Source organism: Leptolyngbya sp. ST-U4, from assembly GCF_039962215.1.
GTDB lineage: Bacteria > Cyanobacteriota > Cyanobacteriia > Elainellales > Elainellaceae > Leptolyngbya_A.
Window position 1 is genome coordinate 1 of sequence record NZ_JAMPKZ010000027.1, and the last position, 43,763, is coordinate 43,763.

The 43,763-nt window shown below is 51.3% G+C and carries 37 protein-coding genes, 1 tRNA gene and 1 riboswitch; of the genes, 18 read left to right on the forward strand and 20 right to left on the reverse strand.

What is annotated here, in order from left to right; translation table 11 throughout:
• The 3 genes from accC to NDA02_RS23000 all read left to right on the forward strand — a co-directional run.
• Positions 1-1,204: acetyl-CoA carboxylase biotin carboxylase subunit (gene accC, locus NDA02_RS22990; RefSeq protein ID WP_348256011.1), on the forward strand; the 1,204-nt coding region annotated here is incomplete at its 5' end.
• A gap of 65 nt (positions 1,205-1,269) precedes the next feature.
• Positions 1,270-2,739 carry a 9,9'-di-cis-zeta-carotene desaturase gene (gene zds / locus NDA02_RS22995; RefSeq protein ID WP_348256012.1) on the forward strand — a complete coding sequence of 490 codons (1,470 nt, stop codon included), beginning with the start codon at positions 1,270-1,272 and terminating at the stop codon, positions 2,737-2,739.
• 590 nt (positions 2,740-3,329) lie between these two features.
• A complete protein-coding gene (locus NDA02_RS23000; RefSeq protein ID WP_190791353.1) occupies positions 3,330-4,118 on the forward strand; it encodes a sulfite exporter TauE/SafE family protein in 789 nt (262 codons plus the stop codon).
• Between the two features lie 125 nt (positions 4,119-4,243).
• Here the strand turns inward: NDA02_RS23000 and NDA02_RS23005 are convergent, their stop codons facing one another.
• Entirely contained in the window at positions 4,244-4,621 is a 378-nt protein-coding gene (locus NDA02_RS23005) for a helix-turn-helix domain-containing protein (RefSeq protein ID WP_190791355.1), read from the reverse strand.
• An 84-nt stretch (positions 4,622-4,705) separates the two neighbouring features.
• On the opposite strand from NDA02_RS23005, the gene NDA02_RS23010 reads away from it, so the two are divergent.
• Positions 4,706-5,131 (forward strand): thioesterase family protein, encoded by a 426-nt coding sequence (locus tag NDA02_RS23010; RefSeq protein WP_190791352.1) that lies wholly within the window; start codon positions 4,706-4,708, stop codon positions 5,129-5,131.
• 208 nt (positions 5,132-5,339) lie between these two features.
• On the opposite strand, the gene NDA02_RS23015 is transcribed toward NDA02_RS23010, so the two are convergent.
• The 3 genes from NDA02_RS23015 to NDA02_RS23025 all read right to left on the reverse strand — a co-directional run bounded on the left by NDA02_RS23015 (position 5,340) and on the right by NDA02_RS23025 (position 9,015).
• Positions 5,340-6,224 carry a LysR family transcriptional regulator gene (locus tag NDA02_RS23015; protein ID WP_348256020.1) on the reverse strand — a complete coding sequence of 295 codons (885 nt, stop codon included), beginning with the start codon at positions 6,222-6,224 and terminating at the stop codon, positions 5,340-5,342.
• An 11-nt stretch (positions 6,225-6,235) separates the two neighbouring features.
• Complete coding sequence (locus NDA02_RS23020) at positions 6,236-8,290, reverse strand: thioredoxin domain-containing protein (protein WP_190794671.1); 2,055 nt, start codon at positions 8,288-8,290, stop codon at positions 6,236-6,238.
• 92 nt (positions 8,291-8,382) lie between these two features.
• Positions 8,383-9,015: an HD domain-containing protein gene (locus NDA02_RS23025; protein WP_190794670.1), complete on the reverse strand. Its 633-nt coding sequence runs from the start codon at positions 9,013-9,015 to the stop codon at positions 8,383-8,385.
• Between the two features lie 161 nt (positions 9,016-9,176).
• On the opposite strand from NDA02_RS23025, the gene NDA02_RS23030 reads away from it, so the two are divergent.
• Both NDA02_RS23030 and NDA02_RS23035 read left to right on the forward strand, forming a co-directional pair.
• A complete protein-coding gene (locus NDA02_RS23030; protein ID WP_190794669.1) occupies positions 9,177-10,049 on the forward strand; it encodes a M48 family metallopeptidase in 873 nt (290 codons plus the stop codon).
• Positions 10,028-10,112, forward strand: a tRNA-Leu gene (locus tag NDA02_RS23035). Before NDA02_RS23030 ends, NDA02_RS23035 begins: the two co-directional genes overlap by 22 nt.
• Positions 10,113-10,434: 322 nt before the next feature.
• On the opposite strand, the gene argF is transcribed toward NDA02_RS23035, so the two are convergent.
• The gene (gene argF, locus NDA02_RS23040; protein WP_190794668.1) at positions 10,435-11,361 is read right to left on the reverse strand and encodes an ornithine carbamoyltransferase; all 927 of its coding nucleotides are present in this window, start codon (positions 11,359-11,361) and stop codon (positions 10,435-10,437) included.
• 542 nt (positions 11,362-11,903) lie between these two features.
• On the opposite strand from argF, the gene NDA02_RS23045 reads away from it, so the two are divergent.
• From NDA02_RS23045 to NDA02_RS23065, 5 genes are all read left to right on the forward strand, one after another.
• Complete coding sequence (locus NDA02_RS23045) at positions 11,904-12,422, forward strand: Hsp20/alpha crystallin family protein (protein WP_190794667.1); 519 nt, start codon at positions 11,904-11,906, stop codon at positions 12,420-12,422.
• A 521-nt stretch (positions 12,423-12,943) separates the two neighbouring features.
• A riboswitch (cyclic di-AMP (ydaO/yuaA leader) is annotated at positions 12,944-13,082 on the forward strand.
• 123 nt (positions 13,083-13,205) lie between these two features.
• The gene (gene ntrB / locus NDA02_RS23050; RefSeq protein ID WP_190794666.1) at positions 13,206-14,060 is read left to right on the forward strand and encodes a nitrate ABC transporter permease; all 855 of its coding nucleotides are present in this window, start codon (positions 13,206-13,208) and stop codon (positions 14,058-14,060) included.
• A 260-nt stretch (positions 14,061-14,320) separates the two neighbouring features.
• Complete coding sequence (locus NDA02_RS23055; protein ID WP_190794665.1) at positions 14,321-15,790, forward strand: ABC transporter substrate-binding protein; 1,470 nt, start codon at positions 14,321-14,323, stop codon at positions 15,788-15,790.
• Between the two features lie 45 nt (positions 15,791-15,835).
• Positions 15,836-16,675, forward strand: coding sequence for a nitrate ABC transporter ATP-binding protein (locus NDA02_RS23060; protein WP_190794664.1), 840 nt, complete (start codon positions 15,836-15,838; stop codon positions 16,673-16,675).
• Positions 16,676-16,903: 228 nt separating this feature from the next.
• A complete protein-coding gene (locus tag NDA02_RS23065) occupies positions 16,904-17,674 on the forward strand; it encodes a universal stress protein (RefSeq protein ID WP_199296864.1) in 771 nt (256 codons plus the stop codon).
• 143 nt (positions 17,675-17,817) lie between these two features.
• Here the strand turns inward: NDA02_RS23065 and NDA02_RS23070 are convergent, their stop codons facing one another.
• Together NDA02_RS23070 and NDA02_RS23075 are read right to left on the reverse strand one after the other, a co-directional pair.
• A complete protein-coding gene (locus tag NDA02_RS23070; RefSeq protein WP_190794663.1) occupies positions 17,818-18,777 on the reverse strand; it encodes an aldo/keto reductase in 960 nt (319 codons plus the stop codon).
• A gap of 123 nt (positions 18,778-18,900) precedes the next feature.
• On the reverse strand, positions 18,901-19,347 hold the full coding sequence (locus NDA02_RS23075) for an NUDIX domain-containing protein (RefSeq protein WP_190794662.1): 447 nt from the start codon (positions 19,345-19,347) through the stop codon (positions 18,901-18,903).
• Between the two features lie 568 nt (positions 19,348-19,915).
• Between NDA02_RS23075 and NDA02_RS23080 the strand changes: the two genes are divergently transcribed.
• A complete protein-coding gene (locus tag NDA02_RS23080) occupies positions 19,916-20,491 on the forward strand; it encodes a DedA family protein (RefSeq protein WP_190794661.1) in 576 nt (191 codons plus the stop codon).
• A gap of 70 nt (positions 20,492-20,561) precedes the next feature.
• On the opposite strand, the gene NDA02_RS23085 is transcribed toward NDA02_RS23080, so the two are convergent.
• Entirely contained in the window at positions 20,562-20,816 is a 255-nt protein-coding gene (locus tag NDA02_RS23085; RefSeq protein ID WP_190794660.1) for a hypothetical protein, read from the reverse strand.
• 396 nt (positions 20,817-21,212) lie between these two features.
• On the opposite strand from NDA02_RS23085, the gene mug reads away from it, so the two are divergent.
• Positions 21,213-21,821, forward strand: coding sequence for a G/U mismatch-specific DNA glycosylase (gene mug / locus NDA02_RS23090; protein WP_242067596.1), 609 nt, complete (start codon positions 21,213-21,215; stop codon positions 21,819-21,821).
• On the opposite strand, the gene NDA02_RS23095 is transcribed toward mug, so the two are convergent.
• Positions 21,755-23,836 carry an amylo-alpha-1,6-glucosidase gene (locus tag NDA02_RS23095; protein WP_348256014.1) on the reverse strand — a complete coding sequence of 694 codons (2,082 nt, stop codon included), beginning with the start codon at positions 23,834-23,836 and terminating at the stop codon, positions 21,755-21,757. The genes mug and NDA02_RS23095 overlap by 67 nt on opposite strands.
• Positions 23,837-24,260: 424 nt before the next feature.
• Here NDA02_RS23095 and NDA02_RS23100 point away from each other — a divergent pair, with 424 nt between their 5' ends.
• A complete protein-coding gene (locus NDA02_RS23100; RefSeq protein WP_190791445.1) occupies positions 24,261-24,872 on the forward strand; it encodes a peroxiredoxin in 612 nt (203 codons plus the stop codon).
• Positions 24,873-25,018: 146 nt separating this feature from the next.
• On the opposite strand, the gene NDA02_RS23105 is transcribed toward NDA02_RS23100, so the two are convergent.
• The 11 genes from NDA02_RS23105 to NDA02_RS23155 form a co-directional block, all read right to left on the reverse strand.
• Positions 25,019-25,930, reverse strand: a complete 912-nt coding sequence (locus NDA02_RS23105) for an aldo/keto reductase (RefSeq protein WP_190791446.1) — start codon at positions 25,928-25,930, stop codon at positions 25,019-25,021.
• A gap of 139 nt (positions 25,931-26,069) precedes the next feature.
• Positions 26,070-26,549: a GNAT family N-acetyltransferase gene (locus NDA02_RS23110; protein WP_347277859.1), complete on the reverse strand. Its 480-nt coding sequence runs from the start codon at positions 26,547-26,549 to the stop codon at positions 26,070-26,072.
• Between the two features lie 57 nt (positions 26,550-26,606).
• On the reverse strand, positions 26,607-26,885 hold the full coding sequence (locus NDA02_RS23115) for a hypothetical protein (RefSeq protein WP_190791447.1): 279 nt from the start codon (positions 26,883-26,885) through the stop codon (positions 26,607-26,609).
• Between the two features lie 54 nt (positions 26,886-26,939).
• Positions 26,940-28,256: an MFS transporter gene (locus tag NDA02_RS23120; RefSeq protein ID WP_190791448.1), complete on the reverse strand. Its 1,317-nt coding sequence runs from the start codon at positions 28,254-28,256 to the stop codon at positions 26,940-26,942.
• Positions 28,257-28,605: 349 nt separating this feature from the next.
• Positions 28,606-29,124 (reverse strand): GspH/FimT family pseudopilin, encoded by a 519-nt coding sequence (locus NDA02_RS23125; protein ID WP_348256015.1) that lies wholly within the window; start codon positions 29,122-29,124, stop codon positions 28,606-28,608.
• A gap of 131 nt (positions 29,125-29,255) precedes the next feature.
• On the reverse strand, positions 29,256-30,359 hold the full coding sequence (locus NDA02_RS23130; protein ID WP_348256016.1) for a prepilin-type N-terminal cleavage/methylation domain-containing protein: 1,104 nt from the start codon (positions 30,357-30,359) through the stop codon (positions 29,256-29,258).
• A 49-nt stretch (positions 30,360-30,408) separates the two neighbouring features.
• Positions 30,409-31,248 (reverse strand): type II secretion system protein, encoded by an 840-nt coding sequence (locus NDA02_RS23135; RefSeq protein ID WP_190791451.1) that lies wholly within the window; start codon positions 31,246-31,248, stop codon positions 30,409-30,411.
• A gap of 155 nt (positions 31,249-31,403) precedes the next feature.
• Positions 31,404-36,563 carry a hormogonium polysaccharide biosynthesis protein HpsA gene (gene hpsA / locus NDA02_RS23140; protein WP_348256017.1) on the reverse strand — a complete coding sequence of 1,720 codons (5,160 nt, stop codon included), beginning with the start codon at positions 36,561-36,563 and terminating at the stop codon, positions 31,404-31,406.
• Positions 36,564-37,236: 673 nt separating this feature from the next.
• Positions 37,237-37,473 carry a 50S ribosomal protein L28 gene (gene rpmB / locus NDA02_RS23145; RefSeq protein ID WP_190790950.1) on the reverse strand — a complete coding sequence of 79 codons (237 nt, stop codon included), beginning with the start codon at positions 37,471-37,473 and terminating at the stop codon, positions 37,237-37,239.
• 128 nt (positions 37,474-37,601) lie between these two features.
• Complete coding sequence (gene htpG / locus NDA02_RS23150) at positions 37,602-39,581, reverse strand: molecular chaperone HtpG (RefSeq protein ID WP_190790951.1); 1,980 nt, start codon at positions 39,579-39,581, stop codon at positions 37,602-37,604.
• A gap of 170 nt (positions 39,582-39,751) precedes the next feature.
• Complete coding sequence (locus NDA02_RS23155; protein WP_190790952.1) at positions 39,752-39,946, reverse strand: hypothetical protein; 195 nt, start codon at positions 39,944-39,946, stop codon at positions 39,752-39,754.
• Positions 39,947-40,453: 507 nt separating this feature from the next.
• Here NDA02_RS23155 and NDA02_RS23160 point away from each other — a divergent pair.
• The 4 genes from NDA02_RS23160 (at position 40,454) to NDA02_RS23175 (ending at position 43,683) form a co-directional block, all read left to right on the forward strand.
• On the forward strand, positions 40,454-41,242 hold the full coding sequence (locus NDA02_RS23160) for an HMG-box domain-containing protein (RefSeq protein WP_190790953.1): 789 nt from the start codon (positions 40,454-40,456) through the stop codon (positions 41,240-41,242).
• 366 nt (positions 41,243-41,608) lie between these two features.
• On the forward strand, positions 41,609-42,196 hold the full coding sequence (locus NDA02_RS23165) for a hypothetical protein (RefSeq protein ID WP_190790954.1): 588 nt from the start codon (positions 41,609-41,611) through the stop codon (positions 42,194-42,196).
• Positions 42,197-42,293: 97 nt separating this feature from the next.
• The gene (locus NDA02_RS23170) at positions 42,294-42,854 is read left to right on the forward strand and encodes a GNAT family N-acetyltransferase (RefSeq protein WP_348256018.1); all 561 of its coding nucleotides are present in this window, start codon (positions 42,294-42,296) and stop codon (positions 42,852-42,854) included.
• Positions 42,855-43,125: 271 nt separating this feature from the next.
• The gene (locus tag NDA02_RS23175) at positions 43,126-43,683 is read left to right on the forward strand and encodes an adenylate kinase (RefSeq protein WP_348256019.1); all 558 of its coding nucleotides are present in this window, start codon (positions 43,126-43,128) and stop codon (positions 43,681-43,683) included.
• The last annotated feature ends 80 nt before the right edge of the window (positions 43,684-43,763 follow it).

Sequence of the window (43,763 nt, forward strand, 5' to 3'; positions counted from 1 at the left end):
CGAAGCGGTCTGTATTGGCGAGGCTCCCAGCAGCAAAAGCTATCTGAACATTCCCAATATTATTGCTGCTGCCCTGACCCGCAATGCGACTGCGATTCATCCGGGCTATGGTTTCTTGGCAGAAAACGCCCGCTTTGCCGAAATTTGCGCCGACCACCAGATAGCCTTTATCGGTCCCACCCCGGAAGCGATGCGATCGATGGGCGATAAGTCCACTGCAAAAGAAACTATGCAGCGCATCGGCGTTCCCATCGTTCCCGGCAGCGATGGATTGCTCACGGACGAGAGAGAGGCTCTGGCGATCGCCCAGGAAATCGGCTATCCAGTCATTATCAAAGCCACAGCGGGCGGCGGCGGACGGGGAATGCGCCTGGTACGGACGGAGGATGAGCTGATCAAATCTTTCCTGGCAGCCCAGGGCGAGGCAGAAGCCGCCTTTGGGAACGCAGGCGTGTATCTGGAAAAGTTTGTTGAACGTCCGCGCCACATTGAGTTTCAAATTCTGGCAGATAGCTACGGCAACGTGATTCACCTGGGCGAACGCGATTGCTCGATTCAGCGTCGCCACCAAAAGCTGCTCGAAGAAGCCCCCAGCCCAGCCCTCACCCCCGAACTGCGCGAAAAAATGGGCAGTGCTGCCGTTCGAGCGGCTCAAGCAATTAGTTATATCGGCGCGGGCACAGTCGAATTTCTGCTCGATCAATCGGGCAATTTCTACTTCATGGAAATGAACACCCGCATCCAGGTCGAACACCCCGTCACTGAAATGATCGTCGGGCTGGATCTGGTGGCAGAGCAGATTCGGATTGCCCAGGGCGAAAAGCTCAACCTGACCCAGGATCAGGTGCAGCTTCGGGGGCACGCGATCGAATGCCGCATTAATGCCGAAGACCCCGACCACAACTTTCGTCCTAACCCCGGACGCATCAGCGGCTATTTGCCCCCCGGCGGCTTTGGCGTGCGGATGGATTCCCACGTTTACACCGACTACGAAATTCCGCCCTACTACGATTCGCTGATCGGCAAACTGATCGTGTGGGGACACAATCGAGAAGCGGCGATCGAGCGAATGCGACGGGCACTCCGCGAATGTGCGATCACCGGGCTTTCAACGACGATCGGCTTTCATCAGCGGATTCTGGACAACCCGCAGTTTTTGAAAGGGGAAGTTTACACCAATTTTGTCGAGCAGATGATGCAATAAACGGCGGCTACAAGGATTCCCCATTCCTTTAATATATGTAAAGAGAACCTTAGGGGACGGGCGGAATGCGAGTTGCGATCGTTGGTGCAGGATTGGCAGGTCTGGCGGCAGCAGTAGAGCTGGTCGATGCAGGGCACGAAGTTGAGATTTTTGAGGCGCGATCGTTTGTCGGCGGCAAAGCCGGAAGCTGGATCGACGCAGACGGCAACCATGTAGAAATGGGACTGCACGTCTTTTTCAACAACTATTACAACCTGTTTGCCTTGATGAAGCATGTGGGCGCGTTTGAGAATTTGCTGCCCAAGGAACACGTTCACAATTTCATTAATCGCGGCGGGCAGGTCGGCAAACTCGATTTCCGGTTTTTGCTCGGTGCGCCGTTCCACGGGCTAAAGGCATTTTTTACCACCGAACAGCTCTCGCTGATCGACAAGCTGCAAAATGCGATCGCCCTTGGCACAAGTCCTGTCGTTCCCGGTCTGGTGAGCTATGACCTGGCGATGCAGTGGATTCGATCGCTCGACAACATCAGCTTTGCCGACTGGTTTCGCCGTCATGGTGGCTCTGAGAATAGCCTCAAGCGGATGTGGAACCCGATCGCCCTCGCCCTGGGCTTTATCGACACTGAGGAAATTTCGGCACGCTGCATGCTGACAATCTTCCTGATGTTTGCGACCAAAACCGAAGCCTCACGGCTGAATCTGCTGGCAGGCTCCCCCGACGAATATCTGCACAAGCCGATCGTCAAATACCTGGAAGACCGGGGCACAAAAATCCACACCCGTCGCCAGACGCGCCGCATTTTGTTTGAGGAACGCGACGGACAAACGATCGTCACAGGTTTATCTATTGCTCAGGGCAACACCGAAGAAACCATTACCGCCGATGCCTACCTTGCCGCCTGTGATGTGCCCGGAATTCAGCGATTGCTGCCGCAGGAATGGCGCCAGTGGAAGGAGTTTAACAACATCTACAAGCTGGAAGCGGTTCCGGTCGTCACGGTGCAAATGCGCTTCGATGGCTGGGTCACAGAAATGAATGATCCGGCTTTGCGAAAGCAGGTCGATCGCGCCGCAGGCATGGACAATTTGCTCTACAGCGCAGATGCCGATTTCTCTTGCTTTGCAGACCTGGCACTCACCAGTCCCAAGGACTATTACCGGGAAGGGCAGGGTTCGCTGATGCAGGTAGTTCTCACTCCCGGCGATCCGTTTATCAAAATGAGCAACGAGGAAATTGCTCAACACGCGCTGAAGCAAATTCACGATCTGTTTCCCTCATCCCGCGAACTCAATATGACCTGGTTTGGCGTGGTGAAGCTGGCGCAGTCCCTCTACCGCGAACAGCCCGGCATGGACCCCTACCGCCCATCCCAAAAAACGCCAATCGCCAACTTCTTCCTAGCAGGTAGCTACACCGCTCAGGACTATATCGACAGCATGGAAGGCGCAACCATCTCCGGCAAGCAAGCTGCTGCCCGCATCCTCGAACCCACCGGATACAAAGTTCAGGGAGCCGGACTGTTTAAGTATTAGGCGATTTAAGGATTAGGCGATTGGCAAAGCCCAACCTCCCTCCTCCAAACCCCTCCCCCGTTAGATTTAATCAAGGGACGAGGGGTTGAGCATTTTTTGGGCGGATCGCTCCAGAAGGCTCATCAATTTGCCTTGCACAAACGCATCTCGGACGATCGAGTCACCTGCGCTCTGTTACTGGCGATTCGCTTCACGTAAAACTTGTCGATCGTTTTGCTCACTTGCTTTCTTGTTCCCATACTTCAGATCTGCTCTTTTTCATCAGGCGGAATGGGCAGAGTTCGTTAAACCTGCTCACGAGAACTGGTTTGAGGCGATCGAGCTTTGAGGCAATGAAGGGGAGTTATCCTGAATTTTTCTACCTAACTAGCTGAATCGGGATCTTAGACGAAACTATTTCTGCCTATATCGCTACTCCAGGGTCTTAGACGGAAATATCCAGCCCAATCAGTAGTTATCCGGCTTCGTTTTCGGGTGAGGGTGCAGCTAGAAACCATTTGTGGGGGAGTCAGAGTTAAATGCTGCTATTGATTACCTCAACCTCAAAGCACATCGCTCATAATACTTCTGTTACGAAGTGGAGGAGTTGAATGCGAAATTTTTGGGCATTTGGTTGGGGTGCTTTGGTTGGGGTGCTTGGCGGACTGATAGGTCTGGGTGGTGCGGAGTTCCGCTTACCTGTCCTAGTCAGCGTTTTTAACTATCGAACTCTACAAGCAATTATCATCAACCTCATTGTCAGCCTTGTCACAGTGACATTTTCATTCATTTTTCGAAGCGGCGTTGTGAGGCTGGAAAATGTTGCTGGGAACTGGGCAGTGATCATCAACATTCTGGCAGGCTCTCTAATCGGCTCTTATGTTGGAGTTCATTATGCAACGCGAATCAACGAACGAGTATTAAACCGAATTGTCATCGCTTTTCTGATTTTTCTTAGCGTTGTGCTGGTCGGGCATAACCTCATTTTCAGTCTTGAGAGTTTGCAACTACCAAGCCTTTTAAGAATCAGCTTTGGATTTTTGGCAGGAATCGTAATTGGCATATTCAGCAGTATGTTGGGTGTGGCAGGTGGAGAGTTGATTATCCCAACAATCATTTTGCTATTTTCCGTTGATATTAAGCTGGCAGGAAGTTTGAGCCTTGCGATTAGCATTCCGACAATTTTGATGGGTCTGTTTAAGTACAGAAGCCAACAAAGACTTAAGGAAGTTAAAACAGAGCAAAGATTTATCATTTCAATGGCATCTGGTTCAATTTTGGGTGCATTTATTGGCAGTAATCTTTTAAGGTATGTATCAAGTTCTCTGTTGTATCTAATCTTGGGCCCAATTCTACTATTGTCAGCGTTGAAGCTGGCGCAGCACAAGCCAGCCTCATAACAACCCCCTTACAGCCGCAAGTCGCAAGTCATTGATGCTGAGTTCAAGGTTACTAGCGCCTAGGGGAACGTTGTACTGCTTAAGATGTCTGTGGCGACGATGGTTGAAAGTTTGCCTATCGGGATTCATGGTTCAGTTGCTTTGCAGTTACTGGCATCCGACGGATTACTTTGAGGAATCTGTGTGTCAGCAATATGCTTCAAACCCCAAGCAGTGATGACTTTCAAAACAGGACGCAAGCTTTTTCCCTTCTCGGTGAGTTGATAGTTCATTCGACGGGAATGGTTACTGTAAGGCTGCTTTTCTGCTAAACCTAATTCTTCAAGCAGTCTGAGGCGGTTTGCCAAGATATTAGTCGAGATTCCCTCAGGGGATTCTAAAAACTCTTCAAATCGTTGCTTTCCAAAGAACATCATGTCTCGGATGACAAGTAACGTCCAGCGATCGCCAATCAAATCTAGCGTACAGGAGACAGGGCAAGAAGAGCGTTTTGGCTGGATCATGGCTAGATATAGCAGCTTAGTTACTTGCATTTTACAAGCTATTCTTGCTAAGCTACAGCCTAACTTGCAAATTAAAAGCTAAACATGGACACAACGGCACAGAAGCAACTGTTTGAGGTCGAAATTCATCTACCCGTTAGAACTTACGATATTGATTTTGCGGGTGTTGTCAACAATATTGTTTACGTTCGTTGGTTAGAAGATTTACGTTTAGAGATGCTAGCCCGTCATTTCCCGTTGGACGAACAACTCAAAAATGGAATTGCGCCTGTCATTGTGCAGACAAAAATTGATTACAAGCAGCCCATCAAAATTTCTGACGTTCCAACCGGCAAGATGTGGATCGAGATAATGGAATCGCTGCGATGGACTGTTAATGCAGTGATCTCTGTCAATGGCAAAGTAGCGGCTCTTGGTGAACAAGTTGGTATTTTTGTTGATTTACAAAACAACAAGCCGATTCGTATGCCAGAAAGGTTAAAGCAGAAGTATCAAGAGTTTGTGGCGTAAGCAATACAACAATTGAAGTTTGAGGTAATCTGCGACGGGTAAAGCGGCTTGTGTGCTGAAGAAAAGTGTGCTGAAAAAGCAGGAAACAGGTCAGTATTTGTCTCATGCTTTAAGATGACGATCGCCCAATTGATTACAGAATATTTGTAACCCTGAAACAGCAGAATGGTTTCGAGAATGATTTCCTGATTCAGGAATGCCTAAATTTTTAACTTTGAGTCATTTGAGTGGCTAAATCTAAAAATCGCTGGACAGTTGGCGTGACGTCCAATTTACGGCAAACGATCGCCACTTCTGCCTGGGGTGTTTCTTCCTGCAAAGGCTTGTAGATCACCCCCGTTCGTTGCAGGTTTTTGAGGGAGACGGGGACGATCGCAATCCCAATTTCGGCGGCGACTAAGCTAATAATCGTCTGCATCTGAATCGCTTCCTGTACAACGGTGGGACTGAATCCGGCTCGCTGACACAGGCTGATGATTTGGTCATACAAGCCGGGAGCCAGCGATCGCGGAAACAGAATAAATGGCTCGGCAGCGATCGCCTTGAGCGAAATTATCGGCTCCTGGGCAAACAGATGGCGATCGGGCAGTGCCAGCACCAGAGGTTCCTGAAAAATAGTTTGCACCTGTAACAGCAGATCGTCGATCGGCGGACGCACCAAGCCCACATCTAATCGACGATCGCTGAGCCACTGAAGCTGGTGATCGGTCGTCAGTTCATGCAGTTCTAGCTTCACTTCAGGAAAAGCCGCCCGAAACGATCGCAGAATCGGCGGCAGCACGTTATACGCCGCAGAACTGACAAACCCGATGACGAGTTGCCCCTGTTCGCCCCGGCTAACCTGCCGTCCAGTCTGGATTGCCTGCTCAAGCTGATAAAGCAGCCGGCGACTTTCCTGCAAAAAAACGGCTCCGGCTTCGGTCAGGGCGACCGATCGCTTTGTGCGGTGAAACAGCTGAAAACCCAGCTCATTTTCTAACTGCCGAATTTGCTGACTCAACGGTGGCTGGGCAATATGCAACCGCTCGGCGGCACGACCAAAGTGCAGTTCCTCAGCAACCGCGACAAAGTAGCGTAAATGGCGAAATTCGATCGGCACAGATCCTAAACGCCCAACGCTTTCTGAATCTGACGCTGCATTTGTTCGCTTTCGGTAGAAGGCTCCAGACAGCTCAAGCCTTTGCAGACCATTGCCATTACACCGGGGGGCAAGTGTGAGTCGAGGCGAAGGGCGATCGTTGGCAAGTACTGCTGAGCAAGGTTTGCGATTTCGTCAGGCGTGGTTCGGATCAACGTCGGATAGCGGAACCAGTCCAGCCCACTCACTAAGCTAGGGCAGGCTTGCGGAATTTGCTCAATCACAGTGCTAAAAGCTTGCAGCGTTTGCTCGGCGCGATCGAAGCATTGCAAATCTTCCGTGAGCAGAAACAGCCGGATCAGGTTCATCGCGGCGATTCCATTTGCAGAAGGTGTGGCATTGTCACCGTAGCTGCGTTCCTGCACAACCAGATCGCTCACTGCATCGGTGTTGTAGTAGCCACCCTGCTCTCGACTCCAGAGAAATTCTTCAAACTCACACTGCACTTCCTGGGCGCGAGCGAGCCATTGTTGACCGTCCTGTCCCAGACTCAAGCTTGCCTGATGCAGATCAAGCAAAGCTTTGATGAGTAGCGCGTAGTCTTCCGATTGAGCAATGACGCTGACCTGCCCGTCATAGTTGAGCCGATGTAGACGGTGATCCTGCCACTGGTAATTCAAGATGAACTGTGCCGCCCTGACTGCCAGATCGAAATACGCCCCGTTTTGCAAGACTGCAGCCGATCGTGCCAGTCCCGAAATCATCAGACTATTCCAGGCGACGATCATCTTGGTATCGGTCACCGCCGGAATACGTCCTTTCCAGGGCAAAGTTCTTGCTTGCTGATTGTTCTGTGCTGGGGGAAATGTGGTGGTGTCCAGAGCAGAGGCTCCATAGCGCACGGTAAATAGTTTTTCTAGCGCGGCGACTGCGGTCGAAGCAAGTTCACCGCTCCTCGATCGCTGCAAAACGTTCTTGCCTTCAAAGTTGCCAGCCGGATTGACGCTAAATTCGGCTTCCAGAATGGTCAATTCTTCGGGCGTGAGAATCTGCTCTAGTTCTGGATAGCTCCAGACATAAAACGCGCCTTCTTCTGGTTCACGATCGTCTGGACGAGGAAAACTATCCGCATCCTGCGCCGCATAAAAGTACCCTTCAGGAGCCGTCATCTCGCGCTGAAGCCACTGGACGGTACCGTCGATCGATCGGGCAAAGGCAGGTTCCTGAATTCCGATCGCCCACAGCTCCGCCAGATACTCAATGATCTGCCCGTTGTCATAAAGCATTTTCTCAAAGTGAGGCACTGTCCAGGTCGGATCAACCGTATAGCGATGAAACCCACCCGCCACATGGTCATAAATGCCACCCAATGCCAGATCCATGCCGCGCTGCTGGCAAACGGTCAGCCGATTCAAATCCGGGTCATTGTGCTGAAACCGAACACTGTGCAGGGCAGTCATCGCGTGAGGAATCATGGGAAATTTTGGCCCTCCTCCCTTCGCGGCTAGTACCGTCAGACTGACCCGTAGCCCTTCCTGCAAGCGTTCTTCAGAGAGTTCGCCATTTCCCTCGATCGTCGCGCCCTGCTTCAACCGTTCCCGCAGCTCGTCCGTCACTGCCTGAAGCTTGACTGCCTCGGTGTCGTAAAAATTTCGGAGTGCCTGAATGACCTGCAAAAAGCTCGGTCGCCCGTACTTCGCCTCTGGCGGAAAGTAAGTTCCCCCATAAAAAGGCAGGAGATCGTGCGGCGACAGAAACACATTCAGGGGCCAGCCGCCTTGTCCCGTCATGAGCTGGAGTGCCTGCATATAAATGCTGTCAATGTCCGGGCGTTCTTCGCGATCGACCTTAATTGCCACATAGTTCGCGTTTAGATAATCGGCAACGATCGGATCAGAAAACGCTTCGCCCTCCATCACCGTACACCAGTGGCAGCTAGAGTAGCCGATCGACAAAAAAATCGGCTTGTTCTCCTGTTTTGCTTTCTCTAATGCCTCATCGCACCACGACCACCAGTCGATCGGGTTATCGGCATGTTTGCGGAGATAAAGGCTCTGAGTCTGAGCGAGGCGATTGGTCATAACAGCAGCCGGAACGCTTCACTGTTGAGTCTAGCGTTTTAGCTTGATTTACGAAGGGCTGATGACAAAGGGCTGCTTGCCTCAGTCATTTCCTATAGAGTTGCCTGCTGCGCCGCTTGCTCCGCAGTTTCCCGCAGGGGTAATCGAATATATCCCGCAGCCACACTCTCCGCCACAATTGCTTCGACCCACTCCCACAAATCAGGCGTGCCCTGCTTAACCGGTTCCATCCGCTTCCAGACCTGATCGATCGAAACGCCGTGTTTCTTCCAGGTTCCGCCTGCCGTTTTGTAGTTGTGCAAGAGGGGCTGAATGCGATCGAGTGCAGCCGCAAATTGAGCCGTTGCCGTTTCCCGCGCTTCAAACTCTTCCCATAAAAGACGCAGCTCGGCTTCCAGATCCGGCGGCAATAAGCCAAAAATGCGATCGGCGGCACGCTGTTCTCGATCGGCTTTGTCCAGATTGCCCTGCACGTCGTAGCAAAAGGTATCGCCTGCATCAATTTCAACCAGATCGTGAATCAGCAGCATTTGAATCGCGCGGCTCATGTCTGTTCCCGCAGGGGCGTACTCTGCCAGCACGATCGCCATGATTGCCAGATGCCAGGAATGCTCTGCGCTGTTTTCCTGCCGTGATGCATCGACCAGCAGGGTTTGCCGCAGGATGTGCTTAAGGCGATCAATTTCCAGGATGAATTGAATTTGTTGGGTGAGTCGTTGCTGCACGGTGGGAGGTGGAGGGAGGTGGGCTGACGCTTTATTTTAGTGTGAATGGGGGTGGGAGATGAGGGGGTGAGCGTCTTGATCGCGTTTAGATTGAATCAGTGGGTATGTAGGGGGTTTGATTAGAATGGGAGCAGGCACTTTTTCACCACACGATTGCCCCTATGTCTCTTCCCAAATCTCTGCTGGTCGGTTTAACTTCTAACGACTTTCGCCATCCGCTCGATCGTGAGGCAACTCAGGCACTCAAGCAGATTCCGGGGATGGATTTAGTTGTGCGATCGGTGCTTGGACCTGTGGCAGAACGATTCTTCTATTTAGAAAATATTGCGTCTAGCATTTTGGTGAGCGATCAGCAGTTGCCTCATTTACATCAGCTGCTGCTGGAAGCCTGCAAAATTCTTGACCTGGAACCGCCTCAGCTTTATGTGCGGCAGCATCCGGTTCCCAATGCCTACACTTTTGCAATGCGAGGCAAACAGCCGTTTATTGTGCTGCATACATCGCTGATTGATATGCTCACATCTGAAGAAACCCAGGCAGTGATCGCTCACGAATTGGGGCATCTCAAGTGCGAACACAGTGTTTATATGACCCTAGTGAATGTGCTGGTGCTGGCTGCCGGACAGGTTCCCTCCTGGGGTGCGGTGCTGGCACAGAGTTTGCAGACTCAGTTAATGGAATGGGTGCGCTGTGCAGAATTTACCTGTGATCGCGCTGCGTTGCTGGTTGCTCAAGAGCCGCGTGTGGTTGCCTCGGTGCTCATGAAACTAAGTGGCGGTTCGCCTACGCTTGCCTCTCAGCTCAATCTGGATGCATTTTTAGCACAGGCGCGATCGTATGACACCATGACCACCGATGATGTGGGCAAGCTGCTGCGCCAGATGCAAACCACGCCGCTAAGCCATCCCCTCCCGGTACTTAGAGCTAGAGAAGTCGATCGTTGGGCAAGCAGCCAGGAATACGCAGGGATTCTCCAGAAGCGATCGATGCGCTATAATGATGAGGCTGAAAAGGGCGGATGGCGAAACTGGTAGACGCACCACACTCAAAATGTGGCGAGGTAACCCCTCATGGGAGTTCGATTCTCCCTCTGCCCATAGACTTAAGTAAATTACTAAAATTAAATTAGTAAAGAAGTGAATTAGTAAAGCTGAATTACTCAAGCAAGATTAAATTCGAGGAGGGTTCGGATCATGGCTCAACGGTTGAAGCGATGGGAATCTCCCCGCAAGCAGGGCAGAAACGATAAAGGAAAAGGCGGCAGTGCCCGACAGCGACAGCTCCGCAAACAAACTCAAATGCTGCGGAAGAAACTGAAGGACGGCAACCCATCTAATCAAAATTCAAACCGATCGGGGGAAGGGACACTATCTCTTCCCTCTTTTTTTATTCAATTCCCTCTCTTTCAATCCACTTTGTTCACTCCACGCCCAACACACTTACCAGCAATGCCTTTTGAGCATGCAGCCGATTTTCTGCCTCGTCCCAGACCCGCGATTGGTTGCCTTCGATCACGCCGTTTGTAATCTCCTCGCCGCGATGTGCCGGAAGACAGTGCAGCACGATCGCCTTTGAGTCGGCTTTATTCATCAGGTCTTCATTCACCTGGTAGGGCATAAAAACGGGAATGCGGCTGTCTGCCAGATCTTCCTGTCCCATACTCGCCCAAACATCGGTGTAAACAATTTGTGCGCCCTGAACGGCGGCTTGCGCGTCCTGAGTGAGGGTCACTTCGGTTCGATCGCCTGCGATCGCTTTTGCCTGCTCCAGAACTCCGGCGTTTGGTTCAAAGCCAGCAGGAGCAGCAACCCGAACGTTCATACCGCTTAAGGCACAGCCCAACATCAGGGAGTTTGCCATGTTGTTGCCATCGCCGACATAGGCAAGCGTTAAACCGTCGAGCTGTCCAAATTCTTCTTTGATGGTCTGCAAGTCGGCTAACACCTGACAGGGATGCTCCAGATCGGTGAGAGCATTAATCACGGGAATTTTGGCATAGCGGGCAAAGGTTTCAAGCTCCTGCTGCTCGTAGGTGCGAATCGCCAGCACATCCAGATAGCGATCGAGCACTCGCGCTGTATCTTCCACGGGTTCTCCCCGGCTCACCTGGGTGACGTTGACGTTGAGATCCAGTACTTGCCCGCCGATTTGATACATTGCCGCCGAGAAGCTAACTCTGGTGCGTGTCGAAGCTTTGGTAAACAGCAGACCCAGAATCTTTTCGCAGCGCGGGTTGAGCTTCTTTGCTTTCAAGTCGATCGCCAGATCCAGCAAATCCCGCAGTTCTGCCACACTTAAATCCGCCATGCTTAGCAGATCCCGCCCATATAATGTCGCTACGCTCATTTCTGAAGCTTGATAGTAGGGGTTTCTTGAATTCCGGAAACTAAAACCCTACCAGATTTTCTGCGATCGTGCAGTGTTCAATTCAACTCCTGAGCAATTCTCGTTCTGTCACCAAGAACTTTTTCCTTCTACCGCCTAGGGGCTTGACTCAGCAGACTGAATTCGAGCATCAGCAAAGAGGGAGCCGTTCTTATCCTACTCGCCTGAATAAATCTCCAAAAGAAATCGGATTACAAGTGTTGGCACAGCAGTTGGTAGGCTCAGGCTTTGTCCGTTTACTCAAGTAACTTACTTAAGTAACGACTGAAATTTGAAGTACTTTGCCATACCTTCAAGCTAGCAAACCGCTTTGTTACCTCTCAACTCGACTTAAGCTTCAAAAATTGTTTGCGTACAATGCGCTTACTTATTCACTCGATCGTCTTTTTTCGGGAAACTTCACCATTCCTGTACAGTTCTCCTCACTGTCTCCGGGTTGAGGTGCAAGACATAATCAAAACATGAGGATTAAACGTTTCAATTACCCCACACAAGATAGAGCGATGTTAGTGAGATATTGGAATCCTTGGCGCGAAATGGAAACGCTCCGCCGTCAAATGGATCGAGTGTTTGATGAGATTGCAGTACCGAGCGAATACAGCTGGGCTCCGGCGATCGAACTACATGATAGCGGTGAAACATTTACGCTGAAAGCTCAACTTCCCGGCATGGATGTGAAAGATATCAACGTTGAAGTGAGCCGTGAAGCAGTTGCTCTCTCCGGTGAGTATCGCAGTGAGCAGCAGGGCGAAACCAACGGCATTATGAAGTCCGAGTTTCGCTACGGTAAATTCCGCCGCATTGTGCCGCTTCCGGTTACTGTGCAGAACGATCAGGTTCAAGCCGAATACAAAGATGGCATCTTGACCCTGACGCTGCCCAAAGTCGTCGAAGTTCGCAACAAAGTGGTGAAGCTGAATCTGACAGACTTGGCTCAGCCTACGATCGAGCCGACGACCGAACCCGCGACAGCAGCCGTCACCGGATCGAATGAGGCACAGGCTACCGAAGCCAACAGCTAAGAGCTTAAGCGGTTTTGAGCCGCCTCTGGAGTAAGCGACACGCAAATTAGACAAATTAGATTTGAGTTAAACAGATAGCGCAATAAGCAGGAGGTCGATCGCCTCTTGCTTTTTTGTATTTTTGTATTGGTACACCATTTTTGTATTGGTACACCAATGGTTTAATAAACCAATTTTTATCTATCTTCAATGCATCAATTTTCTGCATCAAATCATAATTTCTGCATCAAATCCTAAAGCTAAAGCTGATATTACTCCTGCTAAACCTGCCTTGACATTCATATTTACTGCACTCACCTGCACTCACCGTTCTTCAACCAACTTTATTGAAATCATTTACAGCGTTTATTTCTGCGTTCGACTTAGAAACGCAACGTTTGTAATCAAAAATTCGCAAAATCGATCGCCTACCTTCGGCTGAATAAGCAAACACAATGGTGAAAGCAATTCGATTGCTTTAGCAGTAGAGAGATTGACGGACGCAATGGGCGATGTTAGTATGGATGCACTTCAAATTAATCTCGAACAGTCAGCTTAATTCAGTCTCACCCTAACCAAAGAAGACTGAAGCGGAGGAACCAATATTGGGGCGTATCGCAAGAAGGACACCTCTCAGTCCTAGCCCGTCAGCTAACTCCGTCGGCATTGAGGGGAGACTGAAGCTTTTGGCAATTTGTCTTTGGATAACCGTCTTTGGGCAACCGTGCTAAAGCTCGTCAGTATCCTTGACTGTTGGACAGTGGTTCCGTTGTTCTGTCCACCTTCAACCCTGAGGAGTTCAGGATGGTTGTACAATTTGTGGGTTCGATCGCCGTTGCCGGACAAGCAGCCTGGAGGCGTGTGCAGCCAGTCGTGCTGCAAGAAACTGTGCTGCTGCCTGCGTTGGGATTTGCAGGTCTGATTTTGCTGTGGTGGATAATTGCCCTGTTTAACAGCGACCTGATGCCCACCCCGCCAGAGGCACTTCAGGCAAACATGGACTATTTGCTGCATCCGTTTTATCGTCGTGGTCCTGGCGATTTGGGAATTGGTTGGCTGTTGATGGCAAGTTTGCGGCGCGTTTTGATTGGCTTTAGCCTAGGCGCACTGGTTGCAATTCCCGCCGGATTTCTGATTGGGATGTCGCGTCAGGCAATGCTGGCACTCAATCCGATTATTCAAATCCTGAAGCCCGTTTCGCCTCTGGCCTGGCTGCCGATCGCCTTGGCAATTTTTAACCTGGCAGACCCTTCTGCGATTTTCGTCATCTTCATTACGTCGCTCTGGTCAACGATTATTAACACTGCACTTGGCGTATCCAGCGTCTCCAAAGATTATCTGGATGTGGCGAGAGTCCTGGAAATGCCTCAGTGGAGACGAGTTATCAAAATTATTCTGCCTGCCAGTCTGCCCTATATCTTCACCGGGCTGCGCATTAGCCTGGGCATTGCATGGCTGGTGATCGTCGCAGTCGAGATGCTGACCGGAGGTGTAGGCATTGGCTTCTTTGTCTGGGATGAGTGGAGCCGCTTGAACCTTAGCTCGGTCTTCCTGGCGGTGGTTGTAATTGGGCTAACCGGGCTGATTCTGGACTTTATCGTGGTCAAAATTCAGCAGTTTGTCACTCGTCGTCGTTTTCGATCGCAGTCGGCAGCCTAATCAAGTGGGGGAATCCGGGGGTGAGGGGTAAGTGAGCAGGGGATAAAATCTCTCGATCGCCCTTGCGTCAGAGCTTCCTAATCTACTTCATCAGCTTTGCGTCAATCATTTCCACAGTCTCTCTACTGTCTGTTGAATCAGGTTGAGCAGCAAGACGCTCCCCATTTATAGAACGAACCGCAAAACCCGCTCCTCACCTCCCCATTCTCTCATCCCTCCGACTTTCCATCCTTTATCCACTCCCCACTCCCCAAACCAATATGAACCACGATCGTCTCAATCGACGTGACTTCTTAAAAGGATTCGGAGCTTCGGTCGCTGCAACGACGCTGGCTTCCTGTGCGGTAAGTGCGAATAGGGCGCCGCAAGGACTGCCGCAAATGGCGGCTGAAGTAGAACCGATCATCGATCCCCAAACGCTGGAAAAACCGAATTTAACGATTGGCTATGTACCTGTCAATGACTGCGCTCCCTTTGCGATTGCCTGGGAAAAAGGCTTCTTTCGCAAATATGGCTTGAACGTGAAGCTTAGCCGCGAAGCAAGCTGGGCAACCTCACGAGATGGCGTAATTTTTGGTCGGCTGGATGCGTCACCCGTGGTTTCAGGAGCCGTGACCAATGCCCGAATTGGCGCAGAAGGTGCGCGCCATGCCCCGATGTGTGCCGCAATGACCATCCACCGCCATGGCAATGCAATGACCATGAATCGTGCCATGTGGGAATCGGGGATTCGCCCCTGGCATGAGTACAAGGGTGATTTGGAGGCATTCGGGCGGGATTTCCGTCGCTATTTTGAAGGTCTGCCCTCGGATCAGCGAATTTGGGCAGTGGTTCTCAGTTCGGCGATTTATGAATATTTCATTCGCTATGTCTCGGCTGCCGCAGGCGTTGATCCGTTGAGCGAATTTCGCGTGATTATTGTGCCGCCGCCCCAAATGGTAACGAATATGCGAATTGGTGCAATGCAGGCATACATGGTGGCAGAACCCTGGAACACTCGCGCAATTCGGGGGAATGAAGGAATTGGCTTCACCTTTGCTCAAGGAAAGGAAGTCTGGCGCGGACATCCTGATCGCCTGCTAGCAGTGATGGAGCCTTTTATTAATGAAAATCCCAAGACGTATCGATCGCTGGTGAAAGCCATGATCGAAGCCTGTCAGTATTGCAGCAAGCCGGAGAATCGCGCCGAAGTTGCAAAGATTATCACCGGGCGATCGTTCACCGGAGCCAGACCGAAAACCTGCAAAACCCCGCCCCTGATCACGCCGGACAATCTGCCTTCACTGCCCGAATGTGCAACCAAGTTTACGGGTCCAGGCATTATTGGCGAATATAACTATGGCGGTTTTGATAGCAAAGACCGGACGATCGCTGCCGCCGATACCACCATTTTTTACGACTTCCCAACCGACCTCGCCGAACCCGCCAACGCCCATTCCACCTTCTTGTGGCGATCGCAAAGTCTCTGGCTGATGACGCAAGCCGCCCGCTGGGGACAGATTCCCGAAATTCCGGCAAACGCAGACGAGCTGACGAAAAAAGCCTGGCGATCGGACCTCTACCGCGACATCGCTGCCGAAATGGGCATTAACTGCCCCAGCGAAGACTACAAAGTAGAACCCGCTACTGTCTTTATCGACCAGAAAGGATTCGATCCCAGCGACCCGGTCGGCTACTTGAAAAGCTTTGAAATTCGAGCCGATCGCCCCAAACCCTTCTATTTATCCTAGCTGACCCCTCACCCCTTACTCACCCCCTCACACCCGGAGAACCTCATGATCAAACCGCTTACCTTCCCCGCCACCGATCGCCTGCGTGACCCAGCCGAGTTTCTTAGGATTGAGAATGTAACCAAAGCTTATCCTGCCGCCGGAGGTGGCCAGACCGTGATTCTGGATGGCATCAATCTGACGATCGGCGCAGATGAATACATCTCAGTCATCGGGCATTCGGGCTGCGGCAAATCGACCCTGCTGAAGATTGTGGCAGGTCTAGAACAGGCAACGTCTGGTTCTGTTTGGCTCGAAGGGCGCGAAGTGCGTAAACCCGGAGCGGAGCGCATGATGGTATTTCAGCAATACTCGCTGCTGCCCTGGCTCACGGTGCGAGAAAACGTTCGGCTGGCAGTGGATGAAGTGTTGAGGAACCTCTCTTCAGCAGAAAAGCGGGAAATTGTCAACGAACATCTGGCAATGGTGAATCTGACCCCTGCGGCAGAAAAATATCCTGATGAGCTTTCGGGCGGCATGAAACAGCGAGTGGGGATTGCTCGCGCTTTAGCGATTCGTCCCAAGGTGCTGCTGATGGATGAACCCTTTGGCGCGCTCGATGCGCTGACACGGGGCAAGCTCCAGCGGCAAGTCCTGGATATCTGGGAAAACCACCGTCAGGCGGTCATGATGATTACTCACGATGTGGATGAGGCGTTGTATATGTCCGATCGAATTATCTTAATGACGAATGGACCTGCTGCCCAAATTGGCGAAATTTTGGAAGTTCCCTTTGCCCATCCGCGCCAGCCGAAGGAGCTGCGAGAACTGCCTGAATACTACGAACTGCGGAACCACGCGCTCAACTTCCTCGATCGTCATTTCGGACACGATGACCAACTTTAATCTTTGTTAAATTAAGCCCGTTCTATTCCTAAAGAGGACTGTGTAGGGCAAATAGGAAGCTTTACACTGCAATTGATCCCTCTAATGTTTCTGTTGATTCCTGTCTGTTTTTCATTGATCCCAAAGCTTGTTTCCCTTAGGAAACTGTAAAGCGATCGCTTAAATTTCACGCTGACCCGTCTGCCGCTTTTAGCTTCCATTTCCTCACTTGCTCCTCCAACACCGACTATGAGAATTCAACCGATGCTGCTGCGCCTGCAAAGCGCGCTTGGACAAGACAACCTCAGTGAGCAAATGCTTTTGTATCCGGGTGTCGCGCCGACGCAGAATTCTTTTGCTGAGATGTCAAGCAGTTCCGCCAAGGGAGCAATTGACGCTACTGAGGCAACTTCGGAATCGATCGACGAAACGACCAATATTGTCATCAGCTACAATGGTTCTCCGAATAGCCAAACTGCTCTCGATTTTGCCTTCTGGATTGCTCATCAAACGAAACTCGCGACCAACAAATCTGTTACCGTTCACGTCGTCTATGTGCTGGATAGCTGCAACTCGCTCCAGTTAACTTGCGCTGCCGCTCCTGATCTGAACGGACTCCGATCGCAGTCTCTTCAAAAAGCGCAGGTTGGCGGTCTCCCCTCGATTCAGAAGCAAACTGCAACGGCAGTTCAATCCAAACCCCAATCGCAGGCAGCAGCCGTCTATCAACCCAGAACGATTCAAACCCAGTCAGCCCGATCGCTAACCGATTCCCTTGAGACTGCCGATCGCATCCTGTGGCAGGCTCGCTGTCTAGCTGATGAATGGCGTGGTTCTCTAGAGGCACATTTGCGCTTTGGGGCAGTGGCGATCGAGCTGCGTCAGGTAGTGGAGGCTGTAAAGGCAGATGTGCTGATGGTAGGCTGTACGACCGGAGAACATTCCCTGATCCAGCAGTTGCTCACCCCAGCGTTTCCCTGCCCGATCCTGGGCATTCCGCACGAGCTAGAAAAGCAGTAGGAAATTAGCGGGGCGTTGCTCAATCGAAGGATAAATGGTTGAGTTGAACATGGCTGGGCAGCCCCCTAAATCTCCCAATTTTGGAGGGCTTTGAGCGTGTAAAGGTCATACACAGAATCCTTGCCGCGACCTACGAACGAAGCCTAAAGAAATCGCTGCTGGTGCGGGCGAGTTGCCTGATCGATGCGATCAATTTCTTCTTGCGTGAGGCTCCAGCCCAGTGCGCCTGCATTCTGTTGGGCCTGGCTCCCATTCTTTGCACCTGGAATTGGGACAACGTTACCCTGAGCAATCAGCCAGTTCAGCGAAACTTGGGCGGGAGTGCGATCGTATTTTTCGCCGATTTGCTTTAGCAACATTATCACCGGAGCCAATTTTTCCACGCCACCTCTGCTGAAGCGAGGGTCTAGCTTGCGCGCGCCCGTCGGGTCTTGATAATTTTCAGGAGTGTATTTTCCGGTAAGCAAACCCTGCGCTAATGGGCTGTAAGCCAGAATCATGATGCCCAGCTCTTTTGCTGCTGCCATAACGCCATTGTGCTCGATCTGACGCGCCAGCAGCGAATACTGCATTTGATTCACCGCCAAAGGAACACCGCGCTTTGCCAGTAGCTCGTGCGCCTGTCGCATCTGATCCGCCGAATAGTTGCTCACGCCGATCGCCTTAATTCTGCCGCGTTTTACTTCGTCAGCCAGTGCCTCCATCAAGGTGGGCTGTCCCATGAAAAAGTCAAAGGGCTGGTGAACTTGATACAGCTCTACGGTGTCACGCTGGAGCCGCTTCAAACTTGCAGTCAGCGCATCAGCAACAGCACTTTTTCCAAACCGCCAGGGCAGCGGGAAGTACTTCGTTGCAATGTAGACAGGCTGATTGGTTTGCTGCATAAACTGTCCCAGCAGCGTTTCTGACTTGCCCAATCCGTAGATTTCTGCGGTATCAAAAAAATTAACGCCTGACTCTAGAGCGGTCTTGAATGCCTGCTCGACTGAACTTGCATCGTAATCTTTGCCATAAGTCCAAAACAGGTTGTCGCCCCATTGCCAGGTGCCGATTCCCAGAGGCTTGATTGTCAAACCGCTAGAGCCGATCGAGAGGATATCCATTGTTTGCTTTATAAAACTTTACAATTACTTCATAGTGTAGCCCAGATACTCAGGATCAGGCGTAAGCCGATCGAGATAACTGCATCAACCGTCAGCAGCAGAAATCAGTATCAGGAGCCACTCTTAGGAGTCAGGCGACTTCTCTTTTAACTGCTTCAGTATCAGGTAGCGATCGATAATGGCGCGGGTTGCTTCTGACATTCGCACTTGGTCGCCAAGCTGATAAAACCGCAGTTCGCGAATCTCGTGGGTTGGCTGCGGCGTTCCCTGCGCTTCAACGAGAAATACTTTGTGCTCATCGCGCACCCAGCCCGACTTACGCCAGCGAATGTGTCCGGTGTAGCTAAAGAGATACTGCATTGAAATTGTTTTGAGGGTTGTTTCTTCTTGCAGTTCCCGAATCGTTGCCGCCTTGCGCGATTCTCCTTTTTCGGCAGCTCCTCCAGGTAATAAAAATCGTCCGCTCTTGCCCGCCACGAGCAGCACACCCTGAGGCGTATCAACGAGCGCAGTACCTCTACGCCGCTTACGGACGGCTTTTTTTAGCAGTTTTGAAGGGGTGGTTTGCACAAACTAATTAATGAGAGGGTGAAGGGTCAAAAGATAGTTTTGGGTGAAGAAGCAAAGATACCAATGGTTTGAAAACTTGATTGAAAATGCGAATCGCTTCATTCACAATTCATTCAGTGCGTGATTTGATTAACTCACTGAAACCCCTCCAATTTTTTGATTTGCTCCACTCTTCTTTTATAATAACGAACCCTATCCGAAGGCTGGTTTGGATCTTGCCTCAGTCTGTCCTGAGAAACGGCAAATTCTAGAAAAAACACTAGTCGTCGGGTAGCCGCTGCTCGAGGTTCTGCTTGTTACGCTACCCAAAGTGACCGATCGTCGAATCGGTATGCAGCAATACAGCTTAAACTTAAAGCTGCAACGCAGTATCAACGGGCGATCGCCTGAACGGAGAGCGGTTTTGAGCGAACAGCTTTTAGCTCATCTTAGTATCCGTGTTCAGAATTATGCGATTACGCTTTGGGGAACTGCGAAGCGATTGAAATTGCATCAAATAATACTAAAACTCAGCTTGAAACTCTCAGCCCCCGATTACGTCAAGGACAGGAAAACTTAAACATCAGCTATGCAAACTGGCTATTTCGGAATTGTGATTTTAATGGTGGTTTCCCCCGTTCCACCTGAAGTGTTTATGCCGCTTGCAGGCTTTATGGCAGCGCAGGGAAAACTGCATTTTGTTTATGTTGTCTTGTCCGGGGTCGTGGGCTTTTTGCTAAGCATTTTCCCCTGGTACATTGGCGGTCGCATTTTGGGAAAGCAAGGCTGGCGAAAGCTGATCGATCGACAGCCGAAATGGCTCACGGTTTCTCCGGCAAAGCTGCAAAAAGCAAATCGCTGGTTCCGTCGCTACGGGGGGCAGGCGTTGCTCATTTCCCTGCTGCTGCCCGGACTTCGCAATATCATGGCAGTCCCTGCTGGGATTAGCGGAATGTCTACGCTAAAGTTTCTGCTGTATACGAGCTGCGGCGCGGTAAGCTGGCTATCGCTGTTGACCTACACCGGGTATGTGCTGGGCGACCGATACGAGCTAATCAACACTTACTTCAGCTCAACCACTACCCTCTTTTTGATGAGTGTGGGAGCCATTGCACTCTGCATTTTGGGCGTTCGCTTTTTCCTGCGACGGAAAGCGACCCTGTAGTTCCCACTTCACGATCGTTAAGCAACGGACAAGATTTGTGATTTCAAATTGATTATGAAGTGATTGCAGGCTAACGATTTTGGTGATAACTCGGTGAACGAGACGGAGCCAGATCAGTATCAAAGGTTTTATCCAGCAGATCAATTAGTTTGATAATTGCGATCGATGTAATAACTCCCAGCACCAACCCGCCAATTAGCAAACGCAGAACCATTTTTTTGGCTTGCGCGATCGACTCTTCTGCACTAATTCGACCTTTGAGTTGCAAAACCTTTTCTTCCGGCGGTAAGGGTTCGGGCGGAATCGGCTGATTGGGATGCGCCATAATGAGAGTTCTGTGAAACTGTCGCTGCACTGATTTTTACACTACGATCGAGCAAGTTTTTAGTTTGTCATTCGTCATTTCCCACTCGTGTTTATAAATTAGTGTTTACGAATTGATGAATAACATTTCCCTTGTTTCTGGTTAAATCGTGTCCTGCTCCTGGGGAGCGCAAATTCATTAATTTGTCTTCTCCATAAGGTGTATTAGGGAGTACGCGTAGCTCATCGATTGGGAGGCTCAGGGTTAATGCGTTACGCTGTATCAAACGATCCTACAGAGTCAACCGATCCTACAGAATGCGCTCCTGAGCAGCGTAGCAATTAGCATCAATCGATCGTAATCCGCAGTTTAATCTTGCAGCGAAATCTTCATCATCTACCGCATGGCAATTACAGCATGACAATGCAGCGCCCAATTAAGCCCACCAAAGTTAAGCCCACCAAAGCCGATATCCAGGCTGCCTACAATTCCACCGTATCCGATATTATTGACCATCATTTGAGCGTTCTGTTTTGCGGCATCAATCCCAGCCTTTACAGTGCTGTGGTGGGGCATCACTTTGCGCGTCCTGGCAATCGCTTCTGGAAAACGCTGCATCAGGCAGGTTTTACCGATCGCCTCTTTTCCCCAGATGAAGATCGGGATTTGCTGAAACTGGGCTACGGCATTACCAACTTGGTCGATCGTGCAACGGCACGGGCAGATGAAGTCGCAGCCGCAGAATTTGTCGCAGCGCAGCAGGCTCTAGCCGAAAAGCTGCACACCTACCGTCCGCGCTGTCTAGCGGTGTTGGGTGTGAGTGCCTATCGCTTAGCCTTTCAGCAGCCCAAGGCAAAAATGGGGCAGCAGCCTGAACACTGGCACGGGGCGATGGTCTGGATTTTGCCGAATCCAAGTGGCTTAAACGCCCACTATCAGCTTCAGGACTTAGCCGAGGCTTATCGATCGCTGCGGCTGGCAATCTCCTCCCAATGCCTCAACAACTCCGCCACCGACCAGGCTTGAGCGATCGCCCCACGTGGCAAATGCGGCGGGTCGCCGTCAAACACTTCAGAAATAAACCCCAAGCCTGCCTGCTGCTGAAAATGTTGCCATAACGGTTCTGGATCAAACGGAACAGCTTGACCCGGATAAAATCGCTGCCAGCCGCGCACAAACGCCCCAATGAGCCAGCTCCAGACCGTTCCCTGATGGTATGCCCGATCGCGCTGCCAGATGCCACCTTCGTATTTGCCTTCATAGCGGGGGTCTGCGGGGTCGAGCGATCGTAAGCCGTAGGGGGTCAAAAGCCGGTCGCAGGCGGTTTGCATCACGGCTTGCCCGATCGCTGCATGAAAAGCGCAATGGCTGAGGGAAAGGGCGATCACTGCATTCGGGCGGATACTGGAATCGGGATAGTCGTCCGGCGAGATGCCATCAAATAGATAATTCTGCGCCGGATTCCAGAACTTTTGCAGCGATGCTTTCACTTGCTCTGCCTGTTGGCTGTAGCGGCGTGCCTGGTTTGCCAGCGTTCCCTGATCCAGATCAGACGCCGAATCGAACTTCTGAAGCTGCTCTGCCCATTTTGATGCCCAGCACAGCGCGGAATACCACAGAGCATTCACTTCGATCGGCTTACCCCGTCTTGGCGTCACAGGCTGATCGGCAACCAAAGCATCCATCCAGGTCAGGGCAATATTGGGCGCATCCCACGTCACCAGATTGTCTGAGGCATCGATGCGAATGTTGTGCAGCGTTCCTACCGTCAGTCCCTTATAAATCTTGCCGACCGTAGGGTACTGCTCTATTAGAAATGCCCAATCCTGCGTTGCTTCCAGATATTGCCCCAAGGCTTCAATCCACCACAGCCCCACATCCATATTGGTGTAGGACAGTGCATCCTCGTCAGCAAACCGATTGGGAATCAAACCTCGATCGCAGTAGTCGCTGCAAGTCCGCAGCAAATCCTTTGCTAATTCATAGCGTTGAGTCGTAAGTGCAATTCCTGGCAGGGCAATCAGCGTATCGCGCCCCCATTCGTTAAACCAGGGGTAGCCCGCGATCAGGGTAGGACGATTTTTGACTGCTTGATATACGATGAAGCGATCGCTCGCCTGAAGGAGCTGTGGCGGCACGGTTCGCTTTTGATTGTGCGATTGATGCTGCGATTGATTGTGCAATCGATTCTTGGATAGTGCAAATACGGTCTTTAATCGCTCCTTCTCGGCGGCAATGGTTTGATCAAACGTGGTTTCATCTAGCGTTGCTCGTCCCTGATAGCGATCGAAGTCTCGCACTCTTGCCTCGATCGTCACGGATGCTCCAGATTGAAGCGGAACCGTCAGCACTCCAGGACTGTAGAGATCTTCCTGATCGGCAAGTCCTCGTTTCGTTTCTTCTGGATAGCGATAGCCCCAGTACCACATTCCGTCAGCCTGATAAGTGCCCGTTGTCCAGGAAAGCTGCCAGGAAATTCCGGTTCGGGTCGGCGTTTTGGCTTGCAGCAAGAGCCGACTCGACTCGACAAGTTGAGCAAACTCCAGCTCAGGCTGCTGTTGCTGCTGATAGTGCAGCCCCCGATCGGCAATCAAGGGACGCAGGGAAAGCAGGGCAGGCTGATTGCCCTCATAGCGATAGTGAATCAGCGTTCGGGTTTTGAGTCTAGGCGGCTCATCGTTTTGGGGAGACAGCACTCCGTAGGGCATCACCAGGCGACGCTGAAGCTGCCAGTGCTCCTGTCCCCAAATCCAGGCGGGAACCGGATCAACCGTGAACGATCGCAGTAGCCGATCGCCCTGCGGAGAAATCGCGCCGCTAATCCAGAAATTCACGCCGAGCTGCAATCGCTGTCCGCCAATTTCGATCGCTGCATCAATCCGCGACAGCAGTAGCGTTCGCCGACCGGGAGGCTCCAGAGCCGCCATTAGCCAGCCATGATAAGTGCGGGTATGGGCATCGCAGACTGTTCCGCAAGCAAAGCTACCGATGCCGTTGGTGAGCAGCCACTCGCGGGTATCTCGCTCATCGATTCGATCCAATCCGGTCTCCTTAGGATAGTGGGTATTTCTATCCTACGTGGAGAAGTTTAAAGGTGAGGCAGGGAGTGAGTAGGTCTAGGAATGGATAAGGAGATGAGGAGTGCATAAGGGAAACTGCTTTGGGGCGGGATACTCAAAATCGTTATGAGTATGATATAGTCGTAACAGATTGTAATGACGCTCGAGCGCAGGCTTGAATCTCTGAAGCTTTTTGTAAAAGTTTTGATCAAAGATTCTCTGTCTTTCCCGTCATTTGAATTGTGGCCCAAGTCCACCTAACCCTAAGTCACCTGAATTATCCTGAAATCGCTCTGCACCGAGTGACCTGAACAAATTTTAGGACACGGTTCGGTGAAGAGTTCATCGGGTTCATGTTCGTTAGACGCACTGAGACGCATTAAGACGCATTTAAGGAGAGTAATTCATGACCTTGACCTACAGCATGGAAGGATGCCTCCGAGTTGGTCAGCCTGCCCCTGAGTTCACGGCAACGGCTGTGTACGATCAGGAATTCAAGACAATCAAATTATCTGACTATCGCGGCAAATACGTCGTGCTGTTCTTCTACCCGCTCGACTTCACGTTTGTTTGCCCAACCGAAATTACGGCGTTCAGCGATCGGTATGATGAGTTCAAGAGCATCAACACCGAAGTTCTGGGTGTATCGGTAGACAGCGAATTCTCTCACCTCGCATGGACGCAGACCGATCGTAAGGCTGGTGGTGTGGGTGATCTGAACTATCCGCTCGTCGCTGACATCAAAAAGCAAATCAGCGCAGCTTACAACGTGCTTGACCCGGAAGCAGGTGTGGCACTGCGTGGTCTATTCATCATCGACCAAGATGGTGTGGTCCAGCACGCCACGATCAACAACCTGGCATTTGGTCGCAGTGTGGACGAAACCCTCCGCACACTGCAAGCGATTCAGCACGTTCAGTCTCACCCCGACGAAGTTTGCCCTGCCAACTGGAAGCCGGGTGAAGCCACGATGATTCCTGACCCCGTGAAGTCGAAGAATTTCTTCGCTGCGGTGTAGTCTGCATCAATCTGAAATCGCGATCGTATTTTTAGGTCGATCGGGATTTGGATTTTTGAATAATTCTCAGTAGTTCTGAGTAACTCTATTAAGTGTGGTGGGTAACCCTGCCACGCTTTTTATTTTTATGTCTTATTTTGGTGTAGTTATGGGACTTCGGCTCCAGTTGAAGCAGTCCAGATGGTAAACCACTGCTCTCGCGTTAGCCGTAATTGTTCAGCCGCGACTGCTGCCTGAATACGATCGAGCTTACCGGTTCCCAGAATTGGAATGATCCGGGCGGGGTGGGTTAACAGCCAGGCAAAGGCGACCTGATCGATCGTGGCTCCGCCGAACTGTTCGCCAATATGTTGCAGTGCCGTTTGAATTCGCTGAGTGCGATCGTCTTTAGGTTGAAACAAACGACCTCCTGCCAGCGGCGACCAGGCCATTGGTGCGATCCGCAACTGCTGACACTGATCCAGCGTTCCGTTCATGAAGGGTTCTAGATGGAGCACCGAAATTTCGATTTGATTCGTAACCAGGGGAAACGGCAACCGCGAAGCCAGCAGATTAAACTGATTGGGCGTGAAATTCGACACACCAAAATAACGCACTTTCCCAGCTTGCTTTAGATCGATAAATGCCTGGGCAACTTCATCCGCATCCATCAGCGGGTCAGGACGATGGATTAGCAAAACGTCCAGATAATCTGTGTGGAGCTGCTTCAGGGAGTTGTCTACAGAAGCATGGATATGGGTAGCACTCGTATCGTAATCGTGCATCTGATGCTGGGGACGGCGATCGGACACAAGCCGAATTCCGCATTTATCAATGATTTGGATTTGCTCTCTTAACGCTGGATCTTCTGCCAGAGCTGCCCCAAACAGACCTTCGCAGGTGTAGTCGCCGTAGATATCAGCATGATCAAAGCTCGTGATGCCCCATTCTATAAGGCGATCGATCAGTTCCCGAATCTGAGCCGTAGTCATCTGCCATTCCGCCATGCGCCAAACGCCGAAGATCAGACGCGAACAAAGGGGTTCTGAGCCATGAAGCGGAAGTTGTGTGAGGGGCATGAGGGGGTGGGGAATGAGAAGGTAGGGGGGGAATGCAGGGCAGGGTGCGTATGTGAGACCGTTTGGCGATAAATAATTGAGTTCTATTCTGGTTTCAGTCTTATGTCTATGTCTGATGCCTACGTCTTATATTTGAGTCTTATTCTGAAAATTGCTTCACCATAAACACCGACTGCGGCTGATAGCCCAATTTCTCGTAGAGTCGCAGCGCAGCCTGATTTTGCACAAACACCTGTAGACCAACCTGGCGATCGCCTCTTTCACGCGCCCAATCTTCTGCTTTTTGCATCAGGGCAGTTCCAATTCCCAGGTGTCGATAATCGGGATGAACGTACAGCAGAAAAATATAGGGATATCGATCACCCTCAATTTGATCGATCGCGGTTCCCATCCAGAGACAGGCGATGGAAGGTGAGGAAGGTGAGGAAAAGGACGATGCGGTATGTTCGACCCAGAATAGCGGCGTTTCTGCAGAAAGATATTGCTCGACGGTATGCGAGAGGTGCGCGAATCCGTTCCCAGGAAAGAGTTCCTGATAAGTGCGCTGCATAAATTTGACCAGCAGGGCGCGATCGAGTCCTGAGCCAGAACGCAACCGATAGCCGGATGGCAGGTTCACCCGCTGACCTCGCAAGCAAAACGGCTACTCATGACCCAAACTTTGCTCCGAATCTTACTACATCGCGCCATCCACAGACGGAAAACCGCGAACGAGCGTTTCCAGAGTGGGCGGCAGATCGGCAACGCCAACATCCGTTGTGGAAGAAAGGGCAGGAGAAACGATCGCTGCGGCAGCGGTTTTTGTGGGTGAAGCTCCTTCCGGGCGGACTTCTTCGATGGGGGCAGGAGCCGCCAGGTCAGACGGTAAAAAGATACGAGCACTGACGGCAATCAGAGCTACAAAGAAAATTAGAACAACAATGAGCGGGGCAATATACTGACGAAAAATAGCCATGCTTGGGAACAGCAGCGATAAGGATTGAGCCGCAAAAAGCTTGATATTTCTATCCTACAACTGCGATCGATCTTCTTCGTCTGTCTCCAGTTCAGAATTATAAGACTCTGGAGGGTTCGCCAATGCGGGCTTTTGATTCCAGGGAGCGCAAATTGGCAGCAGCAGCAGTCCGGGCAGAGCCGCTAGCAGGGTGAGCAAAAAGAAAGTAGACCAGCCTGTTGCTTGTGCCACGCTTCCGGCAGGCGCGACCAAAATATCCCGACTAACTGCCACCAGACTCGACAGCAGCGCGTACTGAGTTGCCGAAAAGCGGTGATTGCACAAGCTAATTAAAAAGGCAACAAAGCCAGCCGTTCCCAGCCCGCCGCAAAAATTCTCGATGTTAATTGCCAGCACCATTGCCGGATAGTTCTGCCCCAACTGCGCCAGGGCGAAATAGGCGAGGTTGCTGACTGCCTGAAAAATGCCGAAGACCCAGAGCGATCGATAAATGCCGATTTGCCCCAAGATGGCGCCCCCTGCCAGCGCACCCACGATCGTTGCCAACAGCCCCATTCCGCCTTGAATCGCGCCGATATCCGTCTGGCTAAATCCGGTTTGCAACAAAAACGGCGTTGCCATGTTGCCCACTAATCCATCGCCAAAGCGATATAGCACGATGAAGAGCAGAATGGTCAGTCCCATTCCCAGGCCCGAGCGCCGGAAGAATTCCTGAAAGGGCAGAATCACGGCATCGGCAAGCGTGGCAGGCGGACGATTTTCGCCCAGGGATGAATCAGGTTCAGGCGCAAACAGCGTAAAACCAATACAAATCGCCATCAGTCCGGCAAGGCACAGATACACTAGCTGCCAGGAAATCCGATCTGCCAGGATCAACGCTAGCGATCCGGTGAGCAGCAGCGCGATGCGATACCCCAATACGGCAACGGCGGCTCCGGCTCCGGTTTCCCGTTCTTCCAGCACATCGACTCGGTAGGCATCAACCGCGATATCCTGCGTCGCGCTCAAAAAGGCAATCAGCAGCGCATTCAGGGCAAGCAACTGGAGGGTCTGTCGGGGGTTTTGCAGTGCCATCAAGCCGATCGCCAGCGTCAGCAAAACTTGGGAGACCAGCAGCCAGCCTCGTCTGCGTCCCAGAAACGGCGGCACATAGCGATCGAGCAGCGGTGACCAGAGAAACTTGAGCGAATAGGGCAGTGCCACCAAGCTAAATAAGCCGATCGCCTTCAAGTCCACCTGTTCCATCGTCATCCAGGCTTGCAGGGTTCGACTGGTCAAAAACAGCGGCAGCCCAGAGGCAAATCCTAGCAGTAGCAGCGCGGCAATTTTACGACTCTCAAAAACTTTTAGAAGCGATCGGGTTATGTGCACGAGTTCTTAACAGACACAGCATCGAAATTTAGACTGATGCCATCTTGCCACAGGTCAGCAGCACGTTAAAAGGATGATTAATAGCTGATGCCTAAGCGGTTGGAGCGAATTGGGAATTTGCAGGAAGTATGACGATCGCCGCATTGATGCTACATTGCTGCATCGATACTGCATTGATACAGTTATTAATACAGCTTTGAGTCAAAATCTCTTCTTAGATGACCAAAATAGGAGGATCGTATCTCAACTCTGAATCCGTTCTAAATCCGTAACGATCCTTTCCTTACGGTTGGGCTAGGACTGCTGGTTACTCAAGAAATAGAGTTTGGAAAAACCCAGGTGAAGAAAACTAGATCGAGTTGCAGTCAGTATTTTGAGCCGTTCGCAGTGTCCCCAGAAGTGTTGCAACAATTACACAGCGTTTTCGGTTGCTGTTTCCAGCCGAAGTCGCGGTAATAATCATATTTACGCCTTTTGTCACCGTTCCACGCGAATCAAATTCGACAACGTTATTGGGGGTAGTGCTGCTATTGCTCACTGCGAGTGAGAGGATTCCAGGTCGAAGCTGAGCCTGGGTTGTTTCTTCGCCCAATCGTACTGGCGATCGGCTACCAACCTGGACAGTTGGAGGCGTTGCCGTCGGGTTAAAGGTCACCGTTTGCGATCGGCGCGTGCGGATTGCATCTGCCTGTGCCTGCCGCAGTGTTTGCAGGATTTCATTTTGCGCCGTGTCTGCCCGTCGGGAAGCGGCGAATCCTTGCCAGCTTGGTGCAGCAATTGCGGCGAGAATGCCAGACATCAGCACTGCGACAAGCAGCTCGACTATCGTAAATCCGGCTGGTGCAGTCTGCCTAAATTCATATTTCATCGTCTGTCTCCTGGTTTCTCGTGGTATCGCTTCAAGACGATAGACCTTCTTTTGCAAATCCTTGCCCTCTTCGTTGATCTCGCTCTCGCTGGTCTCTTTTTAGGGGCGAGGGTCTAATAAACGGATCACTCCTAAGGTTGACGGGTTAGGACACCGCGCAGCAGTACTCTGGTTTCCAGTGTGGGCAGCAGTTCAGCCGATCGAGCGCTCAGAGCCGTGGAGATTCCAGGTCTGCCGACCGCACTACCGCGTAGATATAAAACGACATCCTGATATTCACCGACCGTTTGCAAGTTTTGGGTACCGGTTACTGTGGCTACTTCCTGGGTAGAAATGACGCAGGCATAGAAACTACGAGGCATTGGGGGCGAAGAAACACTGAGCATGGAGTCTGGCGGAGAGAGGCTGTAGGGTTTTCTGGCGGCTGTTCCGTCGTCACCAGGACAGCGAACGGTTGTGTTAAAGGTAGTTTGCCCGTCTACATAATCAACCAGTGTGTTAATCGTGCCTGAGGAAGCGGCAGGGCGACCTCCTGCAGCAGTTTGCAGGTTTACACCGCCCATGGAAGGCCAAGTTGCAAAATTTCCTTCATCGCCAGGGTTGACATAGCCATTTGTAATGGTTGTGCTATTCCCTTCAAACTGAGTTAATGCATAGCGCGTAATTCTCGCTCCTCCTCGCCAGGGAGTCCCTGAAGCAGGTCTTCGTTCGAGCGAATAAACCACTAACGCGTAGGACTGACCTGACATACAGCCCACTCCAGCGGGTGGATTGGCAGAAACACAGGCAGCTTTAACGGCATCCGGGAAAGGCTGATATTTCCAGAATGCAAGAATCGGCACCTTCCCTGACTCAATGAGGGATGCAGGCAAATGCTGGGTCAGGGTTGGCATATATTCGCCGGTGTAAACGAAGACGGCTTCTCGAAGTTCATTGCTGATGTAGTCCATTGCAAGCTGCATTTCGCGCTGCGTTTCCGTGCGGGCTGACTCGCGCTGATCGGCTTGCATAAGCTGCACCACAATAAACATCAAGCCGGAGACTAGACCGCCACCGATCACGGCAACGACAAGCAGTTCCAGCAGTGTAAATCCTCGGTTGCTCGGTGTTGCTGCGATCGGAAGCAATTTCCCCTGGGGGGTCATCGACTTTGCCCGACTCGAATTGATTTGCTCTGGCTTTGCCTGAGGAATCAGCAGGCGTTTGAGCCGCGATAGAAGGAAGCGTCTAGCCATAGGGGTTGGGTACTCTAAGGATGCACGGAGTTATCAGAAACATTGAGCGTCAGGGAGAACCCGCCGGAAATACGCTAGAACAGGACGCAATTCTTTGGCGATCGGCTTGGGAAAAGAAGCTGCACAGCGAGGTTCTTTCTTCGGTCCAGACTAGCTTTGTGTAGAAAGCGGCGAGGGGACGTTTGCGGAGAGTGCCGCTGGTGAGCTGAAGTTGGGCAGGCTCGGTTCTCAGGTCGTTGGGTAACGTGAGCGCATTGCGGGATGCTTGCGGCGAAAAGTTTTCAGCTGCCTGAATCGGGTAAACCCGGATGCCAATATCAAACTCTGAGGGGCGCGACTGCTGACCTGTTGCTCCTTCTGATCTGGAAACTAAGCCAGGGGTACGAAAAATTTGCATTAGATACTCCGGCACGCAGTCGCCATCGACATCAATGGGCAACACCGCGTTAACGGCAACAGCAGGGGGAGATGAGCTTGGGTCAAACCGATTCGAGCATTCTGTTCCGGTCGGGTTCAGGCTTCGTAGCCGTGCATCGATCTGAGTCGGTGCAGCCACACTTGCCAGAGTTCCTGCCGTTGCTCCAGCCACTGACGCAGGGAGGCTTGCCGGAGCGTGCTGCCCCGTTGAAACCAGTGCCCGGATGCGATCGACCTCACCCTGAGCGACCTGGAGGGCTTGTTCTGCCCGGCGATTTTGGACTCGTGTAGCGGTGGCTAACACCAGTGGCGGGGCAACCATGGCGATTGTAATGACAATCAGCATGACTGCTACCAGGCATTCCATGATGGTTAAGCCTTGCTCAGACCCGGATCGGGAGACGATCGACGGTTGGCGACCCGATCGCCAGAGCAGAAACCAGATTAAACGGTGGGCAGGATGGGCAGACATAGACATCTCCTTGGCAGAACTCCTCCAGAACCATCAAACTCCAGAACAGGCAAACGCAGGACAAGCAAACTCTAGGACAGGCAAATGCAGATGGGCTTGAGGGAATGCCCTGCCGCAGGGGTTAGCAGCAAGGACATTCCATTGGACGATCTTGCCTAGCTTGGGCGACAGCTATTTGGCGCGACGCATTGGCTCAAACGTGCAATATAGGGATCATCCGCCGGAGGCTCTGAGTAGAACTCGCTGCGAGTTGAGTCAGGCTGCTGGAATCGTTCGGCAACTGGAGCCGGAGGTCCGTATTGCAGTGCCGGATCATAACCCCAGCGGCGAAGTGGAGCCTCGTAGTAGCAAATGTCTTCTGTGCTCCTATCATTATCTGGACAACCAGCTCCCCTGGCAGGAGTGGCTCCCTGCTCCCAGGCATCCAGGTCAAACGGCGCAGTCGCATAGCTGCTGAAGTTGAGCTGAAGGAATGCTCCAGAGAAGAACAGCTCTTTGTCTTTCCACCACTCGATGAAGCGAGGGAAGTTGTGCAGCCCCCCGTAGCCCTGGTTAGAGCGCGTCGGAACGAGACCTCCTACCACAATCGTGTTGATTCGTGTTGCGTCTGGTGCATCGTTGAGTGCCCGTTGCCGGCTCGTGCGATAAAAGCCGTCAGCTGCGCGGTATTCCCGGAAGCCGTCGTTCGCATTCCACTGAATGGGCATTCCACTGCGGCTAATCAAGAGGGGCGAATCCCCAATATCGGGGTTATTGCCAGATGCCAAATCTCGCAGAATCAGGGGATAGCTATCTGCAATGTTGGCAGTCACCCAGCGCGCCTGTTTCTGGGTGTTAGGCGGGTCAGCATTGGGCAGAACCGTCGGACGGTTTTGGTTCAGGAACGATGTGGTACGGGTACTGCATCCGTAACGACCCTCTAGCGAAGCAGGTTCTACTGCCACTGTTTGACCACGCCGACCTGCAGTTGTCATCGCATCTTGGATACTGCCATCGCAGAACCTAGACGACAGGATCGTGACAGCATCTGCCACAACTTCGCTCGGTCGGAACTGGTCGGTTGTAGACTTCGCAAAGTTTGGGTTTAAGGTTCCGTTTGCCCCACCAGAGCCACGCTGGTAGAAGTTACCGTAGTTTGCTGCCAGGGGAGCCGTAAACTCTTCGAGAGCAGCGGGGGCTGCATCAAAGGTGCGGTGCAGGTTGAAGTCGCCCAGAATGTAGGCAGGGTTGGCTGTCACAAAGGAGATGCCCCGCCACAGGTTGTTTTCATTGGCAGCAGCTCCGCCCCTGACCAGAGAGATACCCTGCTTTAAGCGGAACCCGTACGGACGACGATCGGGATCAGGCAGGTAATCCACAGGTTTTGGCGTGATCCGGTTGGCAGCGTTCAGAGGGGGGTCGGTTGAAGCATAGGCATCGGCGTAGGTATTCATCTGGCAGGTCGCGGTCGTCTGCATACGGGCTTCGGTATTGCAGCTGCTCCAGCGATTGCTAGCCGGACGAACAATATTTGCCTCAGATACTGAATCTTCTCGGAAGGCGTACACAATACCGCTTCTGGGAAGCCAGTAGTCAGAGCCCACGCTGCTTTGGCTATTCCGCATCAGGTCGAGGTCGAGATCCAGGCTTCTGACCGTCATCATTTCCCGTCCGTTAAAGAAGGCATGATCCTTAAACATGACGGGGAACATTGCGCCAGGCGTGTTGGCTGCGCCAGTCGCGCTAGTCAGCTGGAGCAGGCGAGGATAGTTTGCGTTGTTGGAGCTTTCTGCCGGGAAGGAGCAGGACACCGAGCAAACCTTAATCCAGTTACGGGCGTTGCCGTTGGGGGTACGACCATCCGTTACCCCAGCGACACTATCCGATAGCCCAGCACCTGTAGGCAGCAGCCAATCCTGCCCCGCCATAATCGTTCCCGTCGATCGATCGCGGAGTGCCCCACCCAGAGCAGTATGGCTGGCATTGGGCATTGGCAATCTGCGAGGACGCAGGGCAACACTCTCAGGACGCACCACGTTATAGGTCACCGTGGAATTCTGCAGTGAGATATAGGTTCCTCTGGTGCTCCGGTCTTCTGAGTCACGGACATAGAGGTCGTTTTCACTGCCTGCGATTCCCTGGTAGTCAGGATGGGAGATAAAGTCGTCTGTCCCAGCACCGTCAAGGGCTGCGGCAACCGTTGGGGCAGGGGTCAGATTGGTATCACTGGTTCCCGCAGGAAAGAGCGAATAGAGAATGGGATAGCGAGGACGATAGGAACAGAGATTGAAAAGCGCCTCGGTCGTGCCATTCCAGGCTTGACATTGCCCTAATGGAGCCTGTGCTAATGCCCGCTCTGATTCGTTTCCTTCTTCTGCGCTTGTGTTGCCCCCATAGGCACCGTAAAAGCCAATCTGTCGATCGCGGGCAACTTGCTCCTTCGTAATAATGAGCTGAGCCAGGTAGATCTGGTCTTGGATAACCCGGCGGGCTGCCACATTTCCAGCACCCGGATCGTCGCGCCAGCGTTCTAACAGACGCACGTAGAACTCTGGGTTGCTGTTACGGTTGAAGGCGGTCATGAACTCCCGCTCAGTACTCCTCATCAGTGCCAGATCCCTGAGAATGCGGCTGCCTGAAACTGAATCAGGCAGGGCTAAGTTTAAGGCTGGGTTGGCACTGCGAACCTTTTCGTTAATCTCACGCGCAGCCACCTCAGTCTCAGCATCAATCATCAGGTTAATCAGGCGAATGCGTCCCCGCAGACCAGAGAAGTACGTGACGATTTGATCATTCGTCAGGCTGGAGAAGTTATCAACTGTGATTGTGACTCCTGGGGGAAGAGGGCTACCCAGTAGTCGTAGGGTAGGACTTCCGGGTAATGGAATGGCTTCCAGGGTAGCGTAATCAAGCTTTTCCAGGTAATCGACGTTGTATGCCAGCATACCCAGGGTGCAGGCAGCGGTGTGGAGCGTTGTCTTATCAGCAGGACTCAGGGAAGCATAACCACGACTTCCATAGATAGCCAGGACTCTCCGCAGCATCGAGAAATCACCCCACATCGCCATGCTGGGATAGGGATGGACTTCGTTTCGACCTACTTGCGTTGCTGGAGGTTGGAAAGAGGGCGCGCCGCCGTTGGGATCGCCTGCAAAGTTCGCCAGATTTTTCAGGGCAGTGATCAGGCTACTGTTAGGGTTAGTAAACTCGTCCAGCCTGGGCGTTTCAAACTCCCAGCCATTTGTACCGCGACCCCGGAAGAAATCGCTAATCACCATTGGGGTTGCCTGATCGCTGTACCCAGGAATGGCTGCCGTTCCCTGAAGGGGAGTCGCTAAATTTTCAAATATTGAACTTCTATCCAGGGTTCCAGCGGTTCCCGGATGTACAGTGGTGGCAATACAAGCCAGGGGAAAGTCGCGACCCGTTTGCGCACTGGCATGGTAGACCGCAGTTGCCTGAACCGCTGGCAGATTATCGAACAGGGTGCGTCGCTGTCGCTGTTCGTTGCAGCGATTGGCTGCCGAGGAGCAACCTCCGGGCCAGGGGCGAAGCGGCTCTGATCCCGCACCCAGGGGATTACCGTCCGCTGAAAATCCACTTGCATCGGTGGGTCCGCCCCAGCCTGCCGCGTCGCCGAGTTCGAGCCGCTGCCCGACTACCAGCCGCAAACCTTCGAGCCTTGCCCGTCGTTCCCAGTAGCCATCAAGACCAACCTCTGAGTTTGCGCCGCCCTCAGGAGGATCAGCACTAATGAGATCTTGTCGATCGCTAGGGATGTCTTGCCCGATCGTGCTGCCGACGATCACTTGCTCAACTGGGAGGGGATTTTGGCGTCCGACTTTGGGCTTTGGACCAAGGCGATTATCCGCTCGGAAAATATCATCCAGGTAGGGTGTGGGCTGGGGCGATTGGATCAGTCTGCCTTGCGCACTATTGTTAAATATCCCATCCACCCAGTCCGTATCCGCAGCATTTTGAGGATTGCCATTGGTAATGCTGGCTCCACGAGAACGTGACTCGTCCTGAGTTTGCAGAACTACAGGTTCCAGCGTTAAGTCGGTGATTGAAGGCTGCGGCGAAACACGGGTGCGATCGACCGAATCGTTGTTCCTATCAAAGGTTTGATTTAACTGCGCCAGATCCGCATCAATTTTGACTGAACTGTTATCGGTGTCGTCTCTGGTAATGCCCAGAATGAACTGCCCAGCAAAGGTTTCTGTATTGGTGCTATTCAGATTGCGAGCAACGGTCAACTCCGACTTGTCAAAAATACAGGAGTTTGCCGAACTCACCAAAAAGCTGCGGAAGTTGTTTCCACCCAAAATAAAGCTGCCCTCGGTGTGCATCGCCCCGTTCCAGTTAAACGACGCACCCGGAAAGATCTCGAGGTCATTGCGGAACCAGGCAGCCCACTTAAAGCCCTGGGTTGCTTCCCGGTCTTGCTGAAACTCTAGCGTCGATACCGTTCCGTTTTGCGAATTCGGTACGACATAGGCATTGACCTGAAAATTCTTCCGCAGCCTGGTGCGGTTGTTAGGGTCAGGAAACCAGCCGTCGCCGTTTACAAGACTCAAGCCTGCCGCCCCTCCGTTAGAACGCTGGCAAGCCAGGTTTGCCTGGTTAGTATTACTGAGCGGTGCGTTTCGCACTTGCAGCCGTTCGGCACGATCCTCCAGGGCAGTCTGCCGGGAATCTTGTAGCGGATTGACAGGGGTGACGCCAGCCGCATTGTTTGCCGGAGCCGTCATGATAATGGAATAGAGAACGGTTGCATCGGTTACACCGTCACCGTTTGTATCGGCAGGATACTTCCAGGCGTTATCCCGTAAACGATCGCCGTCAATGTCGAGACGTTCTTCCCCTGGCAGCGTGTAGGGATCAGGAGCATTGGGATCAGATGGAAAGCGTTGAGGTCCGGGGGAACCTGCAATATTCCGCCCATCGTTGAGCATCATGCCAAGCAACTGTCGCTGGCTGGGAACGCCCCCTGCACGAGGATCACGAAGCGGATCAAACAAAAACTCTAGCTTTGCCCTTGCCCGATCGATCGCCGGAGTTGCGGCATTGTAAATAACCTGCTGTTGCCGTTCGCCGATCGTCTGCTGCGTCCGGGTATAAGTGCGATAGCCGATCGCGCCAACCGTCAGCGTGACGACCAGCAGCAGCAGTGCCGTGGTGGGCAGCACAAAACCTGCTTGAGGCTGAGGCTGTCTGCCAATCAAGAGCAACACACGCATGACCCAGCGCACGAAGCCTTTAATCCAGGTACGTGGCGATTTGATAAGGTGCTGCATCAGTTTGGGGATTGCCCTGATTTTCCGTGGGGTTGACATATCTGTCTGCCTGTTTTCTGCCTAGTCAGTGAGGTTCGAGAAAATGAGATTTTGACCTTTCAAAACTTCACATTTGAACCGTGTTTTTGGGATCAATTCTGCCAATCGGTCTCTGTAATCACCGTCTTAACAACTTCTAGCCGCTGGAACAACAGGAGAATCACGCGCAGGAAATCACAGGGAAACTCGAATTTGTTCAAAGTAAACAAGACATTATTAAACAAGTCTCAGTAAATTTATCGAGGGAAAAGGTCTGAAATGTCAACCAGAGTAAACCCTGCCCGGATTGTGCCTATTTGCGCCTATTGCCGCATAGGATACCCGCCCCAACTGGAGAAACGATCAAGCGCAGCCGCAGGTTTGAACCGCAACGCATTATAAAATCCGATGAAGCGATCGTCAGAGTCACGAAGATGAAGCCCAAATCATGAAGGCTCCTCTGAGCACAGCCCTCAAGCACACGCCGCCGCAATCAGCAAAAAGATCAGCAAAATAAAAGAGACCTTTCTCACTAGGGCTTTTGCCTGAGAAAGATCTCTGAAATAGAAAGCTCGAAAAAATAGAATTTCTCGATTGAGAAGGTTTCGACAGCGAATTTTGATAGTCAATAACGCGATCGAAATGAATTCAATTAAGCGCAGCAACACCCGATAAAAAGCGCAGAAAGCGGAATTTATAGCTTGCTGAGATCCAGTCCCAGTTCGCGGGCAACTGCATCTAAACCCCGGTTGTTGAGCGTTTTGATTGCTTTGGTCGAAAGACGCAGCTTGATAAACCGCTTTCCCCCTTCCCACCAGATGCGCTTTTCCTGAAGATTAACTTCCTGCAATTTCTTGGTGCGGCGGTGCGAGTGAGACACGGCGTAGGCGTTGTTTGCCTTTTTGCCAGTAATTTGACAGCGACGAGCCATAGGATTTGACCTGGTTATTTCGACTTCGATGGACACAATCCCTTAGTATAGCAGCAGTGCAGAGCATCGCAGCCGGATTGCAAGCGATCGAGCAGCTTCTCTCCCTGTCCTGCTCTGCGGCTACTTTACTACTGCGTCAGGCGGGTTAGCACCTGATTCGATCGCTCCACAAACGATTTCATGCCGTCTGCGTCAAAGCCCCTTTGCGCCATCAATGCCAGATCGTAAACGTGCTGACAGATGAGCGTAGACAATTCGCCCGAGGGAGACTGACCGCCCGCCTGAAGGATCTTGCCCTGGTTGATCGTCAGCAGATTTTGGATCAGGGGATGTGCGGTGTTGACCAGCAGCGTATGTTCTTCCGGGAACTCAGCAGTTTGCTGCGTCAGCAGGGCAGTCATTTCGCTCATACGGCGCAGCTCTTCGGGAAGGAGGACGATCGCTGGAGGAGCCGCTTCTGCGTGGTCAGACTTGAGAGCCTCGGTGCGAATCGTTACCTTGGGCTTGCCTAGCGCCTGCTGAAACAGCTCTTTGACCTGCTCACTGCGAGTTTTATTCGTCGTCGGGTCAACGATTTCGCTAGATTTCTCTTTATCAATCAGCGTTTCATCCAAGTCAGAATCAACGCGGGAAAACTTGACTTCGGGATGCTCGCGCTCCAGGAAGCTGATGAAGTGGGAATCGATGAACGAATCCATAAACAGCACTTCTAAGCCCTGGCTCTTGTGGAGTTCCACGTAAGTCGCCTGAGAGGCTGGGTCAGTGCAGTAGTAAACCCGATTTTCGTGGCGGGCTTTGTTGCGCTCCAGATAGTCTTTGAGCGTGGTGTAGAATTTGCCGTCCAGGCTGTCTGCTGCCTGCTCCTTTGGCTCAACGTCCTGCCACAAATCGCCCTCTGCCGACTGCACCTGAACCGCTGACGTATCGCTCTTCGGTGTCCCTTCAAACGTGGTGCGGAAGATCAGGATATCTTCGACCTGCTTTTTGAACTTGTCGTCGTTCATCGAGCCGAACTTGACAAAGGTTCCCAGGTCTTGCCAGCAGCGAATATACTGAGTCCGATCGTCCCGATAAAGCTCCTTGAGGCGATCGCCTACTTTCTTCGCAATGTAGTCGGCAATTCTGCGGACAGTGCGATCGTTCTGCAAAAAGCTGCGGGAAACGTTGAGTGGAATATCGGAGCTGTCGATCACGCCGCGCAGGGGCAGCAGGAAGCGGGGAATCACTTCCTCGCAGTTGTCGCTCACAAACACCTGATTGCAGAACAGCTTGATCTGCCCCTTGGTGACATCTACATCCGGCTTCAGCTTCGGAAAATAGAGGATGCCGTTGACCACAAACGGATAGTCCGTATTCAGGTGTACCCAGAGCAATGGCTCTTCCTGGAACGGATACAGGTAGCGGTAAAACTCCAGATAGTCTTCCTGGGTGAGGCTGTTGGGCGACTCCTTCCAGGGAGCTTTTTGCTTGTTGGTCTGTTCGCCGTCCAGCTTGATCGGGAAGGGCATGAAATCACAGTAGGTTTTGACCAACTGCTGAATCCGATACGGCTCCAGATATTCTTTTTCTTCCTCCATCAAGGTCAGCGTTATTGTCGTGCCAACCGCCTGGCGATCGGACTGCGAAAGCTCAAACTGAGTCGAACCGTCGCAAGACCAGTGAACGGGCTGCGATCCTTCTTTGTAAGACAGCGTATCGATCTCAACCTGCGACGCCACCATAAAGGATGAATAGAAGCCCAGACCAAAGTGACCGATAATCGACTGATCGGTACTGTTCTTATATTTCTGGACGAACTCCTCTGCACTAGAGAAGGCGACCTGGTTGATGTATTTCTTCACCTCATCCGCCGTCATGCCGATGCCGTTATCAGAAATCGACAGCGTGCCTTTCTCCTTATCAATGGCGATCGTAATTTCCGGTTCACCCGCGTCGCCCGTAAATTCCCCAGAGCGAGACACCATCCGCAGCTTTTGGATTGCATCTACTGCGTTGGAAATTAGCTCTCTCAGAAAAATCTCGTGGTCGGAGTAGAGCCATTTTTTGATGATCGGAAAAATATTTTCCGTATGGATGCTGATATTGCCCTGTTCCAGAATCGTGGTCATAGATTAGTGCCGCAGGGGTTACAAGTTACAAGTACAAACTTTTGCCAGTCCGATGATTCTCTAGACTAGGCGATCGTTCCCATTGTAATCATTCTGGTTGACCCTACTTAAAGGATTACGGATTCCCCTACCTTCCTTTCTGCACTGGAGTTAGAGCGACAACAGCTACGCTACAGGGGAATGGTCTGAATGGTGATGAGAGCCCCGCGTTTGTAAAGCCGCATCACTCCGCCCGGTCGAACCTGAACGAGCGCCCTTAAGAGGGAGCTGCTAAGCATCACCGCATTCTCAGGCCCAGAAATCGTCAGACTCTCGTTTGATCGGGATTCGACCAGTTCCCTCAGTCCATCTTTAGGAAGGGTCATGGCTCTCTCAGTGGAGCGCAAGAAGCCATTCGCTCAACCTACCAATTTTCTTCGATCGCAATATTGAGGTTTGGGGCGATGCGAAGCAGTTCCCCCTTCGGGGTAATCGTCATTGATCAGAAACAGCCGTGGTCTAGGCTGTAATTCGATCGAAACACCCTTGATTCGGGCTAATTCCGTTTTTAAGATCTTAGGCAGAATAAAAGGCAAAAAAAGACCGAAGAAACGCTCTAGGATTCAGGCTAATGGCTGGAATCAGGAGGATTATACGGAAAATATGTCGGGCTAATGTTCGATCGGAGCGATTAGACGGAATTCATTCAGCCCAATTGCCTCTACAGGGTAGATAGCCCGAACGAGTTCAGCCCAATCAGTAGTTAGACGGCAATCTGACAAATTGCTAAGTACGCCCGGAAATCCCTTTTACATAGATGTATTCTGAGAGAAATCAGAATACATAAAAATCGAAACATGAAGCACAGGTTGGCAATAGCAGTATTCCTATCCATGTCCACCTTGTTAACAACACAAGTTGTACATGCACAAACTGCTAGGAATTACATGTATGAGCGGCTAAATACTCTCGACTTTGGATGGGAATTAGGACGGCATCTTCTCATAATTTTCATAGCAGGTGCTTTAGGAGGCTTCGTTTCATTTCTAATGAACTTTAAAGTCAGTGAGGAGGAGTTATCAAAACCAATCGTGCAGAGGTTAACTAGGATCGAACAAGAACTGGCTAAGCAAAATAGAAATTTAAGTGATAAAGAGAGAGCTAAGTTAGAAGAAAAAGCGGCAAAAGAAAAGTGGAGTGCTATTCTAAAGTGCTGTCTTTCGCAATCAATAGTGGGTGGTGCAGCAGCGCCGCCTGTTTTATTACTTCTTAAACCTGACAACGCTTTTGCACTACTAGCTATGTCCTTAGTTGTTGGTACTGCTGGTTCTGCATTCTTTCGTGCTTTGCAAGAACAGATGCTGGAATATGTTAGGAGGGAAGAGAAAGTTACGAGGCAGGCGCAGATTCAATTCAAGCAGCAATCAGACAAAGTAGGAGAGCTTATAACTGCTCTATCGGAAAACGATATAGAAAGAGTAAAAGAAATTGCCGAAGAATTGAAGGGCGCATGTGCTGCCAATACTGCTGCTTTTGGTAGACCGCCAGGTGATATTTCCGTGACATCAACGTCTCAGGTAATTCCTGTTGAAGTCAGTAATCCTGGTAAGGCGTACGAAGGTAACGGCAATTACTATCAAAGTAGTGTAGGCAATCAGAATCCTCAAACAGCACCGCAATAAATCTCATATAGCTGTAAGTAAGTGTATTGCTTCTAGGCAACTAGCCGTCCAACAATTCGCTTGGAGCGGACTATGGGAAGGTTTTGGTGCACTGCGGTGACTGTTGGCAGCCGCTCAAGCGAGCCGTTAGGCTTTGCTCTTCCGTGGGGTTGCTCTTGCCATCCCTCTACCGTGAGTATCTACTTACCTTCTGCTTAAGTCCATCAGTTGTGACGTTGATTAAAACGAAGTTTGTAGAAATTGGAAGCACCCGCAATTTAATGTTCTGCAAATTTTTGTATATGAAGATGAAAGCGTCGGCTAGGTTGTCGGTTGTAGTAGTAAAACGGGTTTACTGAAAACAAGAAAGTATTACCATCAATTGCTATGAATGAGCCAATAGATATTGAAATAGTTAGAGCTGAAGCACTCAGAAAGTTAGGGAGGAACATGGTCAACTTTTCAAAAATAGAGGCAGTATTGAAATATTTGCTTTCAATGGGCCAATTCGAGGGAACTGAGGAAACAATTTCCGAACAATTGCGTAGGAATCAGGCTAGGCTTCACAAGCAGAGCTTAGGTAAGTTGGTTCAGGAATTTCATAAAAATGTTGTAGTTGATGCTAGCCAGGTTGAAACCACAACAGCCTCTTCCAATTCAGGAATTTCTTTCTATTTCAAGGTCACCTGTGATAACCCAGATTTCTTAAAGATTCAGAAACGTGCACTCTCAGATGTTGTAGTTGAGCGAAACAAGTTAATTCATCAAGACTTGGCACTTCTTGATACCAGTTGTGTAGAGGATTACCGTAAGCTCATTAGTCTTATGGATGAACAAAATCCTCGACTATTAGCTCATCTTGAGGAACTAGGGTGGATAATAAAGTCGGTGAGTAATGGCTGGCAAACCTTCGGGGATCTGTTTAAATCACCAGAATTTCTTGAATACATACAATCTAGCCAAGCTGATGCCTAACAAACCGCTGTACTGGAACGCCGCAAGTTGGTCGGTTCAATGTTCAAGGTTGCCTGCATCTGGTGAGCTTGGTCGTTAGCTGTCAAGGAGGATATCGATGATCTCTCCACCTCTACCCACACAACAGATTGATACAGCACGATTGCGAATTCGCAGATTCACTCGCGAAGATATTGAGTTGTTCATCAGCTTTATGACGGATTGCGAGTCCACGGCATTTCTTCCCTTTGCCCAAGAGCAGAAGAGCAGAGAGGGAGCCAAGCAACTTGTTGAGTCCACCATCGAGTCATATAGCTCTGCACATCCCATGCTTGCCTTTGCGGTCGAAGAACAGATGACCCGGCAGTTCGTAGGGTTCTGTGGCTTGAATCCGCACGACGAAGAGACGATAGAAATAATGTACGCAGTGATGCCGAGCGCGAGACGGCAAGGGTATGCAACAGAGATCGCTACCGCACTTGCTCGTTACTCCCTTGATGAGCTTGGCTATCGTCGAGTGATCGCTTTGATTGTGCCAGCTAATCAGTATTCAAAGATCGTCGCTGCGCGGGTGGGGTTCAAGGATGGCGGCTTAGTCAGCAATGCAAGCTTTGCAGAGAAAGTGCATCAGTTCATCCTCGAACAGGAGCCAGCTAACACAGTAGTGGAGCGAACGTGAAGAGCCTTTGCGCTTCGTTTCAATGTTGTTTGTCACCGCTCACTTTAGCCATTAGCTTGCAAGTTCTTATGGAGATGCCCGAGCACGAGGTTTGGTTGAGATAGGTTTAGGAATTTTTGATAGGGCAAATTATCTGAAAATACCCGCAAGGCTACTACAACACTTAGAACCTATTTCAGATACTGAAAGAGCTTATCAATGTGCTGTAAGTTAGACCGTAAAAGTGCATTACTAAGGAGTAGTTTAAGGCAACACTCATGAAGGCAATCCTGTGAATAAAGTTGCTGTATTTGGTAATGCTGGAGGTGGTAAGTCTACTCTCAGCAACCGTTTAGCAAAAATGACAGGTTTACCCATGGTTGCTTTAGACCTGTTGAAGTATCAACCTGGCGGTGGCGAAGTTTCCTACGAAGAATATAAAGCTGCTCATGATCAACTCCTCCAACAAGACCAGTGGATAATTGATGGATATGGGTCATTGGATACAGTATGGGAACGACTGGAGATAGCAGATACCTTAGTCTATGTGGATATGCCAGTTCTCCAGCACTATTGGTGGGTAACGAAGCGATTCTTGAAGGGCTTTCTAGTTCCACCAACAAATTGGCCTGAGAATAGTCCGCTCTTGAAGGGTACGTTAAACAGTTACTATACGGTGTGGCTGTGCCATAAGAAGCTGACTCCAAAGTACCGAGAGTACGTGAATAAAGCTAAGGAAAGCAAGCGAGTCTATCATCTTAAGTCTCCTAAGCATGTGAAGGAGTTCTACCAAGCTGTCGAACTAGAACTGGCAAAATACAGCCTTTTCCAATCTAATCAGGTACAGTAACAGCAGTGAGTGAACCAGCCTTGCAGATCAGCGGTTGAGACTTGATTGAATGCTTGCTCAATAGCTTTGACCAAATCCGG

What these genes read in the sequence shown, in the direction of transcription:
- zds (WP_348256012.1), top strand. Translation starts at nt 1,270, where the DNA reads ATGCGAGTTGCGATCGTTGGTGCAGGATTGGCAGGTCTGGCGGCAGCA.
- NDA02_RS23000 (WP_190791353.1), top strand. Translation starts at nt 3,330, where the DNA reads ATGCGAAATTTTTGGGCATTTGGTTGGGGTGCTTTGGTTGGGGTGCTT.
- NDA02_RS23005 (WP_190791355.1), bottom strand. Translation starts at nt 4,621, where the DNA reads ATGATCCAGCCAAAACGCTCTTCTTGCCCTGTCTCCTGTACGCTAGAT.
- NDA02_RS23010 (WP_190791352.1), top strand. Translation starts at nt 4,706, where the DNA reads ATGGACACAACGGCACAGAAGCAACTGTTTGAGGTCGAAATTCATCTA.
- NDA02_RS23020 (WP_190794671.1), bottom strand. Translation starts at nt 8,290, where the DNA reads ATGACCAATCGCCTCGCTCAGACTCAGAGCCTTTATCTCCGCAAACAT.
- NDA02_RS23030 (WP_190794669.1), top strand. Translation starts at nt 9,177, where the DNA reads ATGTCTCTTCCCAAATCTCTGCTGGTCGGTTTAACTTCTAACGACTTT.
- argF (WP_190794668.1), bottom strand. Translation starts at nt 11,361, where the DNA reads ATGAGCGTAGCGACATTATATGGGCGGGATCTGCTAAGCATGGCGGAT.
- NDA02_RS23045 (WP_190794667.1), top strand. Translation starts at nt 11,904, where the DNA reads ATGTTAGTGAGATATTGGAATCCTTGGCGCGAAATGGAAACGCTCCGC.
- ntrB (WP_190794666.1), top strand. Translation starts at nt 13,206, where the DNA reads ATGGTTGTACAATTTGTGGGTTCGATCGCCGTTGCCGGACAAGCAGCC.
- NDA02_RS23055 (WP_190794665.1), top strand. Translation starts at nt 14,321, where the DNA reads ATGAACCACGATCGTCTCAATCGACGTGACTTCTTAAAAGGATTCGGA.
- NDA02_RS23060 (WP_190794664.1), top strand. Translation starts at nt 15,836, where the DNA reads ATGATCAAACCGCTTACCTTCCCCGCCACCGATCGCCTGCGTGACCCA.
- NDA02_RS23065 (WP_199296864.1), top strand. Translation starts at nt 16,904, where the DNA reads ATGAGAATTCAACCGATGCTGCTGCGCCTGCAAAGCGCGCTTGGACAA.
- NDA02_RS23070 (WP_190794663.1), bottom strand. Translation starts at nt 18,777, where the DNA reads ATGGATATCCTCTCGATCGGCTCTAGCGGTTTGACAATCAAGCCTCTG.
- NDA02_RS23080 (WP_190794661.1), top strand. Translation starts at nt 19,916, where the DNA reads ATGCAAACTGGCTATTTCGGAATTGTGATTTTAATGGTGGTTTCCCCC.
- NDA02_RS23085 (WP_190794660.1), bottom strand. Translation starts at nt 20,816, where the DNA reads ATGGCGCATCCCAATCAGCCGATTCCGCCCGAACCCTTACCGCCGGAA.
- mug (WP_242067596.1), top strand. Translation starts at nt 21,213, where the DNA reads ATGACAATGCAGCGCCCAATTAAGCCCACCAAAGTTAAGCCCACCAAA.
- NDA02_RS23100 (WP_190791445.1), top strand. Translation starts at nt 24,261, where the DNA reads ATGACCTTGACCTACAGCATGGAAGGATGCCTCCGAGTTGGTCAGCCT.
- NDA02_RS23105 (WP_190791446.1), bottom strand. Translation starts at nt 25,930, where the DNA reads ATGCCCCTCACACAACTTCCGCTTCATGGCTCAGAACCCCTTTGTTCG.
- NDA02_RS23115 (WP_190791447.1), bottom strand. Translation starts at nt 26,885, where the DNA reads ATGGCTATTTTTCGTCAGTATATTGCCCCGCTCATTGTTGTTCTAATT.
- NDA02_RS23125 (WP_348256015.1), bottom strand. Translation starts at nt 29,124, where the DNA reads ATGAAATATGAATTTAGGCAGACTGCACCAGCCGGATTTACGATAGTC.
- NDA02_RS23130 (WP_348256016.1), bottom strand. Translation starts at nt 30,359, where the DNA reads ATGGCTAGACGCTTCCTTCTATCGCGGCTCAAACGCCTGCTGATTCCT.
- NDA02_RS23135 (WP_190791451.1), bottom strand. Translation starts at nt 31,248, where the DNA reads ATGTCTGCCCATCCTGCCCACCGTTTAATCTGGTTTCTGCTCTGGCGA.
- hpsA (WP_348256017.1), bottom strand. Translation starts at nt 36,563, where the DNA reads ATGTCAACCCCACGGAAAATCAGGGCAATCCCCAAACTGATGCAGCAC.
- rpmB (WP_190790950.1), bottom strand. Translation starts at nt 37,473, where the DNA reads ATGGCTCGTCGCTGTCAAATTACTGGCAAAAAGGCAAACAACGCCTAC.
- htpG (WP_190790951.1), bottom strand. Translation starts at nt 39,581, where the DNA reads ATGACCACGATTCTGGAACAGGGCAATATCAGCATCCATACGGAAAAT.
- NDA02_RS23155 (WP_190790952.1), bottom strand. Translation starts at nt 39,946, where the DNA reads ATGACCCTTCCTAAAGATGGACTGAGGGAACTGGTCGAATCCCGATCA.
- NDA02_RS23160 (WP_190790953.1), top strand. Translation starts at nt 40,454, where the DNA reads ATGTCCACCTTGTTAACAACACAAGTTGTACATGCACAAACTGCTAGG.
- NDA02_RS23165 (WP_190790954.1), top strand. Translation starts at nt 41,609, where the DNA reads ATGAATGAGCCAATAGATATTGAAATAGTTAGAGCTGAAGCACTCAGA.
- NDA02_RS23170 (WP_348256018.1), top strand. Translation starts at nt 42,294, where the DNA reads ATGATCTCTCCACCTCTACCCACACAACAGATTGATACAGCACGATTG.